Origin of the sequence: Kribbella rubisoli (genome assembly GCF_004217145.1) — a bacterium.
Lineage (GTDB): Bacteria > Actinomycetota > Actinomycetes > Propionibacteriales > Kribbellaceae > Kribbella > Kribbella rubisoli.
Window position 1 is genome coordinate 1 of the sequence record NZ_SHKR01000001.1, and the last position, 55,483, is coordinate 55,483.

Annotated in this window: 45 protein-coding genes and 1 pseudogene; 22 read left to right on the forward strand and 24 right to left on the reverse strand. The window is 67.3% G+C overall.

Annotated elements, in window-relative coordinates; genetic code table 11:
* The first annotated feature begins 433 nt into the window (after positions 1–433).
* Positions 434–874, forward strand: coding sequence for a hypothetical protein (locus EV645_RS00005; protein WP_130438377.1), 441 nt, complete (start codon positions 434–436; stop codon positions 872–874).
* Between the two features lie 1,100 nt (positions 875–1,974).
* On the opposite strand, the gene EV645_RS00010 is transcribed toward EV645_RS00005, so the two are convergent.
* Positions 1,975–5,397, reverse strand: coding sequence for an SIR2 family protein (locus EV645_RS00010; RefSeq protein ID WP_130438379.1), 3,423 nt, complete (start codon positions 5,395–5,397; stop codon positions 1,975–1,977).
* Between the two features lie 1,558 nt (positions 5,398–6,955).
* On the opposite strand from EV645_RS00010, the gene EV645_RS00015 reads away from it, so the two are divergent.
* Positions 6,956–10,456, forward strand: coding sequence for an NACHT domain-containing protein (locus tag EV645_RS00015; protein WP_130438381.1), 3,501 nt, complete (start codon positions 6,956–6,958; stop codon positions 10,454–10,456).
* A 630-nt stretch (positions 10,457–11,086) separates the two neighbouring features.
* Here the strand turns inward: EV645_RS00015 and EV645_RS00020 are convergent.
* The 4 genes and pseudogenes from EV645_RS00020 to EV645_RS00030 form a co-directional block, all read right to left on the reverse strand.
* Entirely contained in the window at positions 11,087–11,662 is a 576-nt protein-coding gene (locus tag EV645_RS00020) for a DUF5753 domain-containing protein (protein WP_242000126.1), read from the reverse strand.
* Between the two features lie 75 nt (positions 11,663–11,737).
* A pseudogene (locus tag EV645_RS42525) lies at positions 11,738–11,941 on the reverse strand (helix-turn-helix domain-containing protein); the annotation flags it as partial.
* Between the two features lie 17 nt (positions 11,942–11,958).
* Positions 11,959–12,471 carry a DUF6879 family protein gene (locus EV645_RS00025; protein WP_130438385.1) on the reverse strand — a complete coding sequence of 171 codons (513 nt, stop codon included), beginning with the start codon at positions 12,469–12,471 and terminating at the stop codon, positions 11,959–11,961.
* Complete coding sequence (locus tag EV645_RS00030; RefSeq protein ID WP_130438387.1) at positions 12,461–12,685, reverse strand: hypothetical protein; 225 nt, start codon at positions 12,683–12,685, stop codon at positions 12,461–12,463. The genes EV645_RS00025 and EV645_RS00030 overlap by 11 nt, the downstream gene beginning before the upstream one ends.
* Before the next feature lie 25 nt (positions 12,686–12,710).
* On the opposite strand from EV645_RS00030, the gene EV645_RS00035 reads away from it, so the two are divergent.
* Entirely contained in the window at positions 12,711–14,204 is a 1,494-nt protein-coding gene (locus EV645_RS00035; RefSeq protein ID WP_198681384.1) for a tyrosine-type recombinase/integrase, read from the forward strand.
* A 13-nt stretch (positions 14,205–14,217) separates the two neighbouring features.
* On the opposite strand, the gene EV645_RS00040 is transcribed toward EV645_RS00035, so the two are convergent.
* Positions 14,218–15,567, reverse strand: a complete 1,350-nt coding sequence (locus tag EV645_RS00040) for an acyl-CoA dehydrogenase family protein (RefSeq protein ID WP_242000107.1) — start codon at positions 15,565–15,567, stop codon at positions 14,218–14,220.
* A 90-nt stretch (positions 15,568–15,657) separates the two neighbouring features.
* On the opposite strand from EV645_RS00040, the gene EV645_RS00045 reads away from it, so the two are divergent.
* From EV645_RS00045 to EV645_RS00060, 4 genes are read left to right on the forward strand one after another with little or no spacing between them, the layout of a single operon-like run.
* Positions 15,658–16,401: a TetR/AcrR family transcriptional regulator gene (locus EV645_RS00045; protein WP_130438391.1), complete on the forward strand. Its 744-nt coding sequence runs from the start codon at positions 15,658–15,660 to the stop codon at positions 16,399–16,401.
* A complete protein-coding gene (locus tag EV645_RS00050) occupies positions 16,398–17,675 on the forward strand; it encodes an acetyl-CoA C-acetyltransferase (RefSeq protein WP_130438393.1) in 1,278 nt (425 codons plus the stop codon). The genes EV645_RS00045 and EV645_RS00050 overlap by 4 nt, the downstream gene beginning before the upstream one ends.
* 8 nt (positions 17,676–17,683) lie before the next feature.
* Positions 17,684–19,030 carry a 3-oxoacyl-ACP reductase gene (locus tag EV645_RS00055; RefSeq protein ID WP_130438395.1) on the forward strand — a complete coding sequence of 449 codons (1,347 nt, stop codon included), beginning with the start codon at positions 17,684–17,686 and terminating at the stop codon, positions 19,028–19,030.
* A 1-nt stretch (position 19,031) separates the two neighbouring features.
* On the forward strand, positions 19,032–19,889 hold the full coding sequence (locus tag EV645_RS00060; protein ID WP_130438397.1) for a MaoC/PaaZ C-terminal domain-containing protein: 858 nt from the start codon (positions 19,032–19,034) through the stop codon (positions 19,887–19,889).
* Here the strand turns inward: EV645_RS00060 and thrS (EV645_RS00065) are convergent.
* The 3 genes from thrS (EV645_RS00065) to EV645_RS00075 all read right to left on the reverse strand — a co-directional run bounded on the left by thrS (EV645_RS00065) (position 19,855) and on the right by EV645_RS00075 (position 23,111).
* Positions 19,855–21,090 (reverse strand): threonine--tRNA ligase, encoded by a 1,236-nt coding sequence (gene thrS, locus EV645_RS00065; protein WP_130438399.1) that lies wholly within the window; start codon positions 21,088–21,090, stop codon positions 19,855–19,857. The two genes, EV645_RS00060 and thrS (EV645_RS00065), sit on opposite strands and share 35 nt — an antisense overlap.
* A 147-nt stretch (positions 21,091–21,237) precedes the next feature.
* Entirely contained in the window at positions 21,238–22,083 is an 846-nt protein-coding gene (locus EV645_RS00070; RefSeq protein WP_130438401.1) for an acyl-CoA thioesterase, read from the reverse strand.
* 113 nt (positions 22,084–22,196) lie between these two features.
* On the reverse strand, positions 22,197–23,111 hold the full coding sequence (locus EV645_RS00075) for a proteasome assembly chaperone family protein (RefSeq protein WP_130438403.1): 915 nt from the start codon (positions 23,109–23,111) through the stop codon (positions 22,197–22,199).
* A gap of 176 nt (positions 23,112–23,287) precedes the next feature.
* Here EV645_RS00075 and EV645_RS00080 point away from each other — a divergent pair, with 176 nt between their 5' ends.
* Genes EV645_RS00080 through EV645_RS00090 form a run of 3 tightly spaced genes read left to right on the forward strand, consistent with a single transcriptional unit; the run spans position 23,288 to position 26,739 of the window.
* Positions 23,288–24,304 (forward strand): hydroxyacid dehydrogenase, encoded by a 1,017-nt coding sequence (locus EV645_RS00080; protein ID WP_242000108.1) that lies wholly within the window; start codon positions 23,288–23,290, stop codon positions 24,302–24,304.
* The gene (locus tag EV645_RS00085; RefSeq protein ID WP_130438407.1) at positions 24,301–26,202 is read left to right on the forward strand and encodes a DUF2264 domain-containing protein; all 1,902 of its coding nucleotides are present in this window, start codon (positions 24,301–24,303) and stop codon (positions 26,200–26,202) included. The genes EV645_RS00080 and EV645_RS00085 overlap by 4 nt, the downstream gene beginning before the upstream one ends.
* 9 nt (positions 26,203–26,211) lie before the next feature.
* Positions 26,212–26,739, forward strand: a complete 528-nt coding sequence (locus EV645_RS00090; RefSeq protein ID WP_130438409.1) for a ferritin — start codon at positions 26,212–26,214, stop codon at positions 26,737–26,739.
* A gap of 15 nt (positions 26,740–26,754) precedes the next feature.
* Here EV645_RS00090 and EV645_RS00095 read toward each other — a convergent pair whose 3' ends face one another.
* Entirely contained in the window at positions 26,755–28,641 is a 1,887-nt protein-coding gene (locus EV645_RS00095; protein ID WP_130438411.1) for a DUF2207 domain-containing protein, read from the reverse strand.
* A gap of 119 nt (positions 28,642–28,760) precedes the next feature.
* On the opposite strand from EV645_RS00095, the gene EV645_RS00100 reads away from it, so the two are divergent.
* Positions 28,761–30,887: an elongation factor G-like protein EF-G2 gene (locus EV645_RS00100; protein WP_130438413.1), complete on the forward strand. Its 2,127-nt coding sequence runs from the start codon at positions 28,761–28,763 to the stop codon at positions 30,885–30,887.
* A 364-nt stretch (positions 30,888–31,251) separates the two neighbouring features.
* Here the strand turns inward: EV645_RS00100 and EV645_RS00105 are convergent, their stop codons facing one another.
* Genes EV645_RS00105 through EV645_RS00115 form a run of 3 tightly spaced genes read right to left on the reverse strand, consistent with a single transcriptional unit; the run spans position 31,252 to position 33,805 of the window.
* Positions 31,252–32,502 (reverse strand): tetratricopeptide repeat protein, encoded by a 1,251-nt coding sequence (locus EV645_RS00105; protein ID WP_130438415.1) that lies wholly within the window; start codon positions 32,500–32,502, stop codon positions 31,252–31,254.
* Entirely contained in the window at positions 32,499–33,374 is an 876-nt protein-coding gene (locus tag EV645_RS00110) for a tetratricopeptide repeat protein (RefSeq protein ID WP_130438417.1), read from the reverse strand. Before EV645_RS00110 ends, EV645_RS00105 begins: the two co-directional genes overlap by 4 nt.
* Complete coding sequence (locus EV645_RS00115) at positions 33,371–33,805, reverse strand: hypothetical protein (RefSeq protein WP_198681385.1); 435 nt, start codon at positions 33,803–33,805, stop codon at positions 33,371–33,373. Before EV645_RS00115 ends, EV645_RS00110 begins: the two co-directional genes overlap by 4 nt.
* Positions 33,806–33,868: 63 nt before the next feature.
* On the opposite strand from EV645_RS00115, the gene EV645_RS00120 reads away from it, so the two are divergent.
* A complete protein-coding gene (locus tag EV645_RS00120) occupies positions 33,869–34,273 on the forward strand; it encodes an HIT family protein (protein WP_130438419.1) in 405 nt (134 codons plus the stop codon).
* Here the strand turns inward: EV645_RS00120 and EV645_RS00125 are convergent.
* From EV645_RS00125 to pgsA, 3 genes are read right to left on the reverse strand one after another with little or no spacing between them, the layout of a single operon-like run.
* Positions 34,266–35,363, reverse strand: a complete 1,098-nt coding sequence (locus tag EV645_RS00125; protein WP_130438421.1) for a glycosyltransferase family 4 protein — start codon at positions 35,361–35,363, stop codon at positions 34,266–34,268. The genes EV645_RS00120 and EV645_RS00125 overlap by 8 nt on opposite strands.
* A gap of 24 nt (positions 35,364–35,387) precedes the next feature.
* Positions 35,388–36,254 carry a phosphatidylinositol mannoside acyltransferase gene (locus tag EV645_RS00130; protein WP_130438423.1) on the reverse strand — a complete coding sequence of 289 codons (867 nt, stop codon included), beginning with the start codon at positions 36,252–36,254 and terminating at the stop codon, positions 35,388–35,390.
* Between the two features lie 2 nt (positions 36,255–36,256).
* The gene (gene pgsA / locus EV645_RS00135; protein ID WP_130438425.1) at positions 36,257–36,919 is read right to left on the reverse strand and encodes a phosphatidylinositol phosphate synthase; all 663 of its coding nucleotides are present in this window, start codon (positions 36,917–36,919) and stop codon (positions 36,257–36,259) included.
* Positions 36,920–37,027: 108 nt separating this feature from the next.
* On the opposite strand from pgsA, the gene EV645_RS00140 reads away from it, so the two are divergent.
* From EV645_RS00140 to EV645_RS00150, 3 genes are all read left to right on the forward strand, one after another.
* Entirely contained in the window at positions 37,028–37,969 is a 942-nt protein-coding gene (locus EV645_RS00140; protein WP_242000109.1) for a flagellar basal body L-ring protein FlgH, read from the forward strand.
* 93 nt (positions 37,970–38,062) lie between these two features.
* Positions 38,063–38,980: a hypothetical protein gene (locus EV645_RS00145; RefSeq protein ID WP_130438427.1), complete on the forward strand. Its 918-nt coding sequence runs from the start codon at positions 38,063–38,065 to the stop codon at positions 38,978–38,980.
* A 13-nt stretch (positions 38,981–38,993) separates the two neighbouring features.
* Positions 38,994–39,923 (forward strand): hypothetical protein, encoded by a 930-nt coding sequence (locus EV645_RS00150; protein ID WP_130438429.1) that lies wholly within the window; start codon positions 38,994–38,996, stop codon positions 39,921–39,923.
* Between the two features lie 12 nt (positions 39,924–39,935).
* Here the strand turns inward: EV645_RS00150 and EV645_RS00155 are convergent, their stop codons facing one another.
* Both EV645_RS00155 and thrS (EV645_RS00160) read right to left on the reverse strand, forming a co-directional pair.
* Positions 39,936–40,508: an HIT family protein gene (locus EV645_RS00155; RefSeq protein WP_130438431.1), complete on the reverse strand. Its 573-nt coding sequence runs from the start codon at positions 40,506–40,508 to the stop codon at positions 39,936–39,938.
* Entirely contained in the window at positions 40,505–42,526 is a 2,022-nt protein-coding gene (gene thrS / locus EV645_RS00160; RefSeq protein WP_130438433.1) for a threonine--tRNA ligase, read from the reverse strand. Before thrS (EV645_RS00160) ends, EV645_RS00155 begins: the two co-directional genes overlap by 4 nt.
* A 178-nt stretch (positions 42,527–42,704) precedes the next feature.
* On the opposite strand from thrS (EV645_RS00160), the gene EV645_RS00165 reads away from it, so the two are divergent.
* From EV645_RS00165 to EV645_RS00175, 3 genes are read left to right on the forward strand one after another with little or no spacing between them, the layout of a single operon-like run.
* Entirely contained in the window at positions 42,705–43,616 is a 912-nt protein-coding gene (locus EV645_RS00165; RefSeq protein WP_130438435.1) for an ATP-binding cassette domain-containing protein, read from the forward strand.
* The gene (locus tag EV645_RS00170) at positions 43,613–44,260 is read left to right on the forward strand and encodes a DedA family protein (protein ID WP_130438437.1); all 648 of its coding nucleotides are present in this window, start codon (positions 43,613–43,615) and stop codon (positions 44,258–44,260) included. The genes EV645_RS00165 and EV645_RS00170 overlap by 4 nt, the downstream gene beginning before the upstream one ends.
* Positions 44,257–45,000, forward strand: coding sequence for an ABC transporter permease (locus tag EV645_RS00175; protein ID WP_130438439.1), 744 nt, complete (start codon positions 44,257–44,259; stop codon positions 44,998–45,000). The genes EV645_RS00170 and EV645_RS00175 overlap by 4 nt, the downstream gene beginning before the upstream one ends.
* On the opposite strand, the gene EV645_RS00180 is transcribed toward EV645_RS00175, so the two are convergent.
* A complete protein-coding gene (locus EV645_RS00180; RefSeq protein WP_198681386.1) occupies positions 44,959–45,621 on the reverse strand; it encodes an FMN-dependent NADH-azoreductase in 663 nt (220 codons plus the stop codon). The two genes, EV645_RS00175 and EV645_RS00180, sit on opposite strands and share 42 nt — an antisense overlap.
* Positions 45,622–45,686: 65 nt before the next feature.
* On the opposite strand from EV645_RS00180, the gene EV645_RS00185 reads away from it, so the two are divergent.
* Positions 45,687–46,547: a sigma-70 family RNA polymerase sigma factor gene (locus tag EV645_RS00185; protein WP_130438443.1), complete on the forward strand. Its 861-nt coding sequence runs from the start codon at positions 45,687–45,689 to the stop codon at positions 46,545–46,547.
* On the opposite strand, the gene EV645_RS00190 is transcribed toward EV645_RS00185, so the two are convergent.
* From EV645_RS00190 to EV645_RS00205, 4 genes are all read right to left on the reverse strand, one after another.
* Positions 46,531–48,102, reverse strand: a complete 1,572-nt coding sequence (locus tag EV645_RS00190; protein ID WP_130438445.1) for an AAA family ATPase — start codon at positions 48,100–48,102, stop codon at positions 46,531–46,533. The two genes, EV645_RS00185 and EV645_RS00190, sit on opposite strands and share 17 nt — an antisense overlap.
* A 187-nt stretch (positions 48,103–48,289) precedes the next feature.
* On the reverse strand, positions 48,290–48,955 hold the full coding sequence (locus tag EV645_RS00195) for a response regulator (protein ID WP_130438447.1): 666 nt from the start codon (positions 48,953–48,955) through the stop codon (positions 48,290–48,292).
* A complete protein-coding gene (locus EV645_RS00200) occupies positions 48,952–50,508 on the reverse strand; it encodes a sensor histidine kinase (RefSeq protein ID WP_130438449.1) in 1,557 nt (518 codons plus the stop codon). Before EV645_RS00200 ends, EV645_RS00195 begins: the two co-directional genes overlap by 4 nt.
* 34 nt (positions 50,509–50,542) lie before the next feature.
* The gene (locus tag EV645_RS00205; protein WP_130438451.1) at positions 50,543–51,625 is read right to left on the reverse strand and encodes a GntR family transcriptional regulator; all 1,083 of its coding nucleotides are present in this window, start codon (positions 51,623–51,625) and stop codon (positions 50,543–50,545) included.
* A gap of 136 nt (positions 51,626–51,761) precedes the next feature.
* On the opposite strand from EV645_RS00205, the gene EV645_RS00210 reads away from it, so the two are divergent.
* Complete coding sequence (locus tag EV645_RS00210) at positions 51,762–53,213, forward strand: ArnT family glycosyltransferase (RefSeq protein ID WP_130438453.1); 1,452 nt, start codon at positions 51,762–51,764, stop codon at positions 53,211–53,213.
* A complete protein-coding gene (locus EV645_RS00215; protein WP_130438455.1) occupies positions 53,213–53,815 on the forward strand; it encodes a formylglycine-generating enzyme family protein in 603 nt (200 codons plus the stop codon). Before EV645_RS00210 ends, EV645_RS00215 begins: the two co-directional genes overlap by 1 nt.
* Here EV645_RS00215 and EV645_RS00220 read toward each other — a convergent pair.
* Positions 53,805–54,665 (reverse strand): zinc-binding dehydrogenase, encoded by an 861-nt coding sequence (locus EV645_RS00220; protein WP_242000110.1) that lies wholly within the window; start codon positions 54,663–54,665, stop codon positions 53,805–53,807. The genes EV645_RS00215 and EV645_RS00220 overlap by 11 nt on opposite strands.
* Before the next feature lie 225 nt (positions 54,666–54,890).
* On the opposite strand from EV645_RS00220, the gene EV645_RS00225 reads away from it, so the two are divergent.
* A complete protein-coding gene (locus EV645_RS00225; protein ID WP_130438459.1) occupies positions 54,891–55,397 on the forward strand; it encodes a GNAT family N-acetyltransferase in 507 nt (168 codons plus the stop codon).
* Positions 55,398–55,483 lie beyond the last annotated feature (86 nt).

Consider the following 55,483-nt stretch of genomic DNA (forward strand, 5'->3'; position numbering starts at 1 on the left):
CAGCCCAGTCCTCCACTGTCATCACCCTTCACAGGGTCACGCAGGGGTCCACTTCCAGCCGTCGCTAGAGGGTCAGTCTTCACCCGCCGTCGACACGGGAGATCTGACGACGGTCGGCCTCGGCAGCCTGAAGGACTTCAGCAGTCCGCACCTGAACTCGCCTCCACCGTGGCACTCCGATACGCCTCCATCGGTTGCCATCGGCATTGCGATCGCCACAGAGCCCTTGCTGGCGCGTGGCACTTCGACCTCAAGGATTAGGCAAGGATTTCTTCACCTACTCAACGATTCGCCGGTATCAGAACTCCTCAGGGCGCTCACTCCTGAGAGGGCGACCGAGCAGTGGCGGAGTCACAACGAAGTTGGTCGTGCGCACTACGCAGCTGTGCGTTCTGCGGAAGCGGATCTAGGCATCCCTTCGGCTTGGGCGAGGATGCTTCTGGCCGAGCCGGATCGGCGCTCGTCTGGGCTGGATCCTCGGTGCACGTATCTCCTGCTGCATATCGACTGGACCAGCCCCGGGGCGAAGACAGCTTTGCCACCGATTGAGCTTCGCAAATGGCGCGCGATGATGATGCATGCGCTCGCGACCCCTGCGGCGGTCGCCAGGTATCTCGTCGACCATGTCGGTGTTGAACTCGACGATGCGCCACAGCCGATGATCGGCTTCTGGTTGGCGACGTCATCGAAACTGACGCAGCTGATTGATCTCGATGGTCTGAAGCAGGTCGAGGGCTCTCCGCCCTCGCAGTGGTACGACGCCTATGCCGTAGCCGATGCTGCCGGTGAAACTCCGAACGAAACTGCTACCGATTGGCTCACCCGACTATGCGACAGGGCTCTGCACCTGGACAGCTACGAGGAGGCTATCTGAGCCAACAGCGGTCCAGAGGCACGCCGAGTCCATCGCACGTCAGCCGGCACACCCACCAACCCACCTGGTGACGGTCGCTAGCCCCTGAGAGCAATAGCAAGCAGGGAGTCTCACGTGCCAGGCGGGACCCAGGTTTGTGGTCGTCGGAGAGCCTCAACTCGACGATCTGGCCGACACGCGTGCGCTGGCCTCGGATGCCCTCAGTCGCATCGAGAGCCTTCGACAGCCGCCCGACGCCGGTGCCTCCCGCTCAGCCCTGCCCGACTCACGGTTGAGAGCTCAACGATTGCATCGCGGTCCCGACTGCGAGCCGGTCCAAGTTCGTTGAATCGAGCTCGACCCCGCCGTCACACATCTGGCACGTGAGGCGTTTCAGCCCCCCTGAAACGGCTATTCGGCCCAGGCAGCCCAGCCGTTGAAAGGACTATGGACGCCACACAACACCCCGAAATCGCCAAGTCCAGCCACCGCACCACCGTCTGCGAACAGTGTTCGTCACACTTCGAAATGACCAGATCCGACCAACGCTTCTGCTCGGATCTCTGCCGCCTCCGCCGCTGGCGAACCCTCCAAAAGACCCGAACTACGTCTGCGGAGACCGCCCCCACACTGGTCGAGCTGCTACGAGCGGAGATCGCTCGCCTCGAAGCCCAAACAGCAGGACTACGCCAGGCCAATGCAGTCCTTCGACAGCAGCTGAAGCGCCTCCAAACGCCTCAAAACTTCCACCGCGCAACCTCCGGCGGGCGTCGTCCCAACTGCATCTGGCGCGTATGACGAGGTCTGGACGGCAGCCGAGTCGCCACCCTGCTGACGCAACTCGACAAGCCGGTCCACAGCCCCGACGACACCATCATCAAGCTGAGCGGGCTTCTTCAGCCTGCTCTCCCCTGTCGGGCCCCTCCTGATCAGGAAGGGCCCGCGGGGGCACAACTGAACCTGTGAGTCCCTGATGCCCAACAGTCGCGACGGAGCAAATGCAAACCTGTGCTTGCCATCCTGTCAGCAGGGGCGCGACCGGTCGACGTGGTCGAGACGCGAATCGTCGGGACGGCCGCTTCTACTGCAGCCGTCCCGCCGAGGCGAGTTCATCCGAGCGGTCAGAGGTTCAGCAAAGACCTGCCCAAGTCGCCCACGCTGCCGTCGATGCCGGCGGCTCTCTTCACCAGAACGGTGGCATCCCCTTGTGCGTCGGAGAGCCGGGTCCGCCAGATTGACTCGACTTCGGCTACGGCAAGGGATTGATACACCGAGTCCAGGACTGATTGGTCAAGTTCATCAGCGATGGCTACAAAGGTCGCCAAACCATTCATGTCGTGGCGTTGGGGCTCGGCGATCGCTTGCCGAAGATTGTCAGCCGATGCTTGCAAGACCGCGGTTGCGGCTTCGCGGTCGACATCGACCAGAGCCTGCAAGGCGGCTGTGTTGGACTCCCACCCTCCTCCACGCGGATTCTCTAGGCGCACGGTGCGCCCAGCGTTTGCCATACCTACGGCGACGTCGGGGAGAATCTCGATGAGGTGGAACGGGAATGTGCGCACAGATTCGCTGTGGCGTTCGATGAAGGTCCGGACAAGAGACGAGCCACGGGTGCTCGCCGCCATCGGCGCTAGAACACGTGCGATGCGCTCAAGGTCAACGTCGTCGGACGCTTCCTGGCTCCCAGGTTGGTCGGGAGAGCTGAGGAGTTGATCGAGCCAATCGACGGGCACGGCATCGGCGAGCCGATCGAGGAGGTCAGTCGAGAGCGCACCCAGCCAATGCAGGAAGAGGTCGAGGGAGTCAAGCTCGTGCAACTCTCTTCCCTGCAGTGATGCTCCGGCGCTTTCCCAGTTCACAGACTCGAATACGCCCTGTGTCGCTGCGGCAAGATCGAGCAGCGCAGGATCAGGAACCCACTGGGCATCATCCGAATCCTCCAAAGCGCCGAAGTCGCCCTGGCCGATCGCACTGGCCTCGACGCCTTCCTCGCCTTGGACGCTGTCGCTGTCCAGATCCATATCGTGGCGGGAGACTGTGCCCGGTGACTCAGCAAGAACGGCAACCATGAACATAGTGCGGAAGGCCCACGCGGAGATGCCATGGGTGGCATCGGCAAGGTCCCGCTCTAGGTCGTGCCGCAGGCTTGCAGACGCGGCCTCGATGGCAACCTTCGCCGCCTGCGGCGAGATCTGCGCAAGAGTGTCGATGAGCTCATAGACATCATCCGCGTGACTGTCCGGCCCAATGTCAGCGATCCATGCGTGTAGAGCGTCAGTATCGAGACCGTCCGTGAAGTTCGTACTCCATGCCTCGCGATCCGCGCGGTCGTACGGCCCGGCAAGTTCGGCAACAAGACGTGCCCATTGGGGCGCGGAGTGGCGGGTCCCACGGATGCACAGCAGCCGCGATAGTTCGCCGGCCGGCACGGACTCTCGGATCTGGTCATGCAGGTCCCTGTTCTCAGGCCGCAGCCCCGTGAGCATCCACTGGAACCCGGATGCCTCGATGGCCAGCACATCAGGCAGCCAGGCGATCACTTGTGCGGAGATGTCCTCGAGAAGTGACCGGTCGAGGTGGGCGATTCGATTGAGGGTCCAAAGGAGGTGCAGCGCGGCTGAGCGCTCGCGGCCAGGTGTCGCTCCAAGGCATTGGCCGACCACGGCTTCTAGAACCTCTGCGTCAAGCCATGCGTCTAGCAACTGGTAGCGGTAGATGTCCGAGCTTTCGAAGGTTCGAACCAGCCAGAGCTTGCCAAGAATCGGGACCTCGCCTGTCAACAGACGAGAACGGACTATGGCCAGGAGCGCAGCCCCGATGCCCGCTTCGTTCCGCTGTGCCAGGTTCTTGAGGGCGCGGTCAGCGATGCGGATGTGGGCTGCGCGCAGGCGGCCGCCACTTCGGCGCACGAGACGTTCGGCGAGCAATACGTCGATCGCTTCAGCGAAGCGATCGGGGTCGGTCGTCTCGCCTTCGGTGATGAACTGCTCAGGTGCGACTTGGGCGAGCCAATGGCCCACATCGTCGTGACCCACCCCCGCGTCTTGAGACGTCATCTGGCCGATGCTGATGGCGCCGAGCATGAGCGCAGGCCGCTCCTGCTCGACGAACCGGTCCATGATCCCGCTCATGCGCCGATCACCCCCGGACGCCACGAACATAAAGGTCCATGGTTCCTTGGAGCTCGCGTTGGCTGCTTCGAGGCGGAGCTCGGGCTTCTCCTTCGTCATCGACTTGCCGACCCGGTGATCGAGCAACGACAGAAGAGGACCAACAGTCTCGAGATGCCTTAGGCAGTGCTCATAGATCACTTGCTGCGCGCGTGTCGCCGTCACTGTCTCGTCGTTGTGGCTCTCAAGCCTCTGCGTTGAGACCAGCAGCACGGCATGATCGTCGTCGACGCTGGACTCTAACTCGGCCACGACCGCCGACGCGATTGCCTGGACGTCATCGACGACTGCAAGGACTCGGCCCGGCATTCGCCTGAACTCGGCCACCTCCTCCATACCAGCGACTCCAGCTCGAACCAGTTCAAGGATTGTCCAACCCTCTTTGTGTAACCGATGAGCGGCATGGAACGCGGTAATCGACTTCCCCGAGCCGGGCTCCCCAGACACACTTGCTAGCTTCGCGGACCGAAGTCGGTCGGCCAGTCGAGGGGCATAGGGCAATTCGGGACATGCCGCGACGTCGACCGGACGTAGTCGTTCGCCGCGCAGTGCGGCAGAAAAGTCCCTGCTGCGATCGAACCTCACGTACCGCCAGAGCCCGGTCCCTATCGAAGGGAGAAGTTGAGCGGCGAGACGTGTCGTCACTTCGTCCGCGGTCGCCGGTACCGCTGCCTCGCCAGTGGCCGACGGGCTGACCTGAAAAACAGGCCACTTGTTTTGTAGCGGAGCAAGTAGATTGTCGACAACATACGGATCCGAGCCGCTGTATCCAAGCACGAGGAGCGTTCGTGGTCGGTCATCGAGCTGGGCGAGCCGGCTGAGGATGGTTTCTGGCACCAGGCCATCCTCGTCGGGGAGAACCCAGGGATCGTCGGGGCGGGCGACGTCCCCATGTGGCTTTGCCAGCACTCCCGCAGGCAATGACGCGCCGAACTGCTGTTCGTAGCCCCGCTCTAGGCACGAATCCCAGTTGTATGACACGACATACTGGACCTTGCCAGCTTGAATGAGGCGGGCCAGGTTGAAATGCGCCGGAGAAGGGTCGCGGTCGGCGTCGAGGCTGGTGAAGCCCTGCTGGAATTGGGTGCGTACGTCGGGTAGGTCTCGCACCAACTGCCAGCCGAGGACGAGGGCATCCGAGTCCGATCCGAGAATCTCCTTCGGCGTCCCGGTCCTGCCAGCCCGCTTCGCCAACTCGTCCGCAGCGCCCTCGACTTGGCTGATCGCATGCCAAAGCAGCGCGGGAAGCTGTGCCGTCATCGGGTAGCCGAATGCAGACGCTCCGGCGCCTAGAACGATCACGGCGTCATAGGCGCGCACTGCGCTGACCAACGCGTGCACTTGCTGCTCAATGAAAGACGAATTCTGGCTCACCGTCGACACATACCACGGAAGTCAGATTGAGCCGGCCGACACGTCCAAGCAGCGAGCCCCGGAGCCCCGATGGACCTAGGCCGACCGATGTTGCCGGCCACCTACGCACGAGGATGCGACTGGCGCCCAGTCATCTGCGCCTCCTTCTCTGTGCTCCACCGTGTGGGCGTGACAAGCGCCGATGTCGGGTGGCAGATCGACGTCCGCCACAACCACGGCAAGCAATTCAGGCCACGTCGCATTCATCTCGAGGTGCCGGCGAGGTACGGCATCTACACCGGCGGTCGCACGTTCCGAGCCGACCTGCCCTGCTTCCACGAAGGGCAGCCCGACTGCCCCGGATGCCGCCGGACGGCCATCTCAATGATCAGCGCCCACCAGCTCACCGCGATGCTGGCGCCCACCGACACCGCCACGACTGTGTTCAACGAGTCGATCCCGCTGGAGGACCTCGTTGACCCACGCAACCCGCCAGCCACATGCGAGATCTCAACCTGCCGGAAATCCCCGCGGGCGAACTGCGCGACTTCCGATTCCCAGGCCTTCGAGGTCTTCGGGTGTGTCAGAGACCCTGTGCGACGACGAGTCGGACGGAATGATCGACAGCGCCCACTCCTTCCGTAGGAACTCGTCCACGCATGCCTCCTCGACCAGGACGGTCCGCGAGGTGGCCGAGCTCATCTTCGACACCGTCCGCACTGCCCGCCCCGGCTTTGTCCGAGCGCGGAACCGATCACCATCCCCGGACCCCCTTGTACCCCTGGGGTCCCGAAGATCGTGGGCACTGCTCCGGCCCGTACTACCGGCGCTTCCTCCAAGGCCTCCGCCTCAGCCCGCCGACCGGGATCGTGCTGGTCAGGCTGTAGCCGCCGGCATGATGATCCGGTCGACGATCCCATGTCGGGGCAGCCTGGCCTCGGCGCTAGAATTCACCATCGAACCATGCGGGTTCGAAGACTATCAACGGTTGGTCGGCCCACACTCGCGCGATAGCGGCTCGCCCACCCGGATACGGTTGGGTCCGGGTGGACTTGGCGACTCCCGCCACTGCTAGAACGGTGAATCCGAAGGTGAGACCGCTGTGGGGTTCGTAGACGGCGACATGATCGCCTGGACACGCTGGTGGGTGCCGTCGCACGTGGAGGTCCAGACCTTCGACGGTGTGCTTCCGGAGCCGCAGGGCCACATCGGCCCCTTCTTGAACCCTGAGGTCAGCACATTGGCCGGCTTCGCGGGCAGGCGCGCTCTGATCCTGCTGGGCGAGCCTGGCGCCGGTAAGTCGGCCGAAGTGGCTGGCGAGGTGGACCGCCGTAGAGTTGCCGGTGAGCACGCGGAGCTCATCGACCTGGGCGGCTTCAGCTCAGCTGCCGAGGTCAAGGAAGCCATCCGTGAAGCGGTCGCCAGCTGGAGCCTGGAGAACTCTGCCGAGTTGACCTTGGCCTTCGACGCCTTCGACGAACCGCTGGTAGACATCGCGAACCTGGCCGACGTACTCGGACGAGAGATCGGGCGCCTTGATCGGGCGACGACGAAGGTCCTGGTCGCCAGTCGCGGCGCGTTGTGGCAGCAACGTCTGACCGCCGCACTCCAGAGTTGGTCTGCTGACGATGTCGAGATCCTGACGCTGGCGCCGCTGACTGCGACGGACATCCGCGCCGCGGCATCAACCGAACTTCACGACGTCGACGAGTTCGTCCAGGCGACCGAAACCGCGGGTGGACGAGTGCTCGCCGCGTGGCCGATCACCCTCAAACTCCTACTGGCCGCCGCTCGCCGGGGGAGCCTTCCTGAGCGGCAGCGCGATGTCTACAACGCTGGTGTCGAAGTCCTCGCGGCCGAGCGCGGTCGGCGGAAGGAACGCCGCCAGGATGGCCCGACGCTGGCCCGGCGGATCGCCGCAGCCACGACTATCGCCGCGGTCACCCTGCTTAGTGGGCGCAGTGTTGTCGTTCGGCGCGCGGAGCCAGGTACGTCGAACAACATGGTCGAGCTGGACCGCTTGGACGCCGTTGGCGTTAGCCAGGAAGAGCTCGACGCTGCCTTCGACAGCGCGTTGTTCGTTGGGGAAGGCAACTCCCGCCGATGGATCCACCGCAGCATCGAAGAGTACCTTTGCGCCCGCGCGTTGAGCGACATCCCGACGAATGCGGCGCTCCGACTGCTGACCGACCCGGCCTATCCCGGCGAGTTGCTGCCGCAGGTGGCAGATACAGCGACCTGGCTCGCCGCACTGAACTCCGACGTGTTCGACTGGCTTACCGAGCATTGTCCCTCCGCGCTGTTGACCCCGGATCTCCACGGGCGCCCCGCCCCGGAGAAGAAGTGCGTCCTCAAGGCGCTCATCGCCCGGCTCAAGGACGGAGAGCCGAACACCAGGCGATCGGCATACAAGGCGCTGAAGTATCCAGGGCTCGCATCCGATCTGGAACCGCTGCTGGACCCAGCCGAGCCGCTATGGCGCCGTCAAGAGGCGATGTACATCATCGCCATGACGGGGGTCCGCGACCTGGACGATCAACTGATCTCCGCCGTCGCGGAGGCCGCCACAAGGCAGGGGTACGACGCCGATGTCGAGCTAGCGGGCACTGCTGCTTGGGCGCTGGAGGGGGTCACGGACAGGAGCATCATCGGTCAACTCAGGATAGTTCTCGCCGATACCAGTTGCCCGTGGCCTCTCCGACTGGCCCTTGCTCCCACATTGTGGCCCGGCCATCTGACGACCGCAGAGTTGCTGCACGCACTGCGAGACCTCACCAGCAGCACGGTCCGCGGACGGTTGGCTGGAATGTTTTCCCGAGGGTTTCGCGAGGGCGACGTCAAGGCTCACGACTTGGCCCCGTGGTTGGCGCACCTTCCCTACATGGACTACTACGACAGAACTGCCGGTCGACTCGCGACCGCGATTCTCGTCGAGGCGGTCCGATCGGGCGAACCCTCCGGGGAGGGCTGGAAGTCCGCGATCTCGGCAGTTACCACGCGTATGGAGGTGCTTCGCACACTCGAGACAGCCGACGTCGGAGCCTTGCCCGACGATCGGCGCCAACTGTTCGCGCACGAGGCGCTCCGGGCAGTGAACCCAGAGCAGCGGGTCCATGAACTCGCAGCACGACTGGACCAGTCAGGGTTCTTCCAGGCTGCCGATCTGGAGTGGTGGATAGAAAAGTTGAGCGAAGCCCCCGAGGAGCCGCTCGACAACCACCCGGCGACCGCGGCGCTATGGCGTCTGGCCTGGACGACTGAACTTGACCTGCCCAGGAATGACCTCCCAGATGCGGCCGCAACGATCCTGAAGGAGATCTTCGGGGAAGCCGTGCAGGCACGCAGAGAAGAAACAAGACGCGTGAACACACAGCCTGAGCCTCTCGCCCAGCGCTCCGACGAGGCCAATCGGTTCTCCGCGGAGCGGTTCTCACATCTCCTCGCCGCTGGCAAGTTCGAACCCCTCAGGGAGGAGCTCGATCTCGACCTCGATCGGAGCGGGAGCAATTGGCCGGTGCGGGCCTGGGATGCGCTCGACCACGATCAACGCCTGCTCGTAGCGAGGGTGGCCAAGAGGTATCTGTTGGGAAATCCGGCGGATAGCGCACGCATCGGCGATCTCGCGGTGACCGCCCACGCGATCCTTGACGCCGCGGCTCCTGACATGCTCGACGAGGTACCGGCGGAGACCTGGCTGACACTCCTCCCGAAGCTGCTGCGTACGCCGGCGGGCGACACCGCGGCGATGGCAGCCGCGTTGCGCGCACTGCCCCATGATGCCGATGCCACGACGTGCGTGCTGATCGCCAAACTCCGAGAAGATGCCGAGGCCGGCTTCATCACCCTTCTGGGAGCCCAGCGACAACTTGCCCTCCGGGGTCTGGGTGCAGAGGCGCTCACCTTGGCTGCCAACCTCTCGATGGACCGTGCCCTTACGAGCCTGCTCGTGCTCGCTGGCCGGACCGCACCGTCAGCGGCCGCTGACCTCGCGGCCCGCGCCATTCGCGACGGAGGCCCGCGCGCTGTCGCGGCGGCGGCCGCACTAACGACTCCCGAGCTGTCCGCCTACGGCTTTGACGACCTGCTGGAGGCGTTCCAACAGGACGGCTCATTCGCTACCGAAGTGATTCATGAGGCCGACCGCAACGCCGAGTGGCAGGCCTGGAGTGCGCTGACGGTTGAACAAGCAGCTGGGCTGTACCAGTGGGCCAACACAGCCCTGCCCAAGCCGCAGCCGATTCCGCCTGGGGTTGTTGTCAACGCCCATGACCCGGTCGGCGACTTCCGGCAGGTCATGCTCCGCTGCGTGGTTGCCGCCGGTACCGAAGAAGCGGCAATCCTTCTCGACGACCTGGCTCAACAGACGGGAAACATCTGGCTCCAGGCGGCGGCAAAGGAGCTTCGCGAAACCGTCCGGGCATCCGGGTGGTCGCCACCAAGGCCCGAGGAAGTGCTTGAACTGATCGCCGACCCACGCAAACGCGTCATCACCACCACGGCACAGCTCACCGAGTTGGTCCTGGATGCGCTGGATGAGCTCAATGACGACCTGTGCAAGGACCGAGGGCTGCTGACCACGTTCTGGAACGAGGAGCGCCAACGCGGGAAGCTGACCGGCCACTTCTGGCCCGTCGACGAGAACGCGATGTCTACCCGCCTGGCCCGCGAACTCGAGACCAGGCTCAAAGGACGCGTCGTGCTGTCGCGTGAGGTGGAGGTCCAGCCACACCTCGGCAACGCAAAGGCCGACCGACCCGACCTGCTCGCGGTCGCAACGACACCGCACGCCACGCTCAAGCTGCCGATCGAGGTCAAGGGCAATTGGCACGACGAAGTTCGGACCGCCATCGAGACGCAACTGGCCGATCGCTATCTCCAGGGCCCGAGCGGCGCTGAGGGCATCTACCTTGTCGGCTTTTTCGCTTCCGACCGATGGTCCGATCATGACCCCCGACGTCGCGCCAAGGCGCGCAAGGAGACACGCACGGGCCTGGAGCGGGTACTACAGGCAAAAGCTGCGGACATCGCTGACCGGGGGATCACCGTTCACGTCCGCCTCCTCGACCTCTCGCTCGCCTAGACGCCTGCGGCCGAGGTTGATCGGCCGCTCACGCAACCAGGCTGAGCAATCGCTCGACGCGCGCCAGCACCGAATCGCCGATCTCAAGGTCGAAACCGGCTCAACGAGCAACTTGAACAGACCCGGCAGACCTCGGCGAGGCGTAACAGTCCCCGCGTCAGAGACCGGCGCGGCGCGGGTCAGGCCCATCCGGACCTGCTCCGTTGCGGCGTTCCACTGGGGCTGTCCGCAGGACGCGCGGCGTAGTTGGCGGTCGCGGATGTTTCGGCGCTTAGCGATTCAGCCAGTCGGGGCGGGCGATGTCTCCGTCGTCGAGCCATTCGACTCCTGCCTCGTCCCGATGTGGGCCCTGGTGGTAGCCGAGGAGGCAGGGGTCATCAGTGCGTGGGTTGCGGCCGTCGCAGTCCAGTTCTTGCGCTGAGGTTAGTGCCGGCCACTCGCGCGACCGGTTCCCAGTCAGGTTCATTCCGTACTCCCATCACAGCCATCGCCTGGAAGGGCCAGGGCGACAGGGCAGGGGAATCATGCACCGCCCGGTGCGCGCTCGGGGCTCTCCCGCCACCCTGACCGTGGTTAGACGGTAGGAGTTCGGCAGGTGCTCAGACTACGGACTTGCACCGACTTGCACGGCTATTGCAGGGCCTCGATGGCAGATGCGATCAAGCGTCGCGCGGGCGCTCCGACGACCGCGATTTTGAATAGTCGGGCGAAGGCGTCGGCGTACATTGCGACCTCGCCAGGCTGCGTGATGGTGAGGTAGCCGGAGATCAGCTCGACGTTGACCTGGGCGTCGTCGAAGATCCAGAAGTCCTCGACTGGGGGCATCGCTGTGCGGTCGGCGCCGAGGGGCAGGACGCCGAGGGAGACCGATGGCAGCTCGCTGACGGTGAGGAGGTAGCCGAGTTGGCCGGCCATGATGTCGGTGTCGCCCATGACGTTTCGGAGGACAGCTTCCTCCACGAGAACGGCGAACGTCCGGTCCTTCTGATGGAGCAACTTCAGGCGCTCATTCCGCACCCTCACGGCATCCTCGACGTCGTCTGGGAGACCGCGGCGAGCCGCAGTGCCGCGGAGTAGGGCGCGGGTGTAGGACTCGGTCTGTACTGCACCGGGAATCAGCCACGGCGAGTACGTCCGGAAGCGTCTGGTGCGTTGCCACAGCGGCATGACGGACTCGTGGGCACGCCGCAGTCCCCCACGCTCCATCCGCCTCCATTGGACGAACATGCCCTCGATCGCCTCAAGCGAAGCGACGAGATCGCCAATCTGGTCTGAGGCGTCGCATTGAGCGGCCCATAGGCGAATGTCATCGGCCGAAGGTGAGGTCTTGCCATTCTCGATGCGTGAGACCTTCGATTCGTGCCAGCCGCATGATGACGCGAGCGCCCGTGCGGTGAGACCGGCAGTCTTTCGGATCTCACCGAGACGGGCGCCGAAGTCGCGTTTGGCCTTCTGGGCGTTCGAGAAGGCGGGGGGTGTCGGCAACGGTTACAGGCCTCGTGTCAGCTCGGTTGATACTCCTTGTGCGGGATCGCTCGATCCCACGCAGCGTCGAATGCTGCTACGCACAACTTAGCCAGATCGGGATCGTCGGAGCGCTCTTCACCCATCCAGGTCCCATTGCCGTCGCAGAAATTCCACAGGACTGTCTGCTCGTCGAACACCCAGAAATCGTTCGGCGGAACCAACAGCCCGGCCGTCTGTCGACGTGGCAGCCATCGCACCTGCTCGCCGGCCGCGAGGTTGTGCGGCTCGGTGACGTCGTACTCGAATCGTATGTATTCACTGACCGGTTCAGACACGATGCGCGTACGCCGAACCTCGACACCTCTGGTGGTCGTCTCACGAACCAGGTCGTGAAACGTCTTCCAGCGCACAGCAGGATCGAAGTGGTTGCCCGCTTTCCACTCGTTCCAGTCGAGGTCCTCCGGTTCATACAGATCCCGGGTCTCAAGGTGCATCGCGCTGTGCCTCGCCGAGCGGAAGAGTTGGAACGCGAGAGGTTCAGCTGTCACCCATTGCTCCCCTCAGGACAGACGCCATTCGAGCTGGGATTCGCACGACAGTCTCATTCTCTTGCACGGCCGCGGTCGCGTTGACCTCGGCCATCGTTTCGGAGTCGAGCTTGAACCCCTGGATCACGATGCTGCCGTCGGCCTCGTCGACCCAGACTGTCGGGCAGTTCGTGTTCGGGCACGGGTTGTCGGTGCCGATGTAGCGCAGTGCCATGTCTCTACTCCGTCCGCGAGCTTGCATGGACTTGCAGGATAGATGGAGCGACGTCAGATGCGAAGAGCCACTGGCGTGTCACGTAGCCGCTGCGAGCTTGCCGCCGTACGAACGACGGTCGATTCTCTCCACGCTCCAAACGTTGAGCTGCCGCACATGGACACGATGGAGGTGCGGCGGGATGGCGTATGTGAAGGATCAGTGGACTCGGGCGGTGAAGCAGGCGGATGGGACGTCGGGGCGGGTTCGGACCGCTAAGTGGGGGCGGGGAAAGCGGTGGTTGGCGGGGTGGGTGGATCCGGAAGGGCGGGAGCGGTCTAAGGCGTTCGGGACGAAGACGGCTGCGGAGCGGCATGGGGCTGCGATGGAGACGGATCGGGAGCGTGGGGAGTACATCGATCCGGATGCTGGGAAGGTTCGGTTTGAGGAGGTTGCCGCGAGGTGGCTTGCTTCGCGGGTGGTGGATCCGGCTACAGCTATGAAGTACGAGTCGGCTCTGCGGCTCCACGTCGTACCTGTGTTTGGGCGGCGGCAGTTGCGGACGATCAAGCCTTCCGAGATCGCGGCGTGGGTGGCTGGACTCGATGCGCGGTTCGGGGCGTCTACGGCGCGTACGGCGTACCTCGTGTTGCACGGGACGTTAGAGGTCGCCGTTGATGATGAGGCGATCAAGAGGAATCCCGCGAAGGCGCGAGTGGTCAAGGTGCCGGCGGAGAAGGGCGGGAAGACCACCGCCTGGAGCGACGAGGTTGTGCTGCGGATCGTGGAGGGGCATCCGCCGCAGTACAGGCCGATCGCCTCGATCGGTGCTGCGTGCGGGCTGCGGCAAGGTGAGTTGTTCGGGCTCGCCGAGGGGGACGTCGATTTCGACGAGATGGTGATCCGAGTCCGGAGACAGGTGAAGAAGCTCGGCAGGGAGTTCGTGTTCGCGCTGCCCAAGAACGACACCGAGCGGACGGTGCCGATGTCAGAAGGTGTCGCGGTGATGCTCACGGAGTACATCCAGACCGCGAAGCCGCGGGCCTACACGTTGCCGTGGGAGAAGGTTGACGGGAAGCCGCACACGGTCAACCTCTTGTTCCGGTGGACTGACGACAAGCACATCCGGGCGCGGACGTACGACGAGCTCGTATGGAAGCCGGCGCTCTTCCACGCTGGCGTCATACCTCAGCCAACGAAGGACGCACGGGGCAGGCGGCAGTACCACTCCAGTCGCGAGAACGGCATGCACGCACTTCGGCACTACTACGCGAGCATCACCCTGGCGGACGGCGTGAACATCAAGGAGCTGGCGCAGTACCTGGGGCACGGCGACCCAGGGTTCACACTCCGGCTGTACACCCACATGCTGCCGTCATCCCATGAGCGGGCGCGGAAGGCTGTCGACTCGCGACTGTCCCGGCTGTTCGCGATGGAGGCTCACGGAGCTGTGACGGAGCTGGCCGCCAGCCGGTCCCCCACGACCCACTGGGAACCCGACGGCGGCCAGTCTCTCGACGGCCCTGGAATCGGGCTCTGACCTGCGGAAACGTCTACCTGATGCGCATGCCTGAGATCGCGCGGGCGATGACGAGGCGCTGGATTTCGGAGGTGCCTTCGAAGATGGTGTAGATCTTGGCGTCTCGGTGCATGCGTTCGACCGGGTATTCGCGGGTGTAGCCGTTGCCTCCTAAGATTTGGATGGCTTCTTCGGTGACTTTTACGGCTACTTCGCCGGCTTTGAGTTTGGCCATGGAGCCTTCGCCGTGGCGGTAGTCGGGGGTTTCGCCTCGCATGAGGGCGGCGGACATGTTGGCGGCTCGCCAGACCAGCAACCTTGCGGCGTCGATCTCCAGGGCCATGTCGGCGAGTTTGAAGGCGATGCCTTGGTTGTCGATGATGGGGCGGCCGAATTGTTCGCGGGTTTTGGCGTAGTCCAACGCGACCTCATAAGCCGCTCGGGCGATGCCGATGGCTTGGGCGCCGACGATGTGGCGGGTCATTTCGAAGGTTGCCATCGAGGCGTTGCGGCCGGTGGAGGTAGGGGCCTCACCCCGGGCGGTGGCTTCAAGGGCCTCGTGCGCCCGCGCCAACCGCTCGTCGAGTTTTTCCTTGCCGCCGAGGACGTTCGCGGCGGGGATGCGGACGTTGTCGAAGAAGACGTCGGCGGTGTGGGAGGCGCGGAGGCCGTGCTTGCGGAGCTTGGTCCCCTGCTCCAGGCCGCGAACCTCAGACTTGGGTACGACGAAGGCCGCCTGGCCCTTGGTGCCGAGGGAAGGGTCGACGGTCGCGACAACGACGTGGATGTCGGCGATGCCGCCGTTGGTGGCCCAGGCCTTCTGCCCGTTGATGACCCACTCGTTGCTAACGGCGTCGTACACAGCCCGCGTCCGGATCGCCGACACGTCCGAACCCGCGCCAGGCTCGGAAGAACAAAAGGCGGCCACGCGTACGTCGTCAGGAGTGCCGTAGCAGCGGGGCATCCACTGGCTCCACTGCTCCGGGGTGCCGTTGGAGAAGATGGCGGACGACGCGAGGCCGGTGCCCTTCAGGGACATGCCGATACCGGCGTCGCCCCAGAAGAGTTCCTCGTGCACGAGCGGCATCAGCAGACCGGACGGGTCGATGAAGAGGTTGATGTTGGCGTCGAGGCCGTACAGCCCGATCTTGGCGGCCTCCTGAATGACCGGCCACGGGGTTTCCTCGCGCTCGTCCCACTCGGCGGCGGCCGGGCGGATCACGTCCGCGGCGAACGTGTGGGCCCAGTCGCGGATCTCGAGCTGCTCGTCGTTCAGCCCGAGCGAGAACGAGCTCCAGCCCGGTCGGGACCGCTCGGCGCCGAGTTCACCGGCCAACGCCATCACGTCGGCGGAGACCGCGGGCTTCGGATCGGTCATGGTCATCAACATCCTCCAACAGGCGGCAGTACGATGTTACCGACGAGTGTAACCGTCGTTTGCACCAAGGGGTACCGCTGTGGCTAAGATCGATCCATGAGCTCCGCGCTGCTCGCGATCGGACGCCGCCGGACCACGGCGGAGCGTCGTCGCGACCGGGAGCGGGATATCATCCGGGCCACCCGCGAACTGTTCGACGAGCGCGGCACGATCGACGCCCAGATCGACGATATCGCCAAGCGGGTCGGGATCAACAAGGCGCTGATCTACCGCCACTTCGCCGGCAAGGAAGAGTTGTTCGCGCTCACATTGGTCGACTACCTCGGCGAGCTCAACGACCAGCTCACCAGCGTGGACAACCTGAGACGAGCACCGCTCAACCGGCTCAAGGCGCTCAGCGAGACGTTCGTCGACTTCTGCCTCGGCTACCCCGCGTTCACCGACTGCGCGATGAGCCTGCTCCGACGCACCGGTGAAGAGCTGTTCGGCGAGATCACCGAGCCCGTGATGATGAAGCTCGGTACGGCGATGGCCGCGCCGCTCGAGCGGATCGCGGCGATCCTCAAGGCCGGCCAGCGGACCGGTGTGTTCGACGAGGTCGACACCGACTACCTGGCCAATCACCTGTACACACAGACACTCGGATCGTTGCATATGGCAAGGGTCGGGCTGATCGTATCGAGCGGACAGCCCGGACACCCGGTGGTGCATCACGCGGATGTCGGTACCGTGCGAGAGACTGCCATCACGGCAACCCTCGCAACAGCTGTCGGACGCAAAGCACTCAAGATCCAGCGCACTTCCGCCACCGCACGAAAGTCCAAAGGAGACACATCGTGACCGAGACCCGCAAGGTGGCCGTCGTCGCCGGAAACCGGATTCCGTTCGCCCGGCAGGACAAGACGTACCGGCACTCCTCCAACTCCGACATGCTCACCGCCGCGCTGAACGGTCTGGTCGACCGGGCCGGCCTCGGCGGTCAGGAGGTGGGCGAGGTGGTCGCCGGCGCGGTCCTCAAGCACGCCCGCGACTGGAACATGGTCCGCGAGGTGGTCCTCGGTTCCAAGCTCGCCGCCACCACCCCGGCGTTCGACATCCAGCAGGCCTGCGGGACCGGACTCGAGGCGGCGATCCTGGTCGGCAACAAGATCGCGCTCGGTCAGATCGATGCCGGCATCGCGGGCGGCGTCGACACGGCGAGTGACGCGCCGGTGGCGGTCAACGACCACCTGCGCAACGTGCTGCTCGACCTCAACCGCGCGAAGACGTACCCGGACCGCCTGAAGGTCCTCGCCCGCGTCCGCCCCAAGGACGTCGTGCCCGAGATCCCGCGCAACGCCGAGCCGCGGACCGGCAAGTCGATGGGCGATCACGCTGCGCTGACGGCCCTCGAGTGGGGCATCACCCGCGAGGCGCAGGACGAGCTCGCCTACAACTCCCACATCAACCTCGCGAAGTCCTACGACCGCGGCTTCCAGAACGACCTGATCACGCCGTACCTCGGCCTCGAGAAGGACCAGAACCTCCGCCCCGACACGAGCCTGGAGAAGCTGGCCCAGCTGCGGACCGTGTACGGCAAGGGCGAGACCGCGACGATGACCGCCGGCAACTCGACCCCGCTCACCGACGGCGCGTCGACCGTTCTCCTGAGCACCGACGAATGGGCCCGGGAGCGCGGGCTGAGGCCCCTGGCCTACTTGACCCACTCGCAGACCGCCGCGGTCGACTACGTGAAGGGCGCCGAGGGCCTGCTGATGGCCCCCGCGTACGCCGTACCCCGCATGCTGGCCAGAGCTGGGCTGACGCTGCAGGACTTCGACTACTACGAGATCCACGAAGCGTTCGCCTCCCAGGTGCTGTCCACGCTGAAGGCGTGGGAGGATCCGATCTTCTGCAAGGAGCGGCTCGGCCTGGACGCGCCGCTCGGCGAGATCGATCGCGACAAGCTGAACGTGAACGGCAGCTCGCTGGCCGCGGGCCACCCGTTCGCGGCGACCGGCGGGCGGATCGTCGCCGCGCTGGCCAAGCAACTGGACGAGAACGGCGGCGGCCGGGGCCTGATCTCGATCTGCGCCGCGGGCGGCCAGGGCGTCGTCGCCATCCTCGAGAAGTAGGAGCTGAGATGACGGACCGCTACCAGACCTTCACCCGGACACCGCTCGGTCAGACCCTGGTGAAGAACCTGGGCCTGCCCGACCCGACGCCCTTGCAGCGCTGGGTCGAGGGGTCTCCGGTGATCGACGGACCGGTCGTCTTCGGCGCGATCGGGGAGACCGACGCCGGCAAGGCGATCCAGGCCCTGCTGCGCGACATCGGCGCCTCGTTCAGTACTGCGACCGAAGGCGTCGCGTCGATCGGCATCCGCCCGAAGGCACTTGTCTTCGACGCGACCGGCGCCGCCACGACCGCGGAGCTGACCAGCCTGCAGCGATTCTTCTCCCCCGTCATCCGCCAGCTCGCCGCGGCCGGCCGGGTGATCGTCGTCGGCCGTACGCCGGAGCTCGCGACCTCCACCGAGCAGCACGTCGCGCAGCGCGCGCTCGAGGGCTTCACCCGCTCCCTCGGCAAGGAGGTGAAGCGCGGCGCCACGGTCAACCTCGTGTACGTCGCCCCGGACGCGCACGAGCAGCTCGACTCGACGCTCCGCTTCTTCCTCTCCCCCAAGTCCGCGTACGTCGACGGCCAGGTCGCGCGGATCGGGACCGGTCCGCTCGTCAGCAACGACCCGACCAAGCCGCTCGCCGGCCGCGCAGCTCTGGTGACCGGCGCGGCCCGCGGTATCGGTGCATCGATCGCGGAAACGCTCGCCCGCGACGGCGCGACAATCATCGGCGTCGACGTACCGCAGAACGCGGATCCGCTGCGCAAGGTCATGACCCGGCTCGGAGGCTCCGAGCTCCTGCTCGACGTCACCGCGGTCGACGCCCCGCAGCGGATCGCGGCCCATGCGCAGGAGCAGCACGGCGGGCTCGACATCGTCGTCCACAACGCCGGCATCACGCGGGACAAGCGGCTGGCGAACATGCGGACCGACGCCTGGGACGCCGTCCTCGACGTCAACCTCCGCGCCCCCGAGCGGATCACCCACCACCTGCTCGACTCGAAAGCGCTGAAGGACGGCGGCTCGATCATCGGGGTCTCGTCGATGGCCGGGATCGCGGGCAACAACGGCCAGACGAACTACGCGACCTCGAAGGCCGGCGTGATCGGTCTAATCCAGGCGCTCGCGCCGAAGCTGGCCGAGCGGAACATCCGGATCAACGCGGTCGCGCCCGGGTTCATCGAGACCGAGATGACCGCGAAGATCCCGTTCACGATCCGCGAGGTCGGCCGCCGGATCAACTCGCTGCAACAGGGCGGGCTGCCGATCGACGTGGCCGAGACGATCGCCTGGTTCGCGGATCCGGCGTCGGCCGGCGTGACCGGCAACGTGGTCCGGGTGTGCGGCCAGAGCATGCTGGGCGCGTGACATGCCCACCCGTCGGTACGACGACTCCCCCAAGTTCGGTGCGCTCTACGCCCGGACGGTCCGCGCGACGCTCAGACGGGCGGACTACGAGCCGGACGAGGACGGGCTGACGCTCGAGCTGCCCCGGTCGGCAATCGACCAGGACCACCTCACGGCGTACCGCGATGTCACCGGGTTCCAGGCCGGCCCGGCGGTGCCGCCGACGTACCCGCATGTGCTCGCGTTCCCGCTGCATCTGGACCTGATGTCCGACCCTTCCTTTCCGTACAAGCCGATGGGGATCGTGCATCTGTCCAACACGATCACGCAGAAGCAGCCGATCCCGATCCACGCCGAACCGGCCATCCGCGTGCACAGTACGCCGGAACGCCCGCACCCGAAGGGCACCGTCTTCGACATCGTCAGCGAGGTTTTCGTCGACCATGAGCTGGTGTGGAGCGATCTGACGACGCTGCTCAGCCGGACGGCCGGGACGCCCAACGCACACGCCGACCTGCTGACCGACCCGGTGCTCCCGGCGGACGCGTGGTGGGACCTGCGCGGCAACCTCGGCCGTCGGTACGCCGGTGCGTCCGGCGACCGGAACCCGATCCACCTGTTCAAACTGACCGCTCAGGCGTTCGGGTTCCCGCGCCAGATCGCGCACGGGATGTGGGCCAAGGCTGCCGCGCTCGCGTCCATCCAGCGCGCCGGGCACCTGCCCGACGCCTTCACGGTCCGCGTCGATTTCCGCAAGCCATTGCTACTGCCGTCCCGGGTGCAGTTCGGGTACCAGCAGACCGGCAAGACGATCGACTTCGCGCTGTACGACGAGTCGCATGACGTCACTCACCTGATCGGACAGCTGCAGGAGAACTGACCTTCGCGATCCGGTCGAGCACCTCCCCGATCGGCGCGGGATCCCACCGGCTGCCGTCGCGTTCGCGGACCGCGAGCTTGCCGTCGGCATCTTCCCGTGCACCGATGACAGCGGCGTACGGCGCCAACCGGTTCTCGCGGATCCGCGCGCCGAGGCTGCCCTCGTCGGCATGCGCGATCTCGACCCGCAGACCGCGATCGACCGCGCGGCGAGCAACCTCGACGGCGCGCTGCTCCTCGTCGTCCGAGATCGGGAGTACGACGAGCTGCACCGGCGCGAGCCACGCCGGGAACGCCCCGCCGTGGACCTCGATCAGCTGCGCCATCGCCCGTTCGATGCTGCCGACGATCGCCCGGTGCACCATCACCGGCCGATGCTTGTTGCCGTCGGCACCGATGTACTCCAGGCCGAACGCCGCCGGCTGATGGAAGTCGATCTGGACGGTCGACAGGCTGAACTCGCGGCCGGCCGAATCCTCCACCTGGATGTCGATCTTCGGCCCGTAGAACGCCGCGTCACCGGGCGCCTCCTCGTAGTCGATGCCGGCCGCCTTCAACACATCCCGGAGCAGCGAAGCGGCTTGGGCCCAACTGTCGGCGTCGCCCACGTACTTGCTGGATGGGTCACCGAACCGCGCGTCCTCCGCGGGAAGAGCCAGGACGTAGCGCGACGCGCTGATGCCCATGTCGGCGTACGCCTGGTTGATCAAGGCCAAAGCTGACTCCGCCTCCGAGGCGACCTGGTCCAGGCGGCAGAAGATGTGCGCGTCGTTGAGTTGCATCGCGCGGACCCGGCTGAGGCCGCCGATCGCGCCGGAGAGTTCGGCGCGGTACTGGCCACCGAGTTCGGAGTACCGGAGCGGGAGCTCGCGGTAGCTGTGCGAGCGGGAGCGGTACATGAGCGCGTGGTGCGGGCAGATGCTCGGGCGCAGAATCAGTTGCTCCGCGCCCATATCCATCGGCGGGTACATGTCGTCGTGGTACTTCGCCCAGTGGCCCGAGATCTCGTACAGCTCGCGCTTGGCCAGCACGGGCGAATAGACCTGCTGGTAGCCGGCTCTTCGTTCGACCTCGGAGATGTAGCTCTCCAAGGCGCGGCGGACAGCGGCACCGGCGGGCAGCCAGTACGGCAGGCCGGCGCCGATCAGCGGGTCGGAGTCGAACAGGCCGAGCTCGCGGCCGATCTTGCGGTGGTCGTACATGATTCCTCCAAGAGAATTGGAGCGAGCAACCACCGAGCACAACAAAGCCCCGGGGCACTCGCCCCGGGGCTTCGGTAGACAGTCAGGTGTCAGCGCGCCGGGACGAACCTCGGCGTCGTCGTCACTACTGCGCGCTTGATCACGTTTCTACGTTAGCAGATCGGAGTCCAAGCCGACGGGCCTGATGAGACCTTCTTGCGCAACCGACGCGATCAGGGCGCCGGTCTGCGCGTAGAGCCGACCAGTCGCGAAGCCCCGGGCGCCGGAGGCCGACGGGGACGACTGGTCGTAGAGGAGCCACTCGTCGGCGCGGAACGGGCGGTGGAACCAGAGCGCGTGGTCGAGCGATGCCGGCTGGATGCGACGGTCGCCGATCACGATGCCGTGCGGCAGAAGACTGGCACCGAGCAGAGTGAGGTCACTCGCATAAGCGAGCACACACGCGTGCAGGGCGGGATCGTCGGGAAGCTTGCCTGCGGCCCGGATCCAGAACTGCCGGCCGGTCACCCCTGCAAGTCGTACGTCGAGCGCCGCCCACTCGCGATCCCAATCAGCGGCGGGCCGACCCGACCGCGCCTCGAGGACGGTCGCCAGCCGCGGCGCCTCCTCGGGCGGTACGACGTCGTCCGGCATCGGGTCCTGGTGATCGAGGCCGGGCTCCGGGCGCTGGAAGGACGCCGACATGTAGAAGATCGGCTTGCCGTTCTGCGAGGCGACCACGCGCCGGCTGCTGAACGAACCACCGTCGCGGGTCGGCTCCGGCCGGTACACGATCGGTACGGACGTGTCGCCGGCCCGCAGGAAGTAGCCGTGCAGCGAGTGCACGACTCGCTCCGGGTCGACCGTGCGACTCGCGGCGGCCAGTGCCTGTCCCAGCACCTGACCGCCGAACACCCGTTGCATCGAGGTGTCGGGCTGACGGCCCCGGAACAGGTCGACGTCGATCATCTCCAGGTCGAGCAGCTCGACCAGATCCTCCAGCGACTCAGGCATGCCTCATCCTGACAGCAGCAACCGGAGACCCGAAATTGCGACCTGGGACCTGCACTAGCAGGTCCCAGGTCGCCACAACAGGGCTCAGGTCGCCACAGGCGGTGCCTGCCTGGTTAGTCGTTGTCTTCGCGGTTCAGTTCCGCCAGGAACTGCTCGACCTCGGCGCCCAGCTCGTCGGCGGACGGCGTGGAGTCGGCCAGCAGGCTCTTGCGGCTGAGCGAGCCCTCGGCGGCGTCGTACTGCGTCTCGAGCGCCTTCACGACTGAACTTGCGTCCTCGGAGGCTTCGACCTGCTCGTCGACCAGCCGACCGGTGACGGCGGCCTCGTCGAGCAGGGCCTTACTAGGGAGGAGCAGGCCTGTCGCGGCAGAGATCGCGTGCACCAGGGCCAGCGCGGCGCCCGGGAAGCGGTTCTCGGCCAGGTAGTGCGGGACGTGTACGGCGAAGCCCATCGCGTCCTTGCCGGCCTCACCCAGTCGCACCTGGAGCATCGTGCCGGCGCTCGCGGGCAGCACCATCTCGCCGTCCCAGATGTTGGAGCGGGTGACCAGCTCAGGCCGGGTCGCGTGCGCGGTCAGGCCGAGCGGACGGGTGTGCGGCACGCCCATCGGGATGCCGTGGACGCCGACCGTGAGCGTCACGTTGTACCGCTCGATCAGCTGACGCACTGCCCCGGCGAACCGGTCCCAGTGGTTGTCCGGCTCCGCGCCCTCGAGCAGCAGGAAGTCGACGCCGGCGTCGTCCGTCACCAGATGCAGCGAAAGATGCGGCGGCGTGTAATCGGTGAACCGGTCCTCGGCGAACGTCACCTCAGGCCGCCGGGCCCGGTAGTCGTGCAGCAGGTCGACGTCGAACCGCGCGAGCAGGCGGTGGTCCAGCACCTCGAGCAGGTGGTCGGCGGTCACCCGGCCGGCCTGACCCGCGTCCATGAACCCGTCCAGCGAGTGCACCATGACCTTCGGCGTCGCCGCCGGGCCGGTAGCCACCGACTCGTCGACGATCTCGTAGAGGTCGTCCGGTCGCAGCATCGTCATTCTCCTTCGCGCAGTCGCCAACAGGGCGGGTTGGGCCCCTCTATCCTGCCGTTCACCGAGTCCAACGCTGTCACTCGGGGCACAAATTCCGGTCCCGGCGAAGATTCAGGATGTTCCAAGACTCGGCCGTCGGCGAGACAGGTGGGAAAGCGCTTGCTAAGTTGTCCGTCGTGAGCAGCGAACCAGATTCCGCCCTGACCGTCATGCTGGCGATGCACGACGACGCCAGGTCCCGCGTCCTCGTGCCGCGGGTCCTGCAGCGGCTCGAGGCGATCGCCACCGTGCTCCCGGTCGGCCCGGGGTCCAGCTTCCTCGCCGATCCCGCCGTACGGGCGGCACTGCCGGACGTCGACGTGCTGCTCACCGGCTGGGGCTGCCCGCGGATCGGTCCGGAGGTGCTCGACGCGGCGCCGAAGCTGCAGGCGATCCTGCACGCGGCCGGCTCGGTCAAGGCGATCGTCGACCCGGCTGCGTTCGACCGCGGCATCCAGGTCTCGTCGGCGGCCACCGCGAACGCCCAGCCGGTGGCCGAGTTCACGGTCGCCGCGATCGTGCTCGCCGGGAAGCGGGCGTTCCGGCTCGCGGCGCAGTACCGGACCGAGCGGCGCAAGGCCGACCCGCACGGGATGCCGGGCAGTTACGGTACGACGGTCGGCCTGCTCGGAGCGTCACGGATCGGGAAGATGGTTGCGGAGCGGCTGCGTGAGTTCGACCTCGAGGTGCTGATCAGCGACCCGTACCTGACCGCGCACGAGGCTGCTGCGCTCGGTGCGGAGCTGGTCGACAACGACGCACTGTTCGGGCGGAGCGACATCCTCAGCGTGCACGCGCCGCTGATCCCCGAGACGGTCGGCCTGGTGGACGGGCGGCTGCTCGGCCTGCTCAAGGACGGCGCGGTGCTGATCAACACCGCGCGAGGCAAGATCATCGATGCCGACGCGCTGCTGAGCGAGTGCGTTTCCGGCCGGATCGACGCCGTACTCGACGTCACCGATCCTGAGCCTCTCCCGCCGGACTCCCCGCTGCTCGACCTGCCGAACGTCTTCGTCACCCCGCACGTCGCCGGTGCCGTCGGCAACGAGATCGCCCGCCTCGGCGAGATGGCCGTCAGCGAACTCGAACGCCTAGTGGCAGGCGAACCCCTGCGGCACTCCATCACCCAGGCCGAACTCGGAAGGCTCGCATGACCCGCCTCGTACTGCCCGACACCGACCGCGTCCTCTCGCGGCAGACCGGTTGGAGCCGCAAGCACTGGGAGGCGTTGGCGGACCACCTGCTGGATTCGCTGGTCCCGTACTTCTCCCCTGGCGCCTCACTCGTCGAGCTGCCCGGCCGGCCGAGCCGATCGGGTACGGCGTCCGACGCGCTCGAAGGCTTCGCCCGATCGTTCATGCTCGCCGCCTTCCGGATCGCCGGCGTGCAGGGCAAGGGCTGCGAAGAACTGATCGAGCGGTACGCGCGCGGCGTCGCCAATGGAGCGAATCCGGACCACCCCGAGGCGTGGCTGCGGCTCACCCCGCGGTCGCAGCAGATGGTCGAAGCAGCGGCGATCGCAGTGTCGCTGCACGAGACGCGTGAGTGGATCTGGGACCGGCTCGACACGCGGGCGCAGGAGCATGTCGCGGAGTGGCTCGGCGGCTTCAACGGGTCCACGACGCACGACAACAACTGGCGGCTGTTCCAGGTCGTGAGCGAGCAGTTCCTCGCCTCGGTCGGCGCGCCGTACTCGCAGGACGACATCGACGGCGGCCTCGACCGGATCGAGGACTGGTACGTCGGTGACGGCTGGTACTCCGACGGCGACGGGCAGAACTTCGACAACTACATCGGCTGGGCGATGCACCTGTACCCCGGCCTGTGGGCGCGGATGGCCGCCGCGACGCCGGGTGCGCAGTACGAGGACCGGCTGAAGCTGTACCGCGAGCGGATCAATCTCTTCCTGGAAGACGCGGTGCACTTCGTCGGCAACGACGGCGCACCGCTCTACCAGGGCCGGTCGCTGACCTATCGCATGGCCGCGGCAGCGCCGTACTGGATGGGCGCTTTGCTCGACTCCACTCCCCTGACGCCGGGTCAGACGCGCCGGCTGTGCTCGGGGATCGCGCGGCATTTCGTGCAGCACGGCGTGCCGGATGAGCGTGGCGTGCTGACGCTCGGGTGGTACGACACGTTCCTGCCGACGACACAGCAGTACTCCGGACCTGGCTCGCCGTATTGGGCTTCCAAGGGATTCGTCGGGCTGATCCTGCCGCCGGAGCACCCGGTGTGGGCGGACCCGGAGGACTCGATTCCGCTGGACGACGCGGATCAGCAAAGGGCGATGCCGAAGCCGGGATGGATCGTGCACGCGAGCCGCCACGACCAGGTCGTGCAGTTGGTGAACCACGGCGCCGACCACGCGCCGGTCGCCGAGCCGGAGGGCGTGGAGCCTGCGGGCGACCCGCACTACAACCGGCTCGCGTACGCGAACCACGCCGGGCCGGACCTGTCCGACCACGAGCCGCACGTCGACAACCTGATCTCGCTCGTCTCGCCCGACGGAGCCGCCAGCGGCCGCGGCCGGATCCGGCGGCTCGGAGTGGACGAGCAGAGGGCGTCCTCGTGGCACAAGGCATGGCTCGGTTCCGAGGGACCGTGGGCGATCGAGATCACGTCCGTGGTGCACAACGGGTGGGAGATCCGGTGCGCACTGGTCGAGGGGCCGGACGGTGCGTACGTGCGCAGCGGCGGGTTCGCGGTCGCCGGCGATCTATTGCCTGAGGCAACAGTTGGCGCGGTGGCCGCGTCGGCGCGGAACGCGGACGGGCTGGTGTCGGCGGTGGTCGGCCTGCACGGGTACGACGTGGCAGGCGTGCATCGCGGGCTCGGCGTGAATCCGTTCGGTGCGCACTCGGCTACGCCGTACCTCACCGCCCCGCATCACGGCGAACCGTTGGTGCTGGTGAACGCCGTACTGCTGACACGGGACGCGCTGCGGCCGGAAGCGCTTGCCGAGGGCATCGACGTGACGGTGGACGGTACGACGGTCCGGATCGGCCTGCCCGGCGGCGGTGCCGAGGTGGTCGAACTGGGACGTGGCCACTAGATTGACGCCATGAGCACGTACGAAAAACTTCTGCAGGAGCAGATCCGTAACGAATTCACGGCGTCACAGCAGTATGTGGCAGTCGCTGTCTGGTACGACGACCAGGATCTGCCCCAGCTGGCTTCGCACTTCTACAAGCAGTCCCTGGAAGAGCGCAATCACGCGATGATGATGGTGCAATACCTGCTGGACAAGGACATCCGGCCGCAGATCCCGTCGGTCGGCGAGGTCGAGTCCGACTTCAAGACCGCGCTCGAGCCGCTCGAGCTCGCGCTGGCGCAGGAGATCACCGTCACCAAGCAGATCGAGACGCTGGCCCGGACCGCGCGGGACGAGAGCGACTACATCGGCGAGCAATTCATGCAGTGGTTCCTCAAGGAGCAGGTCGAGGAGGTCGCCGCGATGAAGACCCTCGTGAACGTGGCCAACCGCGCCGGCGACAACCTCTTCCACCTCGAGGACTTCCTCGCCCGCGAGGTCGTCGGCGCCACCGCCACGGACCCGACAGCTCCCCCGGCCGCCGGCGGAACGGTCTGACCCGGCGACCGAGCCTTACCAGCTGCCGCCGCCTCCGCCGCCGCCACCACCGCCGGAGGACCCCCCGCTGAAGCCTGACGAGCTGCCGCCACCCCCGCCCGAGCTGGACGGGGTAGGCGGCGGGTCGAACGTGCTGGCAACGGTCGCACTCACCGCACCCGCGGTCCAGCCGGACGTGTAGTACGACGGTCCGTAATACCAGACCGGATCAGGTGTGATGCGTCCCGCGGCGACGAGCTGCTCGCACACCCTCTGCCACCGGTCCGCGATCCCGAACGCGATGGCCCAGGGCAAGTACTTCGAGAAGATGTCCTCGCCCTCCTCGAACCGCAGCTGGTCCGCCTCGGCGGTAGCCAGGTACTTCTCGAAGCCGACCAGCTGATCGGTCACTGCCCGGCCGGCCGGGTTCCGTTGCCCGCGGCCACGGATCCCGATCCAGATGCCGATGGCAACGATCACCGCGATCACCGGGACCGCGATCACCACCGCCCGGCCCGCGCCACCGGTCGCCGCCGCGGTGATCGTCCCGGCGAAGCCCGCGCCGACCACCCAGAGCCCGATCATCGCCATACACGCACAACCGAAGCCGCTCTTGAACGGCGACCCGCCACCCGCACGCGGCATCCGCAGGTACCAGCCGCGCTGCTTCACCTGCTCCCGCAGCGCCGTGATCATCGACGTGTGCGCGGTCCGCATCGTGTTGTCGCCGACCGCACCGCGCTTGAGCAGCACCTCCGAGCCCGGCTGCAGCGTCGGGAACAGCCCCGACATCAGCGCCTGCTCGTGCGGTGCGGTCGCGACGGCCGGGTTCAGCAGGACGGCCTTCTGCGATTCACCGGTGTTGTCGATCCGTACGCCGCCGCGCACCGCCATGTCGATCAGCGTCGCCGCCGTCTCCACCGTCGTGGCCTTGGCGTCGATCAGCAGTCCGCCCTCGGCGACCGGGATCCGAGGCGCCGAGAACGCGACCGGGATCTGGTCCTTGCTCAGGTCGTCCTTCACCGGCTCGGCCACGACCCCGTCCGGCGGGAACGTCCCCGGCGGCATCCCGGCGTACCGCTGGTCCTTGTTGCCGAACTTGGCGTAGACGGCGGCGAGGACGATCGAGATCGCGGTGACCAGGCCGGCGCCGATGAGCGAGAGCCAGGACAGCCCGTTGCGCTCGAGCCAGTTCGGCGGGTCGGCCAGGATCGGGGTGTCGTTCTGTACGGCGCCCGCGGTGATGCCGGCGACGATCGTGAGCTGCTGTCCGCGCTCGAGCTGGGACGCGCCGAACACGCCCTGCTGGCCGACGACCGATTTCTGCGGGCACGTCTGCGTCGACCCGGCCTCACCGGCGAAGCAGTCGACCCGGGTCACGCCCTGAGGGACCGTGGCGTGGACCGTCACCTGGTCGATCACTGCGGACCAGGCGCTACCGGTCGCGTCCCAGTACAGCTCGCTGTGGTCGGCGAAGTGCCGCAGCGCGCCGCGGACGTCGTACGAGATCAGGTAGGTCGCCTCGTTGCCGGGGACCGTGCTGTTCGCCGAGCCGATCTTGATCTGCGTGTTCTCGTTGCGCTGGTTGTTCTCCTTGAACGTCTCGGTGGTGAACTCCGCCGAGACGTTCGGAGTGGGCGAGGAGACCTTGATGTTCGAGACCTGGTACTCCTGGTCCTTCGAATCGTCGTCCTTGTACGGCTCCCGGGTCACCAGGTCCCGGTAGATGCCGTGCCGGCCGGTGCTCCCGAAGACGTAGTCGATCGTCTCCTTCACCTGCAGAACGCCGTCAGCCGTGACGGTGTAGTCGATCTTGAAGTTCCTGATCTCGTCACCCGCGTCCGCCGAGGCAGGAACGGCGAATCCGGCCAGTGCCAGGACGGCGACCAGCATGGCGATGACGACCCCGAGTGCCCTACGCATGGCGGCGACATTACAGAGCGCGAGGGTCCGGCGGTGGGAGGCGGACACGAATCCGCGACCTGAAGACTCTTGTGCGAAGTGTCCGTTAGGGGAATCGTGGGTGGACCAGGAGGAACGTCATGGCAGACAAGACGAATGCTTCCCAAGGCACCGGAGCCGCGCCCGCTGTGGACAGCCCGGCCGCCATCCGCAATGTGGTCCTGGTCGGCCCGTCGGGCTCCGGCAAGACCACCCTCGTCGAGGCCCTGCTGGTGGCCTCCGGAGTCCTGAACAGACCCGGCACCGTCCTGGACGGAACCACCGTGTGCGACTTCGACGACGCCGAGCTCCGGCAGCAGCGCTCGGTGGGCCTGTCGCTCGCCTCGCTGCCGCACGACGGCGTCAAGGTGAACCTGATCGACACGCCGGGGTACGCCGATTTCGTCGGCGAACTGCGCGCCGGCCTCCGTGCCGCGGACTGCGCGCTGTTCGTTGTCTCGGCCAATGAAGGCGTCGACGAGCCGACCAAGGCGGCCTGGCAGGAGTGCGCCCAGGTCGGGATGCCGCGGGCGGTCGTGGTCACCAAGCTCGACCACGCCCGGGCCAACTACCAGAACGCGCTCGCCACCGCGCAGGCCGCGTTCGGCGACAAGGTCCTCCCGCTCTACCTGCCCGCTGGTGACGGGCTGATCGGGCTGCTCTCCCAGACGTACTACGGCTACTCCGAAGGCAAACGTTCGACTTCCGCTCCGGACGCGGCGTACGCCGACGAGATCGAGGAACTGCGCGGCACGCTGATCGAGGGGATCATCGAGGAGTCCGAGGACGAATCGCTGATGGACCGGTACCTCGGCGGTGAGGAGATCGACCAGAAGGTGCTGATCGAGGACCTCGAGCGGGCGGTCGCCCGCGGCTCGTTCTTCCCGGTCATCCCGGTCTGCAGCGCTTCCGGCGTCGGCACGTTCGAGCTGCTCGAGGTGATCACGAGCGGTTTCCCGTCGCCGCCCGAGCACACGATCCCGGAGGTCTTCAACCCGCACGGCGTCGCCCGCAAGGGGCTGGCCTGCGACCCGGACGGCCCGCTGCTCGCCGAGGTGGTGAAGACGACGTCGGACCCCTACGTCGGCAGGGTGAGCCTGGTGCGGGTGTTCTCCGGCACCATCAGGCCCGACACGACGGTTCACGTGTCGGGCCATTTCACGTCGTTCTTCGGTGAGCACAACTCGCACGAGGACCACGACGAGGACGAGCGGATCGGCGCGCTGTCGTTCCCGCTCGGCAAGACCCAGCGCCCGGCCGGCACGGTGGTCGCCGGTGACATGTGCGCTATCGGCCGGCTGACCCGGGCGGAGACCGGTGACACGCTCTCCGACAAGGCGGACCCGCTGCTGCTGAAGCCGTGGAACATGCCCGAGCCGTTGCTGCCGATCGCTGTCCAGGCACATGCCAAGACCGACGAGGACAAGCTCGGCGTCGGGTTGCAGCGACTCGCGGCCGAGGATCCGACACTGCGGATCGAGCAGAACCCGGAGACCCACCAGATCGTGCTGTGGTGCATGGGCGAGGCGCACTCCGACGTCGTGCTCGACGCGCTGTCCAGCCGGTACGGCGTGACCGTCGACACCGTGGAATTGCGGGTGCCGTTGCGGGAGACGTTCGGCGGCAAGGCGAAGGGCCACGGGCGGCATGTGAAGCAGTCCGGCGGCCACGGTCAGTACGCCGTCTGCGACATCGAAGTGGAGCCGCTGCCGCAGGGATCTGACTTCGAGTTCGTCGACAAGGTGGTCGGTGGGGCGGTGCCGCGGCAGTTCATCCCGAGCGTCGAGAAGGGCGTGCGGGCCCAGATGGAGAAGGGCGTGTCGGCCGGGTACCCGATGGTGAACATCCGGGTCACGCTGCTGGACGGGAAGGCGCACAGCGTCGACTCGTCGGACATGGCGTTCCAGATGGCCGGCGGGCTCGCACTGCGCGAGGCGGCGGCCGCTACACACGTCAGCCTGCTCGAGCCGGTCGATCTAGTCTCGGTGCTCGTTCCGGACGACCTGGTCGGCGCCGTGATGAGCGACCTGTCCGGGCGGCGCGGACGGCTGCTCGGCACGGACAAGGTCGGCGACGACAGGACGCTGGTCAAGGCCGAAGTACCGCAGGTGGAGATCACTCGCTACACGATCGATCTCCGGTCCTTGTCCCACGGCGCGGCTACGTTCAGCCGTCAGTTCTCCCGCTACGAGCCGATGCCGGAGTCCGCCGCATCCAAACTGAAATGACAGATGCCGCGCCAAGTAGGTTCGGTTCATGACTCAACTGCCCCGGACCGCTTTGTCGGCTGGCCGTCTCAGGGGTCAACCCCTGAGATGGCCGGTTCTCTACCCCGTATGCCAGGGGTCAACCGGCCATTTCAGGGGTCAACCCAGGCCGTTCGGGTGAAACAGGCCGGCTCGTTGCCAGCCGGGCGTGGTGGGTGCCGGGTGTGCACGCTCGACAGGACGTGTCGGTCGGTCGGGCCTGGTTTCAGGTGTGCCTGAGCGGGCCCAGGCCGATAGTGGGCGTATATGTCCTGTCGAGCTGCAGAAGAATCCCGCCCCGTGCAACACATGCTGACGCCTGGGCGCAGCATGACTACCCTTGTGGCTAGGGCTTGAGGCGGCGGCGTACGTCGCGGGATTTGAGGTACGCCGCCACATCGTCGTAGCGCTCGCTCTGGTTGGCGAACTCGATGTACGAGCGGACGCGGTGCAGCCAGTCGAGTGTCGACGGCTTCACCGCGGCCAGCGCCTCGGTGAGATGACGCATGTCCAGCGGCGGCTCGCCACCGCTGGTGAGCGCTTCGTCGATGACCTTGTCCACGCCGCGCTCGATCAACGCGCGCAGGTCCGCGCCGCTGAACATCGGTGTCTGCGCGGCGAGTGCCTTCAGGTCGAGGCCGTCGGCCGGCACGTCCTTCGTCAGCACGGTCAAGATGTCCGCGCGAGCCGGCTCGTCCGGCGGCGGCACAAAGATCACCCGGTCGAACCGGCCCGGCCGGAGCATCGCCTCGTCCACGTCCCACGGCGCGTTGGTCGCGGCCAGCACGAGCAGCCCGTCGTTCTCGGAGCCGATCGCGTCGAGCTCCTGCAGCAGTACGTCGACCAGCCGCCGCGCCTCGGACCCGCCGTGCTTGTGCCGCGCGAACGCCAGTGCGTCCAGCTCGTCGAGGAACAGTACGCACGGACCGTTGGCGCGGGCGCGCTCGAACGCAGCGTGCAGATTGCGCTCCGACACCCCGAGGTACGGGTCCATCACGTCCTCGATCCGGACGTTGATGAACGGCAGACCGCACTCCCCCGCCGTCGCCCGGGCAAGCAGCGTCTTGCCGCAACCGGGCGGGCCGTAGAGCATCACACCGCCGCCGGACTTGCGTCCATACTTCTCGTACAGCTCCGGCCGGCTGAGCGGGAGGATCACCATCCGGTGGATTACCCGCTTGATCTCGTCCATCCCGCCGACCTGGTCGAAAGTCGTCGTCTCCTTGACCGCGTCGGCGGTCAAAGGATCCTGGTCCTCCTCCGGACCGACCCTGATCCGTACGCCGCTGCGCTCCGCGATCATCCCGTCGACGAGCTGCTGCAGCCGACCCGTCCCCTCCACGACACCTTGCTGCCGCGCCGCCTCGAGTAGGTTCCGCAGCAGGACCAGCCGCCCGTTCGCCGCAGCCAGCTCACCCACCGGTACGAACTGGTCGTCCGGAAGCCCTTGCTGGTCGAGCAGTACGACGTACTGGTCGAGGGCCTCCTCGTTCTCACCGGCCGTGGCCAGCGACTCGGCGAGGAGCAGCCGCAGCATCACGTCATCCGGGCTGGCCTCGACAGCCTTGCGCAGTGCGGTGATCCGGTCGTTGCTCATGAGCCCCATCTCCTGTTGAGCCAGCGGCGGACCAGCGGTGGGACCACCCACGAGTACACGCAGAACGCCAACCAGATCATGGCGAACGCGAAGGACAACGGCGCGAGACCGACTGCACGGAGGCCGTAGATCACCGCGACGACACAGATCCAAACGATCAGCGGATTCACCCGGGAGAACGGGCGCAGCGGAAGCATCAGCGGATGGTTGATCAGCTTCGCCTGGCGGGCCGCCGCGCGCAGGTCCGCGTCACCGGGTTGGGACGCGGCCGCGGACGCGAGTGAGGTGTAGCCGGAGCGCGAGTCGCCGGTGAGCATGGACGCCGTACCGTGCAGGGCTCGCGCGTTCGGGTCCTCCGGATCGTGCGCCAGCGCCTCGGTGCTGTGGCGGTGCATGTCGCGGTCCTTGCCGAGCGCGAACGCCACCTGCGCGCGAGCCGCCGAGACGGCCGCGCTCTCGGGCGCATGGGACGCGGCGCGCTCGACCAGTGCGCCCGCCTTGTCTGCCTGGCCGGCGGTCAGGCAGACGCGCGCGTAGCCGAGCAGGAGATCGGGGTCGTTCGGGTCGAGGCTCAGACCCTGGAGGAACGCGGCCTCGGCCTCGGGCAGGCGTCCCTCGGAGCGCAGCGCCGAGCCGAGCACATGGAGCAACGCCGGGAACGGGCCGTGCTGGGCAAGGCCGTCACGCAGTACGTCGACTGCCTCGGCATTCCGGTCGAGTGAGTGCAGAGCGGCGCCGCGGAACAGATACGCGCGGTAGTCGAGGGCGGTCTCGCCGGTCAGTCCCTGGAGCTCGTCCAGAGTGCGCTGCGGGTGGCCGATCCGCAGCCAATGCGCCGCCATCTGCAGACGCGCTTCGCCCGGTTCGTTCACCGGATCACCGTCACCAGGAGGAGGATCAGCGCCTCCGTCACAGCCCCGCCGATCGTGAGCCCGATCCCTATGACCCAGAGCGATCCGTAGTCCGTGCCGCGAAGCTGGAAGGCGCGGTCCATCGGGCGCTGCAGCCGGAGCTGGAGCAGGAAGCACAGCACGGCCACCACACGGGAGCTGACCTGCAGACTCTCGCCGTCGAGCAGCACGAACAGGGCGACAACGGCAATCAGGCCGACAATTCCGGTCAGCAGGATCAGCCGGCGCTTGGCCGCGTCGACACCGAGCCGGCGCGAGTTGAGGAAGGCAACGGCCGTCGACGCGATCACGCCGCCGAAGAAGGCGACGTACGCCTGGGACATCAGCCGCCACGGGCGCACGGATATGTCCACACCCGCGCCGATCGTCGGGCGCAGAAGTTCGTCCGGCATCGGGCTCCTCGGGTGGACAGGCTCCGCACCATGTGATGCTCGCGCAGTGTATAGCCTGTGCCGATGAGCGAGAACTGCATCTTCTGCGGGATCGTGGCCGGAACCATCCCGTCGACCCAGGTGGCGTCCGACGACCGCGCGATCGCGTTCATGGACATCAACCCGGCGACCCGCGGGCACCTGCTGGTGATCCCCCGGACGCACTCCACCGACCTTCGTGAGGCCTCCGCCGAGGACCTGACGGCCGCGACCCTGCTCGCCCAGTCGCTGGTCGGCCGGGTGATCGAGCGTCTCGACGCCGACGGCGCCAACCTGCTCAGCTGCATCGGCGCCGACGCCTGGCAGTCGGTGTTCCACACCCATCTGCACGTCATCCCCCGCTACAAGGACGACCCCCTCCAGCTCCCCTGGCACCCGACGTCAGGAGATCTGGACGAGATCAACGCGACTGCCGCGAAGCTCACCTAGCCACCAGCTCGTACACGCACAGCAGCTCCGGGAGCAGCACCGTCCAGTCGTACTGCGGTACGGCGACGAGCCCTGCGGAGCGGAGGCGTTCGCGCTCGTCGGGCCGACCGAGCAGACGCAAGATGCCCGACGCGAGCTTGGCGGAGTTGCCCGGCTCGAACAACTCCCCCAGCCGGCCACCGTCCAGGACCTGGCGGAACGCGGCCAGATCGCTCGCCAGCACGGGTGCGCCGGCGGCCATCGCCTCGAGCAGGACGATGCCGAAGGACTCTCCGCCGAGGTGCGGAGCGACGTACACATCCGAGCCGGCGAGCATGTCGGCGCGGGCCTCGTCGTCGATCGGGCCGAGAAACAGAACGTTCTCCCGGTAGCGAGGCGGTAGCGAGCGGCGTGCCTCGTCCGCTTGTCCCGATCCGGCGACAAGCACCTTCAATTGCGGGCGTTCGGCGAGCAGCAGCGGTACGGCGTCCAGCAGAACGCCGAGGCCCTTGCGCGGCTCGTCCAAGCGGCCGAGGAAGCTGATGGTGCCGTCCGGGCCCATCCACTCCAGGCGTGGGCTGCCCTTGAACCGCGCTGTGTACAGGCCGTTCGGGATGACGACGGCCTCACCGCCGACGTGCTGGACCATCATCGAGCGGGCGTTCTCGGACACCGCGATCCGGGCGTCGATCTTCTCCAGCGCCGGGCGGAGCAGGCTCGACGCGACGCTCATCGCGCGCGAGCGGACCTGCCAGGTGTGGAACGTGGCGACGAACGGGCCTTCGGCCGACCAGAGGGCGATGATCGACGCGCTCGGCGTGGTCGGCTCGTGCACATGGACCACGTCGAAGTCTCCGTCCGCAAGCCAGCCCTTGACACGCGCCGCCGTACGCGGACCGAACGTCACCCGAGCGACGGACCCGTTGTACGGCACGCCGACAGCGCGGCCCGACGAGACGACGTACGGCGGGACCGTGTCGAAGTCGTCGACCGGCGCCAGGACCGAGATCTCGTGCCCGAGCGAGAGCAGCGCCTCGGCGAGATCGCGGACATGGTTCTGCACTCCGCCGGGCGTGCCCAGCGAGTACGGGCACACCACGCCGATCCTCACACAACGATTCTCACCCCGCGGTTGCTAGTTCAGGAAAATCCTCTGCAGCATGTGCCAGTCCTGCGGGTGAGCAGCGATGCCGACGGCGAACGCGTCCGCGCAGCGCTGGGTCATCGCGGCCGCGCCCCCGTCGGGCTCGATCGCGTCGTGGAACGTAATGACGAGGTCCGGGCCGTCGTAGTGCAGCGTCGCCGGAACGAGCGGTGCGCCGGTCTTCAGGCTCAGCGCGGCCGGGCCGACGGGCATCCGCGACGGGCGGCCGAAGAACGTGACCGGGATGCCCCGCTCGGACAGGTCCCGGTCCGCGACCAGACAGACGAAGCCGCCGGCCCGCAGCCGGTCCGCGAGTACGGCGGTCACGTCGTCGTCACCGCCGGTCAGCGGGAGGACCTCCATGCCGAGCTTCTTGCGGTACTCGATGAAGCGGTCGAACAACGACTCCGGCTTCAGTCGCTCGGCCACGGTCGAGACCGGCATCCCGGTCAGGCCGGCCCAGGCGCCCGCGTGGTCGTAGTTCGCGAGGTGCGGGAGCGCGCAGATCACGCCGCGGCCGGCAGCGTGCGCGTCGCGGAGCAGCTTCTCGTTGACTGTCCGGACGCTGTTGACGATCTCCTCGTCCGACCACTCCGGCAGCCGGAACGTCTCCTGCCAGTAGCGCAGGTACGAACGCATTCCGGCGTGCACGAGCGCGTCCAGCTCGGCCGCGGTCGCCTCCGGGCGTACGACGGCCAGGTTGCCGCGCAAACGCCGTACGCCGCGGCCGTTGCGCCGGACCGTGCGGTCAGCGGCCCGGTGGAACAGCCACGAGACGGTGCGTTCGGGCAGGCGTCGTACCAGGGTCCAGGCGAGCGCGAAGGCCGCGTCGACCGCCCGCTGCTTGAGACCCTCCATCGTCAGTCGTTCTTCGGCTCCGCCGACGGCGGGGTGTCCAGACCCGCGTTCGCCGGGTCGGCCAGGACCTGCTTACGCACCGAGAGCGACCGCTGTACGACGGTGATCGTGCTCGCGGCAGCGACGCACCAGATCACGATCTCCAGCAGGATCGGCAGGTTGAACACGTCGGAGAAGAACGCCAGGATCAGCGTGAACACGAGCCGGTCGGCGCGCTCGGCCAGGCCGCCGCTCGCCTTCAGTCCGAGGCTCTCCGCCTTGGCCCGCGCGTACGACGTGACCGCGCCCATCACCAGCGCCCACAGAGTCACCGCGGCCATCAGCGTCGAGTTGCCCTCGTGCGAGTTGGCGTAGTACATCACGAGGCCGCCGTAGATCGCGCCGTCGGCGATCCGGTCCAGCGTCGAGTCGAGGAACGAGCCCCACTTGGATGACGTACCCGAGGTCCGGGCCATGTGGCCGTCGATCAGGTCCGAGAACACGAAACAGGTGATTACCACCACGCCCAGCCACAGCTGGCCGCGCGGGAAGAAGATCAGGGCACCGGCGGACACACCGATGGTGCCCACCAGCGTGACCATGTCGGCGCTCACACCGAGCTTGAGCAGGAGGGTGGCGATCGGCGAGATCACCTTGGTCCAGAACTGCCGGAATCTGTTAAGCATGGCGACGCGATCGTAGTCCAGACGGATCACTGTCTGATGACATGCCACCCTCTTCCACCTGCACGAGACCTCAAACCGCGCGATGCTGGACGCGAGGAGGTGGGTGGGATGCGTCTGCTGGCCGGCATGTTCGCTGTGCTCCTGGTCAGCGGCTGTACGGTCGCCCAGCGCGCCAACGACTCGCGACCGCCCGCCGTTCCTCCGACCGCTGTAGTCCCCAGCGTCATCGCTCCCCCGCAACCCGAGGGCCTGGACGGTACGGCGGGAGCACCCGGACCACAGGTCTGTACGGCGATCACGCGCACGCTGACAGCCAAGCTCCGCGTCCCGGTCACTGCCAAGCCGAACGCCTGGAACGACGGCGGCCTCCCGGCGATGGACCTGTGCACGCTGCTGCTCGAGGACCGGGCCGTCACGATCGGTGTGAGCGCTCTGCCGAGTCAGCCCGACACCGTCAGCCGGCTGATGGACGGTGCCGGCGCCCTCAAGTCGTTGCCGGAGCTCGGACCAGACGCGTTCATCGCCGACTCACGGTTGGTCTTCCATGTGGGTGATCGAGCCTTGCGGATCACCCCGGTGGGTGGGATCGATCGCAGCAACGCGGACGGGATCGACCGGGCGAAGGCTGTCGCGATCGCGCTGGCCGCGCGGGACGCCGTACCGAAGAATCTTCGTCCGGCTCGGCAGTCGGACGAGACGTGTCAGCTGTCGACTCCCCAAGCGGAGCGGTTCGTCGAGTTGCATGTGCAGCTGCGACGCGACTATCGGGTGAACGGCGCGTTGACGTGCATCTGGGGGACGTTCGAGGCGACCGTGTCGATCGTCGAGGCGTTCGACCAGACGACGATCCCGGAGTCCCAGCGGGTTCCGCCGCCCCGGTTTGCTCCGATCGGACAGCCTGGGTACTACCTGCCCGAGGCGGGAGAGCTCGTGTTCAGGCAGGGCCGGCGCGTGGTTCGCGTGTCCGCGCTGACGAACCCACCGCGCGAGGTCACCCTCGACGCGCTGACCACCATCGTCGATCCGATGCTGCCGCTCTTCCTCCGCTGAACCGGCGCTGATCCTCCCGCTGAGAAGGAACTGAGAACTTTCCGGTCCAGTCCGGCGTCCCACCACCAACGATCATCACAGGGGGTGGTGGTAATGCGCACGCTTGCGAAGTACGGCGGATTGATGGCCGCCGGAGTGCTCACCACGGGACTGCTCACGGCCGTTACGGCGACGGCGGGGCAGGGCAAGGTCAAGGCGCCGTGCACGATCTCGGTCGGTTCGGTGACGGCCCGCGGGGATCATCGGATGCAGACGTTCTCGGCGACGGCGCCGGTGACGAAGGTGGCCGACAAGATCGTCGGGAAGGACATCTTCGCCGACGGTCAGACGACTCTCAGTGCGGCAGTCCGGTACGGCCCGGGTGAAGGGTCGGAGCTGCACACCGGTCAGACGGTCGTGGGATCGGTCCTCTACGACTTCTCGTACCGCACGCCGGTCGGCGGCGGGACCGTGTCGCAGAAGGTGCTCACGCGCGTCGGCCCGGGATGGCAGAACTACCGGAGTCTCGACCGGTCGAGCTTCGGCAGCCGGACGACCGAGTGGTCGCTGCGCAACGACGGGACGATGGATCGCCGGACGGTGAAGACCGACGCCGGCGGTCACCTGTACCGGCACTACGACGGGTGGCAGTCGAATTTCCGCGGGGTGAAGGGGCTGGCTTTGATCAGCCAGACGGCGACGTACGACACGTTCCTGATGACGCACAGCACCGGCCGGCTGTACACCGCGCGGTTCCCGGTGGCCGGCGGGCACATCATGCAGTCGACGGTGAAGCCGATCCGGATGTCGACCTGGCAGGTGTTCGAGACCCTGGTCGCGGCGCCTTGCGGTCAGGGCTCGACGGTCCTCGCGATCGACAAGGACACCGGCGCCGGTTATCTGTATTCCGTTGGACACGCCAACGGTCTGGCGACCGTGATCAAGGGACTCGGCAAGGTACCGGGCAGCTTCACGGACCCGGCGTACTTCAGTTGGCGCAAGTACACCGACCCGCCGCCGGCGGGCGAATGAACTGGGGGAATTGATGAGCAGATGGGGTAAGTACGGCGGCGTTCTCTCCGCCGGAGCACTCGTCGCCGCGACGCTGGCGACGGGGACAGGGACGGCGGCAGCACGGCCGAGCAGCACGCCGAGTGAGTGCCTGCTGAACCTCGGCTCGGTGACCGCCGGCGGGGATCACCGGATGCAGACGATCCAGGCCGAAGGCGCGGTGGCCGACGACCGGATCGTTGCCAAGGACATCTATCCGGACGGGCAGGTGCGGCTCAGCGCAACGGTCCGGTACGGGCCGGCCGAGGTGGGCGGGATGGCTCATCAAGGCCCGGTCATCATGGGGTCGACGATGTACGACACCAGCTACCTGACGGCGGATGGCACCGGGACCGTTTCGCAGAAGCGGGTCACCAGAGTCGGACCGGGCTGGCAGGTGTATCGGAGTCTCGACCGGTCGACGTACGTCACCGCCTCGAAGCAGCGCGACACGGAGTACTCGCTGCACACCGACGGCACGCTCTATCGCCGCAACGTCACGTACAAGGACGGCGTACCGAGCCGGCAGATCACCGGCTGGCAGTCCGGGTACAAGGGCGTCAAGGCGATGACGCTGATCAGCCAGACGGCGACGTACGACACGTTCCTGATGACGCTGACGTCCGGCAAGCTCTACACGGCGCGCTTGCCGCTGGCCGGCGGGCAGATCATCCCGGGCGTCGTGAAGCAGGTGCGGGGCTCGACCTGGCAAGGGTTCGAATCGCTGGTAGCGGCGGCGTGCGGGAACGGGGTCATGCTGCTCGGCATCGACAAGGACACCAAGTCCGCCTACCTGTATTCGGTGGGGCACGCCAACGGTGCCGCCACCACGATCAAGCTGATCCGCAAGGTCCCGGGAACCTTCGGCGACCCGGTCTACTTCCACTGGCAGCTCTACAGCGGCGAGCGGCTGGCCGGCGACTAGGCGACTAGGCGACTAGGGCCAGGATTTGGCGAGTAGGGCTCTGGTGTCGGCCAGGAGCTGTGGGAGGACCTTGGTGCCGGCGATCACGGGCATGAAGTTCATGTCGCCGGCCCATCTCGGGACGACGTGCTGGTGCAGGTGCGCTGCGATGCCTGCACCAGCGATCTCGCCCTGGTTCATGCCGATGTTGAAGCCTTGCGCACCCGACACCGTGCGGACGGCCTGCATTGCCTGCCGGGTCAGCTCGGCGATGTCGGTGACTTCGGCGTCGGTCAGCTCGGTGTAGTCGGCCACGTGCCGGTAGGGCACGACCATCAGGTGGCCCGGGTTGTACGGATACAGATTCAGGACGGCGTACGCCGCGTCGCCGCGGTGCACGATCAGCCCGTCCGTGTCGGGCAGACCCGGCAGCCGGCAGAACGGGCAGCCCGACCCCGCCTCGGAGCTGGTCGGCTTGTTCTCGCCCTCGATGTAGGCCATCCGATGCGGCGTCCACAGCCGCATGAACTCGTCAGGCTCCCCGACCCCGTCCTGCCGCACCAGCTCCTCCGGCCGGTACGGCGAGTCCGGGACGTCTGGTGTCATACCTGGACGCGCTTCTTGACGGCCTCGACGATCTCCGCCACCGCGTCCGCGATCGGTACGCCGTTCTTCTGCTCGCCGTTGCGGTACCGGAACGAGACCGAGCCGGCCGCCATGTCGTCGTCGCCGGCGATCAGCATGTACGGCACCTTGGACTTCTGCGCGTTGCGGATCTTCTTCTGCATCCGGTCGTCGGAGGCATCGATCTCGACCCGGATGCCCTCCGCCTTCAGCTGCTTGGCGACCTCGAACAGGTAGTCGACATGCCCGTCGGTGATCGGGATGCCGATGACCTGGACCGGGGCGAGCCACGGAGGGAAGGCGCCGGCGTAGTGCTCGGTCAGCACCGCGACGAACCGCTCGATCGAGCCGAACAGCGCCCGGTGGATCATCACCGGCCGCTGCCGCGAGCCGTCCGGCGCGGTGTACTCGAGCTCGAACCGCTCGGGCAGGTTGAAGTCCAGCTGGATCGTCGACATCTGCCAGGTCCGGCCGATCGCGTCCTTGGCCTGGACCGAGATCTTCGGGCCGTAGAACGCCGCGCCGCCCGGATCCGGCACCAGCTCGAGACCGGAGCCCTCGGCAACTTCCCGGAGCGTCGCGGTGGCCTCTTCCCAGACCTCGTCGGAGCCGACGAACTTGTCCGGGTTCTTGGTCGAGAGCTCGAGGTAGAAGTCGTCCAGGCCGTAGTCGGCGAGCAGGCCGAGCACGAACGTCAGCAGGTTCCGCAGCTCGTCGCGCATCTGCTCACGGGTGCAGTAGATGTGCGCGTCGTCCTGCGTGAAGCCGCGGGCCCGCGTCATGCCGTGCACGACACCGGACTTCTCCAGCCGGTAGACCGTGCCGAACTCGAACAGCCGCAGCGGCAGCTCGCGGTACGACCGGCCGCGGGCCGCGAAGATCAGGTTGTGCATCGGGCAGTTCATCGGCTTCAGGTAGTAGTCCTGGCCCTGCTTGCGGATCTGCCCGTCCGCGCCGCGCTCCTCGTCCAGGTGCATGGGCGGATACATGCCGTCGGCGTACCAGTCGAGGTGGCCGGAGGTCTCGAACAGCTGACCCTTGGTGATGTGCGGCGAGTAGACGAACTCGTAGTCGTCCTCGACGTGCCGCTGGCGGGAGTAGTCCTCCATCACCTTCCGCAGCACGCCGCCCTTGGGGTGGAAGACCGCGAGGCCTGAGCCGATCTCGTCCGGGAAGCTGAACAGGTCGAGCTCGGTGCCGAGCTTGCGGTGGTCGCGCTTGGCGGCCTCCTCCAGCCTCGTCAGATACGCCTTCAGCTCGTCGCGGGACTCCCACGCGGTGCCGTAGATGCGCTGGAGCTGCGGGTTCTTCTCGCTCCCCCGCCAGTAGGCCGCCGCCGTGCGCATCAGCTTGAAGTTGCCGAGGTATCCGGTGGCCGGGACGTGCGGGCCGCGGCACAGGTCCTTCCACGCGACGCTGTCGTCGCGGCGGACGTTGTCGTAGATCGTCAGCTCGCCGCCGCCGACCTCGACACTCGCGCCCTCGGCGGCGTCGGCCGCGGAGCCCTTGATGCCGATCAGCTCGAGCTTGTACGGCTCGGAGGCCAGCTCGGTGCGCGCGTCGTCGTCGCTGACCACCCGGCGGCTGAACCGCTGCCGCTCCTTGATGATCTGCTGCATCTTCTTCTCGAGCTTGCCGAGGTCTTCCGGCGTGAACGGCGTCGCCACGTCGAAGTCGTAGTAGAACCCGTTCTCCACCGGCGGGCCGATGCCGAGCTTGGCGTCCGGGAACAGGTCCTGCACCGCCTGCGCGAGCACGTGCGCGGTCGAGTGCCGGATGATCGCGCGGCCGTCCTCGGAGGCTGCCTTGACCGGCTCGATCTCGTCGCCGTCGGCGACGACCCGGGACAGGTCGCGCAGCTCACCGTTGACGCGGGCGGCGATGGCGGAGCGGTCCTGACCGAAGATCTCGGCGAACAGCTCCCCGATCGTCGTCGTCTCGGTCACGCTCCGCTCAGCCTCGCCCTCGACGCCGACCAGATGGACCTTGACTTCCGACACAGTGCACTCCTCGGTTGCGCGTCACCGGCCGATTGCCGGTCACGCCACAGATGGTATCGACATCGCGACGCCGACCCGACGGCGTATCCACAGGCCCGCCGTACCTGACGAAAGTCGGGGGTCGGGCCAGCCGTTGGTCCGATGTGCCGGGGATGCCCGGATTCGTAGGTTCGACAGCGTGATCACCCTTGAAGGACTCACCAAGACCTACGGCGGCACCCGCGCCGTGGACTCGCTCGACCTCACCGTCGCGCCCGGCCGGGTGACCGGCTTCCTCGGCCCGAACGGCGCCGGCAAGTCCACCACGATGCGGATGATCCTCGGCCTCGACGCTCCGACCGCAGGCGTCGCGCTCGTCGACGGCCGCCCGTACGCCGACTGGCCGGCGCCGCTGAGCAAGGTCGGCGCCCTGCTCGACGCCAAGGCGCTGCACCCGCGGCGGACCGCGCGGAACCACCTGATCGCGATGGCGCACAGCAACGGCATCCCGGTCAGCCGGGTCGACGCCGTGCTGTCGACCGTCGGCCTGGATCCGGTCACCCGGAAGCGGGCCGGACAGTTCTCGCTCGGCATGGGCCAGCGCCTCGGGATCGCCGGCGCGCTGCTCGGGGATCCCGAGGTGCTGATGTTCGACGAGCCGGTCAACGGTCTCGACCCGGACGGCGTCCGCTGGGTCCGCGAGCTGATGCGTTCCCTGGCAGCCGAGGGCCGGACGGTGTTCGTCTCCAGCCACCTGATGAGCGAGATGCAGCTGACCGCCGACCAGTTGGTCGTGATCGGGCGCGGCCGGCTGATCGCCGACGCACCGGTCGCGGAGGTGATCGCGGGCTCGTCGCGCAGCACGGTCGCCGTTCGCGTGCCCGATCGCCGGCACCACGCAGTACTGCGGGAACGGCTGACAGCCGAGGCGGAGCGTGTGGACTCCGTCGACGACCGGTTGATCGTGACTGGCGTACCCGTGGAGCGGGTCGGTGATCTCGCGCACGAACTCGGCGTACGGCTGCATGAGCTGCACACCGACCAGGCGTCGCTCGAGGAGGCCTACATGGAGCTCACGGCCGACAGCGTGGAGTACGGGGTGGCGTCGTGAGCGAGGCGATCCTGCACTTCGCCGACGAGCTGATGTCGTCGTGGTGGATCTACCTGGCGCTGTGGGGCTTCGCAGCCCTGGACGGGTTCTTCCCGGCGATCCCGAGCGAGACGCTGGTCGTCACGGCCGGCGTGTTCGCTGCGTCGACCGGTAAGCCCAACCTGTACGCCGTGATTGTGGTCGCGGCGATCGGCGCGTTCATCGGCGACCACGTCTCGTACGCCCTCGGCCGCGGTGCCGGCGGGCGGGTACTCGACCGGGTCAAGCCAGGTACGAAGCGGCACGCGGCCATCCAGTGGGCCAGGCGCTCGCTGGAGGAACGCGGCGGTCTGGTCCTCGTCGTCGCTCGCTACGTGCCCGGCGGTCGCACCGCGGTCACGCTGACCATGGGCTCGGTGCGCTACCCGCTGAGGAGCTTCACGCCGTTCGCAGCACTCGCCGCGGCCAGTTGGGGCGCGTACTGCACCTTGGTGGGCTTCATCGGCGGCAAGGCCTTCGAGGACAACCCGCTCAAGGGCGTCGTCCTCGGAATCGGCTTGGCGCTCGCCGTCACCCTCGTGGTCGAGCTGGTCCGCCACCGACTGCGCAAGAGCAAGCCTCAAGCTCAAGTAGACCCTCAACCCGTGGAAGCAGGTAGGCGATGAACGCGGTCCGGTCGGAGTGGACGAAGCTGTGGACGGTCCGGTCGAGCTGGCTGAACATCGCGGCGGCTGTCCTACTGACAGCGCTGCTCGGGGTGCAGTACGGGTTCAGCCTCGCCTACGACAACTCCCACCGCGCACACGCCGAATCGCAGCCGGTGGGCGAGTTCGGCGCCTCGGTGATTCTGATCGTGCAGGTGGTCGTGGCCGCCTTCGCGCTGCTGAGCGTGACGTCCGAATACGCCACCGGCAGCATCCGCTCGACCCTGCAGTGGACTCCGGTACGGCGGAATGTCGTGCTGGCGAAGGCAGCTGTGTTGGCGCCCGTCCTGTTCTGCTACGGGCTATTAGTGGCCGCGATCGCTTCCGTGACAGGAGGTCTGGCCGCGGGCTCATGGGCTGAGTGGGATGCGAGCGGGCTCGTTGTCGACCTGCTGTCGGTCGGCTTCTACGCGACCTTGGCCGGCTCATTCGTCGCCGGGATCGCATGGGTGGTTCGCAGTACGGCGGGCACGCTGACCGTTGCCTTCCTGCTGCTCCTCGTCGTACCGCTCATGCTCAGCCAGAGCTCACTGCGCGCACTGGTCTGGATTGCAGCGCTCCTGCCTGGTGGTGCCGGCCAGAACTACCTGACCGGCACCACAGACCCGCTCTCCCCCACTCTGAGCGCGACCGTCCTGGTTCTGTGGGCTTTGGGCGGTCTAGCGCTCGGCAGTCGCGTGCTGACCCGGCGCGATGCTTGAGATCGCCTCGGCCAGGGACTGCTCCGCCATCCGACGCAGGTGCGCGAGGCGCGGGACCAACCCGGCCAGGCAGAACTCCGCGGTGATGAACCGGATGTTGTCGTCCCGCACTCCGTAGTTGGTGAAGTACGCACGCAGGTACGGCACCTCGTAGTCCCAGCCCTCCCGCGGTGTTCCCGGACCGTACGCACCGCCACGGCTGGTGATCACTAATACCTCGATGTCGCCCAGGGCCAGCGCACCGGGAAAGGTGATGCGGTCGATCCAGGCCTTGAGTGCGGCGGGCAGCGAGAAGTTGTACAGCGGCGCCCCGATCAGGATCGTGCTGCTCGCCAGCACCTCGTTGACCAGCGGCTCCGTCAGCGCCCAGGCAGCGGCTTCGGCTGCGTTCTCGACCAGAGCTCCGACCAGCTCCAGCGGTACGACGCCCTCCCGCTCGGAGCGCCGACCGAGCTGGCAGTACGCCGTGTCGATGGGCGGCACCGGGTCCGCGGCGAGGTCGCGATAGCGGTACCCGGTCGAGCCATGGTCGGACCGCCAGCGGTCTGCGAACAGTCTGGTCAGCCTCCTGGTTACCGACTCGTCGGAGCGATTGGCACTGGAATCCAGATGCAACAGCATGGTCACCTTCGTCGTCTCGTGGTCGTCAGACTGGGTGACGGCGGGTAGCGCGGAAAGGTGACCAAGTGGACGAGCTGACCGAGGCCTTCGAGGCGGAGCGCAGCAAGCTGGAGGCGGTCGCGTACCGCCTGCTGGGCTCGCACAGTGAGGCTGAGGACGCAGTACAGGAGGCGTGGATCCGGCTCGACCGCACGGACGGCATCGACAATCTGGGCGCTTGGCTCCGCACTGTGGTGACACGGATCTGCTTGGACATGCTGCGCAGCCGCAAGGCCCCGCCGGAGGACCCCGACGAGCTGGAGCAACTGCCTGCGGTACGCCGGACGCCTGAGGACGAGGCGCTCGTCGCGGACTCGGTCAGCCGGGCGCTGCTCGTCGTACTGGACACGCTGGAGCCGGCGGAGCGGATCGCGTTCGTGCTGCACGACATGTTCGCCGTACCGTTCGCGCAGATCGCGCCCATCGTCGAGCGGAACCCGGTCACGACGAAGAAGCTGGCCAGCCGGGCGCGCCAGAAGGTGCAGGGCACGCCATCGGTGCCCGCCGTCGAGTTGGCCCGACAGCGTCGTGTGGTGTCCGCGTTCCTCGACGCAGCCCGAGCAGGTGATCTGCACGCGATTCTGGCGGTGCTGGACCCGGACGTCGTCCGCCGCGTCGACGCCGCGGTGCTGTCCCCCGGCATGGCCGCCGAGCTACGCGGTGCACGGGCCGTGGCAGAGGGCACCGTCCTGCTGTCGCGCCGTTCCGACCTGGCCGAACTGGCTCTGGTCAACGGCGAGGTCGGACTCGTCCTGGCACCTCGCGGGCGGCTGATGCTCGCGATCACCTTCACCAGCGAGGCGGACCGGATCACGTCGTACGACGTTGTCGGCGATCCGGACCGCCTCAGCCAGTTGAGTCTTGCTGTCCTCAGCGCGGAGCGTTGAGGGCGATCGTCACCTGCTCCGACACCCGGGCCGCCAGGTCCAGCGCAGCGCGCCGGGTGGCGGGCTGCAGTGCGGAGTGGTCGAGCGGGCCTTCGGCAGCGATGTGCATATCGGTCGGGATGTCGACGACGGCGGCTGCGCGCGATTCGAAGTACGGGCGGAGCTGCTTCTCGACCTCCTTGTTGACGTCGCCGGGGCCGTTCGAGACCGCGATCACCGCGCGGCGGATCAGCCGCTGCGCCTCGGGGCCCTGGTTGTCGAGCTCCTCGAGCATCTGTACGGCGGCCGCGCAGGACAGGCTCTTCCACTTGATCGGGATGACGAGGGCGTCGGCCGCCTTCATCGCCTCACGCCAGTTGCTGGAGCCCTCGTTGTTCCCGGTGTCGATCACGAGCACCTTGTAGAACCGGCTCAGCAAGCGGTGGATCAGGTCGAAGTCGTTCGCCTCGATCTGCGCGTACGTCGTGGTCGCCGACGTCAGCACGTCGTACTGACCGGACACCTGATGACGCAGGTACGCCGCGACGTCGCCGAGCCGGGCATCCGGCTGGGTCAGCATCGGCATCGCCTGCAGCATGTCGGTCACGGTGGACCGGGAGTTCGTGTCGTGGGTCCGCAGGTGCATGTTGCCGCGCAGCTCGTTGTTGTCCCACGCGACGACCCCGCCGCCACGGGCCTGACCGAGCGCACCGGACAGCAGCAGCGTGGTCGGCGTCTTGCCGGAGCCGCCCTTCGGGTTGGCCACGACGATCGTCACCGGACGCCGGAAGGCCGTCGCAGCAGTCGCACGCGCGATCCGCTCGGACCGCTCGGAGCTGCCCGGACGCAGCTTCAGCATGCTGCGGACACCACGCTCGGCCGGAGCCTCGCGCGGCAACGGCAGAGCCTGGATCAGGTCGTCCGTGCGGAACGACAAGTTCTGCGGCGGCTGCGGAGGCTGCTGGCCGGGGATGCCCTGCGGGAAGAAGTGCTGCGCCGCCGGGGACAGCGGCTGACCGCCCTGACCACGCTGCGGCCCTGGTTGACCCGGCTGACCCGCTTGACCAGGCTGACCTAGTTGACCGGCCTGGCCGGGCTGGGGCTGACCTGGGGTGCTCTGCTCCGGACCGGAACCTGAGCCGTGGAACGAGGAACCGCCGAAAACCGGGCTGTTCGGGCCGGCCGGGGTCTGTTCCGGGCTCTCGGCCGTCGGCTCGGTTGCGTCGGGCGCCTGCGGCTCGACGACGGGCTCCTCGTCGAACTCCTCCGGCTGCGTCCACGACGCTGCGGCGGACTCCGCGACCGGCTGCGTCCAGGACGGCGCCGGCGGGGTGGCCTGCGGCTGCGTCCACGGGGCGGGCTGGTCGACCGGCTGGTCGGTGGCCGGTGTGGACCAGGAGTCGCCTGGGAACTCCTGGGACAGAGCGTCGGGCTGCTGCTCGTCCTTCTCCTCGGCCGGCTCGGTGTCGTTAGGGTCCGGCTGGGTCCAGGAGGGGGTCGGCTGCCACATTCTCCGGACCTCGGCCGCCGCCGCTTCCCGGTCCTTGTGCTGTCCGGAGTTGTGCGAGTCGGTCACGACCTGGATCCCCGATTCTGTGAGGGGGCGGGTGGCCCCTGGAGGCTTGCTGGGTTGTCCGGAGGGTGAGGGCTCCGGGAGGCACCACTATCCCATGACCGGGTGTCCTCACCACGTCACCACCCGGAGCGTTCCGAGACCAGTATCCCGACCGGCGGGGAGCATGCATCGGCCTGACCCGAACAGGTCAGGAGGTGACCAGTCCGGCCTCGTGGGCGACGATCGCGGCCTGGACCCGGTTCTTCACGCCGAGCCGCAGCAGTACGGCGCTGACGTAGGCCTTCACGGTCCCCTCGACCAGGTACAGCCGGGCCGCGATCTCGGCGTTCGACAGCCCCGCACCGACCAGTCCGAGCACCTCCAGCTCCCGCGGGCTCAGTACGGCGACCTGCTCCTTCGCGGCGGCTGCCCGGGCCATCGCACCGCCGCCGGATCCGGCGCTCAGCTCGGCGATCACTCGCTGCGCGACCTTGGGTGACAGGTACGCCGCACCGTCGGCCACGGCCTTCAACCCGGCGATGAGCTCGCGAGGATCTCCTGACTTGAGCAGGAACCCGCTCGCGCCGTCGCCGAGCGCACGGGCGATGTAGGCGTCCTCCGAGAACGTGGTGAGGATGACGACCGCAGTCTCCGGCACGGCCTTCCGGATCTCTGCGCCCGCAGCGAGTCCGTCCATCCGCGGCATCCGGATGTCCAGTACAGCGACATCCGGCCGATGCCGGCGTACCGCTTCGACGGCCTCCACCCCATCGGCTGCCTCGGCAACTACCTCGATCTCGTCGTCGGTGCCGAGGATCGCGCGGACTCCGGCCCGCACCATCGCCTCGTCGTCGGCGAGCATCACCCTGATCATCCGTTCCCCTCCGGGGTTGGTGCGACGGAGCCGCTCGCCACGACCGCTTTGGCGACCAGTGCGCCGTCGGCGAAGCACAGCCGGTAGACGTAGTTGCTGGAGAACGGAGCGGCTGGACGGTAGTACCGGCAGCTCCAGTCGGCCGGCGGGACGTAGCCCTGCGAGGGCGCGTCGATCATCTGCATCCGTGGCAGCACCTTCTCCACGTCCGCCTCGGACTGGCCGATGGCGAGTCCGTCGTACTGCGCGGGTCGCAGGATCGCGCTGTAGCCGGCGACGAGGTAGTAGCCAAGGGCAACCGCACCAACTAGTGCACCGAGCAGCAGCGGTGCGGCGATGGCGGTGATCAGCCCGCGCTGTACGCTCCGTCGTACCGTGGCCCGCTCTACTGCTGTTGTCTGGGGCTCCGGTCGACCGCCTGCTCTGGGCATCGTCGCTCTGACTTCAAAGCCGCCGTCTGGTCGCGGACCGGCTGTCAGTGAGCCACCGGCGAGGCGGACTCGCTCTCGTAGGCCGTCCAGTCCTCGTCCGCCCGATGGTGCCGCCACCGGCCTCGCCGCTCCGGTGTCTACGACCTCGACTTGGACGTCTTGGTTGTTAGTGGTCACGTTGACTGTCACGGACGCACCGGGGGCGTGTTTGCTCGCGTTCGTCAGCGACTCTTGGACCACGCGGTGCACTGCGCGATCCACCATCGGCGAGAGCTCACCGTCGACGGCCTCGGTCAGCTGGACCGACAGTCCGGAGGCTGCGGCGCGTTCCACCAGTGCCCGCACGGTTTCGTCGTGCGGCATCGTCGGTGCTTCCTGATCACGCAGTACGCCGACGATCTCGCCGAGCCGTTCGGTCGCAGTGGCTGCTGACTCACGCAACTCACCCGCTGCCCGCCGGTGTACGTCGGGAAGCGACGGGTCTAGCTCGAGCGCTGCGGCGCGCAGTGCGATCAGGCTGAGCTCGTGGCCGACCGAGTCATGCATGTCCTCGGCGATCCGCGACCGTTCACGCAGCCGTTCCTGGTCGATCTCCATCTGCTGCTCGCGCTCGATCCGCTCGGCCCGCTCCCAGCCGGCCGTCGCGAGCAGCGCCTGCTGAGCGCGGTACCGCCCGATCAACCAGGGCAGTACGACGAGCAGCAGAGCGAGCAGGAGCATCAACAACCACGTCAGAACGGCTTCGGTCGCCTGCGCACCTCGTCGTACGGTCAGAGCGAGGATGAGCATGCCCAGCAGTGACCAGCTGCACAGCAGAACGAAATGCTTGAGCTGTGTCTCGCGCCGACCTGCCAGATAGCTCAGCAGGCTGATCGCAGGTACGAGTGCGATCTGCACACCATTCGTCGTACCGAGTGCGAGAGCCAGTATGACGATCTCTGCCCACGCCACCGCGGCCAACGCAGCCAGCGGCCACCTGCGCCGGCCGTAGACGGCAAACGCCAGTACGGCGATGCACGCTGCTCGGAACCAGTACGGATCTTGCCGGGCGCCGCTTTCGGCGAGCACGAGGAGGCTGAACACGGCCCACAGACCCACGTCCCCCAGGCGCCGCCACTTCATGCCGTAGACGCTACACAGTCGCGAGAAGCTCGCCCTACTGCCGAAAGTCAGGTGCTGCCTCGACAATCTCGAACGGGACCAGCGAGAGGTTCGGCACCGCCTCGCCGCGGAGCTGGGCGAGCAGGAGGTCGACGGCGCGACGCCCCATCTCGGTCTGGTTCTGCCGGATGTGCAGGTACGGCGGTCCGCCGATCGAGTCGCCCGGTGAGTCGAAGCACGCGACGACCCGGTCGCCCAGGACCCGGTCGACCATGCGGGCCAGGTTGTACTCACAGGCGAAGTACGCCGTCACCTGCGGCATGCGGTCGCGGAACGCGCGGATGACGTCCAGGTCTGCACTGACGCTTTCAGTGGTCGTCGATCCGGGCAGGGTGCTGCGGAGGTCGGTCAGCTCGTACGCGTGGCCGCGACCCGTGAACGCCGCGCGAAAGCCGTCCAGACGGTCCTCGATCGAGGACGTGTTCACTGGCGGTGGCGAGACGAAGGCAATGTGTTCATGGCCCTGGTCCAGCAGGCGGGTCGTTAGGGCACGGGCGGCAGCCACGTTGTCTGTGTGTACGGCGGCCACCGGGATGCCGGCCAGATGCCTGTCTACGAGGACCACTGGGAATCCGTCGAGGACCTGCCGGAGCAGACTGGCGTTGTAGAAGTCGCCGTGCACCGGGAACACGATCAAGCCGTCCACAGTGGCTACGAGCGAGTCGACCGCCTTCTCCTCGTCGGACTGACGCCCATGGGTTCGCCGTACGACCAGGTGGGCGTTGTACTCCGCGCAGCGCTCCTCGATCGCGTTGAGCAGGTCCAGCCCGTACGCCTCGGACATGTCCGGGACGATGAGCGCGATCGAGCGGGCCTCCCGCCGCGGAGTCGGACGGAGCGGGATGGTCAGGTCGGTGAGGTCCGGCAGCCGGCGTACGACGAAGGTGCCTTTGCCGCGGATGCGCTCCACGAGACCGGCTTCACGCAGTACCTCCAGGGCGCGCTTGGAGGTGATCCGGCTGACCCCGAACTGGGCCGCCAGCTCCATCTCCGACGGCACCCGGTCCCCCGGCCGGAGGGCGCCGCGCCGGAGCTGCTCCAGGACGTGAGCGCAGATCCGCTCGTACAGCAATGCCACCTGCGTGTCCCCCCTCGCCCGTTGTCTGGTTGACATATCCAATCATCCCGGACTGCCGGCCACACATGTCACGCGGAATCGCGGCGCCGGTCCTGAATCAGTAGCGGGGACCCCCTCCGGCTGACAACATTCCGGCATGACCCGCCCTCCGGTGCATCCGTTCGCTGCTCGGCCCGTGGTCGGCCTCGCGGTGCTTGTCGGTGTCGTGCTGACCGCGCTCTCCGGGCGCTACGGCTACCACCGCGACGAGCTCTACTTCATGGTCGCCGGCAAGCACCTCAGCTGGGGGTATATCGATCAGCCGCCGCTGACCCCGCTGATCGCCCGCATCTCGACCGCGATCTTCGGCGACACCGTGATGGGTCTGCGGGTGCTGTCGACGCTGAGCTGCGTCGCGACGATCATCGTGGTCGCCCTGCTCGCCCGCGAGTTCGGCAGTGCTCGGCGCGGTCAGGTGCTGGCCGCGATCTGCACCGCCGCGTCCGGGTTCGTGCTCGGCGTCGGGCACATGGTGTCCACGGCGACGTACGACCTGCTCGCCTGGATGCTGATCGGGCTGTTCGCGGTGAAGCTGCTGCGCACGGGCGACGGCCGCTGGTGGCTCGCGCTCGGGCTGACGGCCGGGATCGCCTTGGAGAACAAGTACCTCGTGGTGCTGCCGATCGGCGCGCTGCTCGTGTCGCTGCTGATCGTCGGACCGCGCAGCGTACTGCGCTCGTGGTGGCTGCTCGCAGGCGTCGCCGTGGCCGGGGTGGTCGCGCTGCCGAACGTGCTTTGGCAGTTCCAGCACGGCTGGCCGCAGCTCACCGTTGCAGGCGGGATCAGTGAGGACGACGGCACCGAGAACCGCATCATGTTCATCCCGCTGCAGATCCTGCAGCTGTCGCCGTTCCTGGTCCCCATCTGGATTGCCGGGTTCCTCCGGCTGTGGAAGAAGCTGCAATGGGCCCGCTCCGTTGCGCTCGCCTACCCCGTGCTGTGCGTGGCAGTCCTGCTCGCCGGCGGGAAGTCGTACTACGCATTGCCGCTCCTACTCGTCCTCGTCGCAGCCGGTTGCGAGCCGGCCCTGCGATGGGTCGATCAGCACCGGATCCAGGCTGTCATCGGTCTGGCGCTGACGGTACTGACCTCGGCCGTCTTCACGTTGCCGGTGCTGCCCGCATCAGCCGCCGACTTCGTCATCCCGGTGAACAAGGAGCAGGGCGAACAGATCGGCTGGCCGGCCTTCACCGCGTCTGTTGCGACCGCATGGGAGCAGATCCCGCCCGGGGAACGGTCGACGGCAACGATCTTTACCAGCAACTACGGCGAGGCCGGTGCCCTTCGGCGGTACGGACCATCGCACGGCCTGCCGATCGCGTACTCCGGTCACATGAGCTTCGCCGACTGGGAACGCCCGCCGGACACGAACACCGGCCCGGTCCTGCTCGTCGGTATGTTGCCGACGCCGGACTTCCGGGACTGCAAACAGGTCGGGACCATCCACGCCATCGTCTCGAACGACGAGGACGGCGCCACTCTGTTCGTGTGCGAGACGCCCGCGGAGCCGTGGTCCACACTGTGGCCGAAGCTCCGCCGGTTCTACTGATGGATCTGGTTGAGATTCCGGCCGGGCTGATCTTCCTTCGTGACGATCGAGTCGACCGGCGCTGGCACGTCGATCTGCCCGCGTTCCGACTGGGGCGTTATCCCGTCGTTGTGGGCGAAACACCGCTCACGGGCGTCAGCTGGTACGACGCAGTTGCCCTGTGCAACCAAATGTCGGCGGATGCGGGGCTCCCGGCCGCGTACGAGATCTCCGGCTCGGACGTCAGCTGCGATCGGACTTCGCCGGGCTATCGGTTGCCGACCGAGGCGGAATGGCAATGGGCCTGCACGGCGGGCACACCGGCGTACCGCTATGGGGAGCTCGACGAGATCGCCTGGTACTCGGGCAACTCCGGTGGGCGGCCGCACGCCGTGGGCGGGAAGGCGGCCAACGCATGGGGTTTGCACGACATGCTCGGCAACGTGTGGGAGTGGTGCTGGGATCTGTACGACCCCTCCGCCTACGGTTCCTACCGCATCTTCCGTGGCGGCGGCTTCGCCGACACAGATCGCTCCGTCGGCTCGACGGTCCGGCGTCGCTCCCATCCGACCTTCGCGATCGAAGACCTAGGCTTCCGCGTGGCCCAGTCGATCACGGCTTGAGCGCGAGCTTGCCCACGGTGACGCCGGCTTCGAGCTCAGCAAGCACCTTCGGCCCGTCCGCCAGGTCGTAGACAGTTGGTTTGCCGGGCGGATACACACCCGCGTCGATGAGGCGGCCCAGCTCATCCATCACATCCGTGAACAGCTCCGGCGCTTGCTGGATGAACGTTGTGAGGTGATGCCCGATCACCTGCACCGGATGCTTGAAGTTCAACTCCCAGTTGCTGATCGAGGACTCCCCCGCGGCCGCACCGATCACGATGACCTTCCCCGTCACCCGCCGCGCAACCTCGATACTCCGCCGGAACGTCTCACCACCCACCGACTCGAGAACGACATCAACGCTGCCGTCCCTCACCTCGGCCTGCAACTCCCCGATCTCAATCACCCGATCCGCCCCAAGCCGTCGTACGACGCCATGCTTCGAGGCAGACGCCGTCGCGATCACCGTCGCCCCGTAGTACTTGGCAATCCGCACCGCCGCTTGTCCGACACCACCCGCGGCCGCGTGGATGAGGACCGTGTCGCCGACCGTCAGTTGCCCTAGGTGGCGAAGCGCAGCGAGTGCCGTCCCCCAGTTCAACACCAGCCCAAGCGCCTCCTCATCCCCCCACCCCACCGGCACCGCAACGAAATCAGCCATCACCATGTATTCCGCAAACGCCCCATACCCGGTCCCGATGACGTGCTCCCCCACGGTCACGTCGGTCACGCCACTCCCCACGGCAACCACCTCACCCGCCGCCTCGAATCCGGCCAGGTAGGGCGGGCGCGGCCCACCGTCGTACGTCCCCCGCGTCTGCATCACATCCGCGAAGTTCACCCCTGCGGCGCCCACCCGCACCAACACTTCTCCCGCCGCAGCTCTTGGCGCCTCTACCTCGACCAGCCGTATGTCTCCAGGTCCGTCCGCCGAGGGCTGCTCCAATGCGCGCACGACCCACCACCCATCTCCGTTGTTAGATCGCCATCGTACATCTGTTTGATAGCAATCAAACACCTGGATTAATCGGTGGCAGCCGGCAAATCTCCCCGGTAGCTTCCGGGGAGATTCCGAGCGCCAAGGAGTTGAGCGATGCCCCTGCCCGTGCTGACCAACCGCCTGGCACTCCGATGGCCGGTCGAGTCCGACTACCCCGCCCTGTGCACCCTCTGGACCGACCCTCGCGTCGCCCGCTTCATGGACGACTACGGTCCCCGGGACCGCGAAGGCGTCCGCGACTGGGTCAACACCCACGCCGACAACCCCGGCAACGGCACCCACGCCCAACTAATCCTCACCCGCCGAACCGACGCAGAAGTCGTGGGCTGGATAGGCCTAGGCGCCAGCGACGACCCCTTAGCCGACTGGAGCTTCGGCTACGCCGTACTCCCTGCCCACCGCTCCCACGGCTACGCCACCGAGGCGCTAAGAGCGGCCCTCGCCTACTGCCACCAAGACCTCGCAATCCCCACCCTGTGGGGCGAATGCCACCCCACCAACACCGCCTCAGCCCACGTAATGCAATCCGCCGGCCTAACCCGAACAACCCCGTCCCAAACCGGCAGCCCCCGCTTCGTCTTCGCCCCCAACAAGAGCTAACAGCAACCGCGCCCGCGGGCAGCCCAGCCCAACCCGGCCAAGCTGGTGAGCGAACCGCCAACCCAGCCCAAGCCGCCGAACGAACC

Bases quoted from the DNA above. Each gene is read 5' to 3' on its own strand.
- thrS (WP_130438399.1), bottom strand. From the start codon at position 21,090: ATGTACGACCACCGCAAGATCGGCCGCGAGCTCGGCCTGTTCGACTCC.
- EV645_RS00090 (WP_130438409.1), top strand. From the start codon at position 26,212: ATGAGCACGTACGAAAAACTTCTGCAGGAGCAGATCCGTAACGAATTC.
- EV645_RS00020 (WP_242000126.1), bottom strand. From the start codon at position 11,662: ATGGAGCGTGGGGGACTGCGGCGTGCCCACGAGTCCGTCATGCCGCTG.
- EV645_RS00200 (WP_130438449.1), bottom strand. From the start codon at position 50,508: ATGAAGTGGCGGCGCCTGGGGGACGTGGGTCTGTGGGCCGTGTTCAGC.
- EV645_RS00115 (WP_198681385.1), bottom strand. From the start codon at position 33,805: ATGCCGGACGAACTTCTGCGCCCGACGATCGGCGCGGGTGTGGACATA.
- EV645_RS00035 (WP_198681384.1), top strand. From the start codon at position 12,711: ATGGACTTGCAGGATAGATGGAGCGACGTCAGATGCGAAGAGCCACTG.
- EV645_RS00210 (WP_130438453.1), top strand. From the start codon at position 51,762: ATGACCCGCCCTCCGGTGCATCCGTTCGCTGCTCGGCCCGTGGTCGGC.
- EV645_RS00040 (WP_242000107.1), bottom strand. From the start codon at position 15,567: ATGACCATGACCGATCCGAAGCCCGCGGTCTCCGCCGACGTGATGGCG.
- EV645_RS00070 (WP_130438401.1), bottom strand. From the start codon at position 22,083: ATGCCTGAGTCGCTGGAGGATCTGGTCGAGCTGCTCGACCTGGAGATG.
- EV645_RS00175 (WP_130438439.1), top strand. From the start codon at position 44,257: ATGAACGCGGTCCGGTCGGAGTGGACGAAGCTGTGGACGGTCCGGTCG.
- EV645_RS00075 (WP_130438403.1), bottom strand. From the start codon at position 23,111: ATGCTGCGACCGGACGACCTCTACGAGATCGTCGACGAGTCGGTGGCT.
- EV645_RS00105 (WP_130438415.1), bottom strand. From the start codon at position 32,502: ATGAGCAACGACCGGATCACCGCACTGCGCAAGGCTGTCGAGGCCAGC.
- EV645_RS00215 (WP_130438455.1), top strand. From the start codon at position 53,213: ATGGATCTGGTTGAGATTCCGGCCGGGCTGATCTTCCTTCGTGACGAT.
- EV645_RS00030 (WP_130438387.1), bottom strand. From the start codon at position 12,685: ATGGCACTGCGCTACATCGGCACCGACAACCCGTGCCCGAACACGAAC.
- EV645_RS00100 (WP_130438413.1), top strand. From the start codon at position 28,761: ATGGCAGACAAGACGAATGCTTCCCAAGGCACCGGAGCCGCGCCCGCT.
- EV645_RS00060 (WP_130438397.1), top strand. From the start codon at position 19,032: ATGCCCACCCGTCGGTACGACGACTCCCCCAAGTTCGGTGCGCTCTAC.
- EV645_RS00130 (WP_130438423.1), bottom strand. From the start codon at position 36,254: ATGGAGGGTCTCAAGCAGCGGGCGGTCGACGCGGCCTTCGCGCTCGCC.
- EV645_RS00120 (WP_130438419.1), top strand. From the start codon at position 33,869: ATGAGCGAGAACTGCATCTTCTGCGGGATCGTGGCCGGAACCATCCCG.
- EV645_RS00195 (WP_130438447.1), bottom strand. From the start codon at position 48,955: ATGATCAGGGTGATGCTCGCCGACGACGAGGCGATGGTGCGGGCCGGA.
- EV645_RS00005 (WP_130438377.1), top strand. From the start codon at position 434: ATGCTTCTGGCCGAGCCGGATCGGCGCTCGTCTGGGCTGGATCCTCGG.
- EV645_RS00180 (WP_198681386.1), bottom strand. From the start codon at position 45,621: ATGCTGTTGCATCTGGATTCCAGTGCCAATCGCTCCGACGAGTCGGTA.
- EV645_RS00140 (WP_242000109.1), top strand. From the start codon at position 37,028: ATGCGTCTGCTGGCCGGCATGTTCGCTGTGCTCCTGGTCAGCGGCTGT.
- EV645_RS00095 (WP_130438411.1), bottom strand. From the start codon at position 28,641: ATGCGTAGGGCACTCGGGGTCGTCATCGCCATGCTGGTCGCCGTCCTG.
- EV645_RS00225 (WP_130438459.1), top strand. From the start codon at position 54,891: ATGCCCCTGCCCGTGCTGACCAACCGCCTGGCACTCCGATGGCCGGTC.
- EV645_RS00055 (WP_130438395.1), top strand. From the start codon at position 17,684: ATGACGGACCGCTACCAGACCTTCACCCGGACACCGCTCGGTCAGACC.
- EV645_RS00145 (WP_130438427.1), top strand. From the start codon at position 38,063: ATGCGCACGCTTGCGAAGTACGGCGGATTGATGGCCGCCGGAGTGCTC.
- EV645_RS00155 (WP_130438431.1), bottom strand. From the start codon at position 40,508: ATGACACCAGACGTCCCGGACTCGCCGTACCGGCCGGAGGAGCTGGTG.
- EV645_RS00085 (WP_130438407.1), top strand. From the start codon at position 24,301: ATGACCCGCCTCGTACTGCCCGACACCGACCGCGTCCTCTCGCGGCAG.
- EV645_RS00045 (WP_130438391.1), top strand. From the start codon at position 15,658: ATGAGCTCCGCGCTGCTCGCGATCGGACGCCGCCGGACCACGGCGGAG.
- EV645_RS00150 (WP_130438429.1), top strand. From the start codon at position 38,994: ATGAGCAGATGGGGTAAGTACGGCGGCGTTCTCTCCGCCGGAGCACTC.
- pgsA (WP_130438425.1), bottom strand. From the start codon at position 36,919: ATGCTTAACAGATTCCGGCAGTTCTGGACCAAGGTGATCTCGCCGATC.